We start from the raw sequence: 57671 nt of genomic DNA on the forward strand, positions 1-57671 counted from the left end.
GCGGATGCTGCCACGGGTTGTGGATAAGGAGCCCTGCAGTTCGGCATTCCACAGATCGAGCCGCAGCCGGGTGGGATGGTAGATCATCCCGGCGAGCTCGAGGTCCATCTCTCCGATGGGCACGCGCGGAGGGAATCCGGACCCGCCGCTCCTTGAGGCCGTCACATCCGTCCGGCCGGTGACCAGCCGCATCACATGCCGCTTCTTCGCATTCTCCTCTCCATACACCATGGCGCCGATCCATCCGTTGCCGATGAAGACGCCTTCATCCCAGCTCACGGGCTTTACGACCCACTCCATGTCGCTCGCCGCCAGGAAGCCTTCCCAATCCACCTCCAGCCGCACACGCTCTTCCCTTACCCCTGCTGTCCCCATCTTCCTCCCACCGCCTTCTATCCTTTGATCGCGCCGATGAGCGCCCCTTTGACAAAATACTTCTGCAGGAACGGGTAGATGAACAGGATCGGCACCGTCGCAACCATGATGGCGGCATATTTCAAGGTCACCGACAGCATGGCCGCATCGCTGTCCGAAGCGCCCGTATTCGCATTCGCCTCGCCTTGGAGAAGGATCTCGCGCAGGATGAGCTGCAGCGGGTACAGCGAGCGGTCCTGCAGGAAGATCATCGCATGAAACCACGAGTTCCAATGGCTGACGCCGTAATACAGCATCATCACGGCAAGGACGGGCAGCGAGAGAGGGAGAATGATCCGGAACAAAATCACAAAATCGTGGGCGCCATCCATCTTCGCCGATTCCTCCAAGGCTTCGGGAATAGCCTCGAAGGCGGTCTTCATCAGAATCAAATTAAACGTATTGATCGCTGTAGGAAGGATGAGCGCCCACAGCGTATTGGCCAGCCCCACCCCCTTCACGGTCAAATAGAACGGAATCAGCCCTCCGCTGAAGAACATCGTGAACACGATGAACAGCATGAGCGGTTTGCGGTACTGCAGGCTCCTGCGCGACAGCGCATACGCGCCAAGCGAAGTCAGCAGAAGGTTGACCAGAAGCCCCCCCGCGACCACCAAGATCGTATTGGCATAGCCCTTCAGAATCATGGGATTCCGGAACACGTTGGCATACGCCTCCAGGGAGAATCCGAGCGGCTTCCATAAGACCCCGGTGTGTCCCATGAGCCGGTCCGCATCGCTTACGGACGCCATGGCGACGTATAGGATCGGATACACCGTAACCAGCATCAACAGGCTCAGCAGGAGATTGTTCACTATATCGAACATTTTTTCGGGCATCGTGCGCTGATTCAAAGGGATTCCTCCTTTCTACCACAAGCTCGTGTTATTCCACTTGCGGCTAAGCCCATTGGATAGGAGCAGCAGCGCAAAATTGACGATGGAGTTGAATAATCCGACCGCTGCACTGAAGCTGTAATTGAACTCCTGCAGTCCCACGCGGTACACATAGGAAGATACCACGTCCGCCGTCTCGTACGTACCGGGATTGTACAGCAGGATGATTTTCTCGAACCCTACGTTCATCAGCCGCCCCATCTCCAGGATGAGCAGGATCATGATGGTTGGCAGCAGCCCGGGCAGGGTGACATGCAGCATCTGCTTCCACCTGCCGGCCCCGTCGATTCTGGCCGCCTCATATTGCTCCGGGTCGATGCCGGTCAAGGCCGCGAGATAGATGATGGTGCCCCAGCCTACCTGCTGCCAGATCCCCGAGGTCACATAGACCGTCCGGAAATAACCCGGCTCGAGCAGCAGGGTCAGCCGTTCCCCGCCGAACAGCACGATGAGATCGTTCAACACCCCGTCGCTGTGCGTAAAATCTTTGACGATGCCGCAAATGACGACCAGCGAGATGAAATAAGGCATGTAGGTTACGGTCTGGACCATCCTTTTGAAGAACTGGTGTCTGACTTCATTGAGCAGCAGCGCCAGCAGGATCGGCGCCGGAAATCCGAAGAGGATTTCGTACATACTGACGAGCAGCGTATTCTTGATCGTTCTCCAAAAGTAAGGGCCCTCAAAAAAGGCGGCAAAGTGCTCGAACCCGACCCACTCGCTCCCCCATATGCCAAGCCGCGGGGAGAAGTCCTTGAAGGCGATCATGGCGCCGTACAAAGGGGCATAATGAAATACAACGTAATACAGCAGTACGGGAACCAGCATAACGTAGAGCAGTTTATTCTTACGGATATCCGCCAGGATGCCCGTGCGGGACCTGCTCTTCGCCATGGCCGGCGCCGCCGCTTCCGGACTGATCGCAGCCATGATTCATTCCTCTCCATTCTTTGGCGAATCCCGGGAAGGCGCAGATGGCCACTTACTCCGTCAGGTACCTCTTCCCGGGTCTCACGCCGCTCTTTTATCGTTGGTTGTAGCGGTCGTACGCGGCTTGGTAGATCTTCGTCACTTCCCCTATCCCCATCTCTTGTATGCGCTTTACATACGCATCGAAGTTGTCGATCGGCTCTTTCCCCATCACGAACTTCACGAACATCTCTTCCTTATAGCTGAGAATGGCCGTATTCCGTTTGGCAATTTCCTTGCTCTCCTCGACTGTCGGCGTGATGAACAGCGGCATGACGTGCTTCGCGGCATCGGTTTCCGACCAGATCTTTACCGCCTCGTCCTGCTCTTTGAACGTATTGAAGCTCTTGCGGCTGTCCCCAAGGTACGGGCCGTTCGGCTTCGTATACTGCGATACCATCTGCTGGAGCGTGTACTTCCCGTTCTTCGCAATCGCGTCGGTGAACTTCGGCACGCCCGCCTCCATCGTGTAGCTCTCTCCCTCGATCCCAAAATTGAAGAGCATGCTGCCCTGCGGGCTGTACGCGTAATCAAGCCATCTGACGGCAAGTTCCGGATGCTGGGACTCCCCCGTCACCGCCTTGCCCACCGCCGGATTGTATTTGAAATCGCGTTGGCCGATAAAGGCGCGTTCCCCTTTCTTCAGTGTCGGGTAAGGCGCGGCGACCAGCTGGAAGCGGGGGTCTTTTTTCTTCCCGGCATCCATCCACCGGCCCATCCCTCCGCTGAGCAGGTGTACGGTGGCCCCGCTGCTGCCGCTCATCATTTGGTTATCCAGCGATTTGGTATCGGTATGGAGCGCAAAATCCTTGTCAAGCAATCCTTCGGCATACCAGCTTCGCAGCAGGGTCAGCGCTTCCTTGAACTGCGGGTCGATGGGACCGAATCTCACCTTGCCCCCATCGTCGATGTAGAACCGGTTCGCCGTCCGGTAAGCGCCGATGAAGGCATCCTGAATATTGAGCTCGTTCTGGTACAGGGCGGAGAACGGGGCGGAAGCGCCCTTCTGCTGCTTGAACGCCGTGAGTACCGTATGCCACTCGTCGATGGTCGTCGGCACGTCCAGCTTCAGTTCATCCAGCCAATCCTTGCGGATCATGGGCCCCCGGAACACCAGCCCGTTATCCGGACGCACCATCGGGAAGGCGTAGTACTGGCCGCTGTCGGTCTTGATCATCTTATCGAGCTCAGGGTCCTGCTGCAGCAGCTTCTTCAGGTTCGGCGCATGCGCCTCGATATACTTGTTCAGCGGCAGAATCACCTGGTCTGCGATGGCCTTCTCCGGTCCCCCCGGATACGAAGCATTGCCCCCGCTCCAGTTGTATTCGATCAGATCCGGCAGCTTGTTCGAGGCAATGAGCAGATTGAATTGATCCTTCGACTGCCCGTCCGCCGGATGCGTATAGGTGACCTTGACGCCGGTCTCTTTTTCCAGCCGCTTGCCGAACGGCGAATCTGCCAGATTCGGATAGAAGGTGCTCAGGTTCGTATCCATCTGCTCCCAGGAGCTTAATGTCTCTGTGGTTACTATCGGATATTGGCCCGCTTCCGACGCCAGCGGCTTGGACGCGGCGTCCCCCTTCCGCCCTCCTGTCCCTTCATCGGAACAAGCCGCGAACAGACTTGCCGCTGCACACAACCCCGCCACTGCGATGCCCATGGACTTCTTGAATGATTGGTTCCCCATGCGAATCCCCCTCGTCTGCTATCGGGAGCTGTGAGGCCCCCGTCCTGTGCATACCCTTATTATGGTTCCGGCTGTGCGGTTCTGCCTATCTTCAAAACCCAAAAACCATCCTCAAAACCGGAACTCCGCGTTCATCAAAAGGCGAAACACCCTTGCAAAACAAGGAAAAGCCGCGGCGGGCGGCTTGGCTGCTCTCTTCTATGTGCGCTGAGAATAGGCTCATCCTTACGTAATGTCCTTGTATTTTCCCGGCGTAACCCCTTCGAATTTCTTGAAAATCCGGCCGAATGTGTTCAAGTCCGAATAGCCGACCCTGCGTGCGACTTCCGCCACGGAGAACGACTGCTGGGCCAGCAGCTTCTTCGCTTCTTCCAGCCGCGTCCGGTTGATGACATCGAGCAGCGCCTCCCCGGTCTGCGACTTGAACTGCTTCGACACATACGAAGGCGTCAACCCGAAAGCCTCGCCGATACTCGTAATATTCAGATGCTCCGAGCTGTAATGCTCTGCAATATACTGCATCACCTGGCGGCTGAGCTGATGGGGCTCCCTGCTGCGGTTCTCCCTCACGGTCCGGCAGATCTGGTCGAGCACTTCCCTCAGCTCCCCCCGCATCTCCCCGATCGTCCCGCAGACGGTCAGCCGGTCGATCGGATGCCCCGCTCCGCCCCCCATATGCTGATCGATCGGGCCGATGTCCTCCAGCGTCTTCAGCAGCGTAGCCATCAGGTCGAACATCAGACACTTCGCCAGCGGGACGGACAGCAGGGCCTGGGCTTCGTTCCTCGCGATTGTCTCCCCGATCAGCCGGTCCGCTTGTTCGTCGTCGCCCGTCTTGACGAAATTGATGAGCTGCTGTTCCACATGGAGCGGATAATAATAAGAATGACCCGGCGTCCGGGAGGCCGCAGCGCGGGCAAGCTCGTCATACGGGATCACCCCGCCGCTTCCCATGACCAACCGGTACTCCAAGGCTTCGAGCGTCTGCTGATAGGCCAGGGATATCCCCCGCCACTCCTGCTGGGTTCCGCTGACGGCTGCCGTCAGACCCACATGGAAGTGCTCTTCCATGAAGGCTTTTACCCCTTGCGCGATCCGCACGAGGGCATCTTCTACGGAGCCCGGGCCCAGATTGACGATGCAGACCGGCATCCCGTCGAGCTCGGTCGTGATCAGCCGGTCGCCTTCCGTCCCCAGTTCTTGGGCCACATTCAGGATAAGGAAGTTGACCAGCTTCTCCTTCTGGATATCCGAGTAGTCCCGCACATCGAATTTGCCGCTGCCCTCCACTTGGAAGGTGATTACGCCGAACTCCGGCGAGATCAGACGAAGGTCATGCGCAGCCAGCGACTCATGCAGCGGCACATGGCTCTCCAGCCGTCCTGTGAGCAGGCCTTGAAGAAAATGGGCGCGGATCGCATCCCGGTGCTGGGACAGCCTCCGGCCGATCTTCTCCTTCTCGGCGAACGTGTCCTCCAGCGCCTGCTCCAGATACCCGAATTCGCTCGACTCCCCGCTGAAGGAGACGCCCGACCGGGTGGACCAACGCTCGATGAGGAGGCCGATCGGACTATAATTCTTGCGGATGAATACCGCCGTGACGACGCCCCCGATCAACAGACTAAGAACCAGACTGATCCAGATCAGGGAGGTGACGAACTTCATTTTCTCGTCGAACACTTCCGCAGGGACCGTGGATATATACTTCCAGCCGCTGCCTTCGGAGGTCGTGTACGATACGGCAGCCTCCTCTCCAGAATCGCCGCTGTAGAACACGCCGCTTCGCCCCGGCAAGTCCTCGTATGTCAGCGCTTCCAGCCGCTTCCCCGATCCGGCCGAAGCCATCCAGCGGTTCTTCCTGTCGAGGACCGCGACCGTGGTCTTGTCGGCCGGCGCGATATTCGCCAGAAGCTTGGCCTCCTTCACGACGAAGAGGAGAACCGCTCCGGGCTGCTCCGGATTGTCCAGAACGAGGGACTTGGCATAGACTACAGCTTGAGCTGTCTGGTCCCCTTCCTGCATCGTAACCGGGATGTATTCTTGGACATACCGCCGATCGAGCAAGGCCTTCCACTGTTCGTAGCTTGCCGTATCCTTCCCGTGCAGGAGACCGAATAAGCCCCGGCCGTCCAGGCGCCGATTGCTGGCGAGAACCGTGTCGCTGTTCTTGTAATACACATAGACTTCGTCGATGAAATCGTTAGCGACCTTATAAGACCTCAGATCGGCGGCAATCTGCATCAACTGGTAGTGATCGTCATCGGTCAGGGGCTGCTCTGCATTCATAAAAGCCGCCAGCCTTCTGCTCAGCGCCATTTCGACGCTAAGGCGTTCAATCCCGTTCAAGTTGTTGTCGATCGCTTGTTCCAACTGGCGGAGCATCGATTCGTTCGCCCGGTTTACTTCCGATTCCACTACATGCCAGGTCGCCGCATAGAGCACGCCGCTGACCATCACCGGCACCAGCAGAACCGACAGATAAGATAGAAGCCAGGTCACGACCACGCTTTGCCGGTTGAAGCGGAATCGGGTGAGAGCCGTCATAGTCATTCTCCCTGTACCGTAATGATGTGTCAGGGTTCATTATACCGGAAATAAATCCTATGGAAAACGCTTACTTCGCATCCGCTCATGCCCTGTGGACCGGTTATTCCGGTGAATACTAAAAAAATAATGAAAAATGTCGAAAAACTTGATATCATATTTACTTGAGCTTAACTTTCCGCTTCCCGGCCCGGCAGGTATGTTTTCAAGGCCAATGGAGCATGTTGAATTTGGGCATTCTTTTTTTACATATATCTCACGGGGTACATTCATACGAATTTGGGGAGGCGTACGTTTGAACGAGAAGATAAGTATTTTTTCAGGTTCTTCACATGTCGAGCTTGCGGAGACGATCTGTCAGCATCTGGAGCTGCCGCTGGGCAAGATCAAACGCTCCCGCTTCAAGAGCGGCGAGATCTATGTCAATTATGAACAGGGAATCCGGAATCACGACGTGTATCTGGTCCAATCCTTCTCAGGCTCCATCAACGACAATGTGATCGAGCTCCTGGTCATGATCGACGCGGCCAAACGGGCCTCTGCCCGGACCGTCAATGTCGTCATTCCTTACTTCGGTTATTCGAGACTCGTGCAAAAAGCAAAGCCCCGCGAACCGATCTCGGCCAAACTCATTGCGGATCTGCTCACCACGGCAGGGGCGGACCGGCTCATCACGCTGGATTTGCATGCTGCAGCCATCCAAGGATTCTTCAATATTCCCGTCGACCACCTGACGGCCCTGGACTTGTTCTCCGATTACATCCGGTCGAAGAATATCCCGAATCCGATTATCGTGTCGCCTGATGCGGGACGTGCCGGTACGGCGGAGAAATTAGCCAGTTACCTGGATTACCCTTGTGCCATCATGGTCAAGAAGCACACCCAGAACGACTCCAGCATCACGCACGTGATCGGCGAAGTGGCAGGCCATACACCGATCATCATCGATGATATTATCGATTCCGGTTCGACGATCGTGAAAGCGGTCCAAGCGCTGAAAGACCGGGGGGCGAACGATGCTTACGTGGTGGCCACGCACCCCGTATTCTCCGGATCGGCTCTCGAGAAGCTGAAGCATCCCAATCTGAAGGAAGTCGTAGTAACCGATTCGATTGCGATTCCAGCCGAGGCGCCCCCATGCGTCAAGGTCATTCCCGTCTCGGAGCTCTTGGCCAATGCGATCCGCATCAACATGTACGGCGGCTCGATCAGCACCCTCTTTACGATCGCCAAGGTGTAGTTCTTTCGGGTTCTCTGAGATTGTGCAGCTACAAATAAAAGGGTTACAGTTCCGGCACCGCCGGCTGTAACCCTTTTTATTTGGATGATGAACAGCCGGGAGCTTCGCCTGTCCCTGTCGCCGCAGAACCAGGTGACGCTGCGGTACGGCAAGCGTCAGTAAGACTCGTCGATGCGGGCGGCCTCCTCGTTCAGACCCAGCGACCGCAGCTCCGCCAGGATGAGGGTCCGCAGTTCTTTTTCCTGCGGAAGAATGAAGTTCATCTGAATATCCCGGAAGAGCGCAAGCTTGTCCGCACGCGAAGCGCCGGCCAGGTAAGCTCTTAGCTTCTCCAGATCTATGCCGTCGTCCTTGTTCACCGGGAAGGCCTCATGCGTGCGTCCGTGCTCCAGGGGTACGGTGACGCCCAGTCCGTCCATCGTGGGGACCGTGATCCTCTTGCTCCGCTCCTCGTTCGCATTCTGCACGTAGGCGAACGCGCTTGTCCCGATCTCCGGCATAGGGATGCGCTTCCCGAGTTCCTCTACCACCTTCTGGCGGGCCTGTATCTCTTCTTCCGTGCGCCGGTAAGGTGAATTCTTCTCTTCTTCTGCCCAGCGCCGCTTGGCTTCCAGGTACTCCGCTTCGCTGCGGAAAGAGTTAATGAACAGGTTCTCATCGGTCAGATTGACCCGGAGGAACTCCCGCAGATTCCTGGCGACAATGCGTGTCGGCCGGTCAAAATCCATGGGACTGACGGTGACAATCGGCGCCTCTTCCAGATCGGTTACCGTCCCGTAATCCGTCAGGAATCCGAAGTGGATCCCATCGACGCCCACATTCCCGAACACAATCACATCGCTTGGCGTACTCGCGTACCGGAAGTTCCCGGTGTTCACATTGAAGTACAAAGCGTCATAGAACCGCTCCGAATCGCCCAATTCCTCTTGCAGATCGAGCAGCGATTGCAGGGTCTGCGGAACGGCATAATGGCCGAAGTTGACCCGCCTCGACTCCTCAGCCGTCAGCTTCGGGCCCTCGGGAACTTTGTCCTGCCCCTGGCTCTCTTCTCTGATCTCCACTTGAATTACGGTATTCGGTGATGAGGGGGCAGCCGCGGCCGACAAGAAATGAACGGCCCCCGCCGCGATAAGAATCCAGTTGGCCAACATGAATGATTCCTCCTGATACATACCCTTGTTCACGGATTCCAAGCTCCTGCGTCCGACGTCCCCTGCGAAGAAAAACTCCCGCCCCGTGATGCGACGAGAGTCAGGCTGCCGGCAGGTATATATTGGTATTTGATCCCATGTTACCCTATTCAACCGAACTGCTGCAATACCCGCCGTCTATCGATTACGGGATATGGGATGCTCTTATGCCCCTTCGGTCTCCGGAACCAGGGGGTCCCACGTTCCCTTGACAGGCGCCGCGCTCTTCGGGGGAGGCGGCGCCGACCAGCGCGATGGTGATGAACAGAGCGAACAAGAGCGTGAAGTCCATGCCTTCCACGGTGCTCGAAATCAGCGCCCCGGCCCAGATCGGCACGATGAAGGTGCCGCCGATCTGCGAGATTCCGTTCGACAAGCCGTAGGCGGCGGAGATGGTGGCGCTGCTGTATCTTTTCTGGAAGTAGGTATTGACCGAGACGATGCTCGCGCTCATGAAGAACCCGTTCAGCGTCAGGCCCGCCACGAGCAGTACGCTCTGCTCCGAAGACCGCGCCTGGGAGATCAGGAGCAGCGCGCCGGCCGACGCCAGAAAGCATACGACAGGACGAACCGGGTATGCAGCGAAGGCAGACGGTCATGCAGGTAACCGAACAAGAAGATCTCGATCAGGGATGTGACCGCCGGAATGAGCGAGATCAGGCCCATCTGGGTCAAGTCGTAATGCAGCCCCTCCATAAGGTAAGTCGACTGCCACAGAGAGAATCCGACCCCGATCGAGATTTGTCCGAACATCACAATGATCCCGAGCCAGAAGGTGCGCACCCGCAGCAATTGCAAGACGATACTCCGGTCGAAGGCGGCCGGTTCCGCTTCCCGGACGGCGCTCCGGGAAGCCGCTTCTTCCGTAATATAATCATATTCCTCTTGGGACAGCCGGCCTCGGCCGAGCGCATCCTGGGGCGTGCTGTACACGAATTTCCATACGGCCCAGGCGGCGATGATCCCGGGGATCAGCATCACATAATAGACAGGACGCCAGTCGCCGAACAATCGGGTAAGCGGTACGGCGATCAGGATCGGCAGAATGGAACCCAGCACCGCCGAGGTCAGGAGCAAGGACGGCGTCCTCCCCCGCTCCTTCGGCGGCAACCAGCGGCTGATCAGCCCGATGGACGAGGAGATGTCCGACGCCTCGAACAAACCAAGCCCGAATCGAACGAGAATAAAATGCACCGTGTTCTGGATCAGGCCGGTGAAGGCGGTCATGAGGCTGAATCCGATCGTCGACTACAGACGAGCCGGCCCGCTTACAATACCAATCCTCCCTCAAGGCGGGACAGCGCCTCATCGAACAAGCCCGCCATGTTCGCCTCCGGATTCTCTGCATAATAGAGCATGACCGATATATTCACGCCAATGACGGCTCCGGCGAAGGTACGTACGGCCGGGTCCCCGAGGTGTCTTCCCGCGCGCCGTGCCGTCATCTCAGCGATGGCGTCCATGGTCAGCATCAGATTGTTCAGCGCTGCGGCCCGCAGCTCCGGCACCGACATGACAAGCGCATTCCTCTCACGTACGGCTTCGAGCTCCCCGGCCGGCATGTCCGCGATAGCCGAACCGATCACCTTGCGCAATGCCTGCAGCGGGCTCAAGGCAGGCGGCTGGTTCTCGAACGCCTGGAGGAGAATGCCGTCATACTGGTCGTTCACCACCACATCCTCCTTCGTAGCGAAATAACGAAAGAAGGTGCTCGGTGAGATCTCCGCAGCCTCTGCAATCTGCTCCACGGTCGTTTCGTTATAGCCCTGCTCTCGGAACAGCCGCAAGGCGTGCCGCTGCACTGCCGCCATGGTTCTGGCCTTCTTCCGCTCTCTTAATCCTGTAGGACGCCGTTCATCAGCAGGCACCGGACTCCCTCCCCAGGTTCGGATTCGAATCGCGCGGGGCCCCGGAGTTCGCCATCATCGGTACGGAAAAAGCCGGTATCGCCATGTCCAGGAAGGCTTCGAGCTCCCCTTCTTCCCCAATGCCGAATTCATCCAGTAAGGCCTCTCTCCGGCCAGAGGGTTCCTCGGCCAATGCAACCCGAATCATCCTCTCGTTCAATAGGTCGCGCGGCGACCGCATAAGCCCGGTCACCTGCATATAGCTCTCCAGCCATTCCACGCGCCCCTGTCCTACGGCTGCCGCTCGGTAGCAGCCGATGAATTTGCGGGCAAAATCCATCCCGGCTCTTGGGTACGGTCCTGTGAATTCCACGCCCGCCCAGCCGAGATCCGCCGCTGCGGTCAGCCACCAGGCCGGCTCCAGTTCCTTCTGCATCGCTCCAAGCACTCCCCGCTCGAAGCCGGTTCCCGATACGGCTGGCTTGCCACCGAGATGGGCCGCCAATACTTCTGCCCCGATCGCTGCCGTCGTGATCCCTTGACCATACACCGGGTCAAAGTCGCACAAGGCATCCCCGATGGCAAGCAAGCCGGAGGGCCACCCCTCCATCCGGTCATACCGCTGCCGCCTGCACTCCGCAATCCGGAACCCCCGCGGGGGACCGAGAGGTTCTAGTTCCTTCAGCATGCCAGACAGCATGGGGTCCAGGAGCTGCGAGAATTGCGCCTCGAATTCACTGCTGTCTGCTGCCGGATATCGGGCTCCCCCGGCATAATACAGCACCGCTTCCGCTTTGCCCTGCTCGATCGGCCCGAAGACGCCGGTTCCGATGCCTTCACCCGGGTTCCCTTCGATCAGAATGACGCTCCAGTCATCGGCCGACTGCGGTGGCAATCGGTAGGTGCGCGTCGCGTAGCCAAGCGAAGCCTTCAATCTCTCGGGTTCGGGCACTTCCAGACCGCGTAGACCCAGCCATAAGGGGAGCTTTGAATTGCGCCCACTGGCATCTACTACGAGGTCTGCCGCAGCAAGAGAAGCATCCGGCTGTCCTCTCTCCCGCAGCCATACTCCTGTGACGGCCGTATGGTCCGGATTCATCTCCAGCCCCGCCGCTTCATGCCGCATCAGAAAATGCACGTTAGCGATCTGGCGGACCCGCTCACGGCAGACCCACTCCAGGAGTGTTCTGCTGAAGCCCGCATCCGGGGGGCTGGGTACACGAAGCGTGCCGTACGGACTGCGCAGCAGAATCGGTTTGCCCTCCCTGGCAAACGCTCCATAACCCAAAAGATCCTCCATATATCCCGGAAACAGGGTCTCCAGTATGATCTTGCCCCTCGGCAGCAAACGGTGGGGATGATACGCTTGCGGGGTTCCCGGCCGGTGGTCGGGTCCCGGCGGAAGCTCGTCGCGCTCCGCGATGATCACTTCCTCGTAGACATCCGCAAGCACCCGGGCTGCGAACAAGCCCGCCATGCTGCCCCCAATGACGACGGCGCGTCTTCTATTTTTACCGCACTGCATGTATGGCACTCCTTTCCCCATGGGCAATAGATACAACCTTTATTTCCCTTTTCGTCTATATTTTACTTCCGTTATAATGACACCTTATTCCAAATGATAGTTACTGTCAATATTTTTAAGATGAGTTTGAGCTATGCCCCAACGGGGGTTCTCGAATCGGTTGCCAAAGTAACAAACTTTGGGCACGCAAACAAAACCCTCATACGCCAAAAATATGCGGGCTTGAGTCCATCTTTACGCCTATACGGCTGCTTCTTAGTTGAATAGATTGCCGATCATCTCCCCTACGTAATCGCCCACCGCTTCCAATGACTTCCCCGCCGCCTCCAAGGCGGACTCTACAGCCGTTCCCACTGCATCCACCGCGCCTTCCGCCAGAGGGCCGATCACTTCCCCGCTGAAGACGATCGCTTCTGCCAGTGCTTCGGCCACCCCATCGGCCAAGCCGGAATCCCGCTTCTCTTCCTTTAAAAGGGTTACAGCTCCGGCACCGCCGGCTGTAACCCTTTTAATTTGGATGATGAATAGCTGGGGGCTTCGCCTGTCCCTGTCGCCGCAGAACCAGGTGACGCTGCGGTACGGCCGCGCGTCAGTGTTCTTCATCCTCGACAAGCAGAATTTGTATGTTCATAAATACCCCCTAAGAAAAGATAGCATAGTAATCTGTATTTTGACTGTAGATTGATGATTTTTTCCGTTCCAATGCGAAGTACCGTTTCGGGGAACGCTATCTTATCCCAGTAACATGTCTCCTATGATATCTGCAAAACGGGGGGCTCTTCTCTAACCGTCTCTCATTCCCGAAGGGGTCGGCTCGAAGGTTGGCGATTTACGTATGGCCATACATCGGATTGTACTCCCGACCTCACCAGAACCGACGCCAATATTACAAGAGCTCCCCCCCTTGCGTTCAAGCGACTTGCCGATCTCGCTAGGCCGCTGTAAGAGCGATTCCGTTCTCCTCCCCTGGTTTTGAAATGTAAAAAGGGGCCAACCCACACTTCTCAGCGAGGTTGAACCCAGAGGTTACATATCCTTTATTATCCTATTGCGAAATTATCACGTGTGGATTGTTGCTGTCGATCGTCATCACTTGCCGTTATTTGTGGTATGTTCACCGCACGGTCTGTAACGGTAAGTTTCTAAAATACACGGCAATTATAGCTTACCCATCTTGACACTAGGATCGCACGGACATGCTCCAGACGGTCCTTCTAAGTAATATCAGGGAGTATACCTTGCTTGCTTCGGGGCTAGGATACGCCGCCTTCGGCAAAGGACTCCCACTCCTCAAGGGATGGGCCATATACTCCAGACACGCGCAGACCGGCTTGGCGCATCAGAATCGTCATCTGGCCCCGGTGGTGAATCTCGTGCGCGGTGACGGCATACAGCGTTTGGCTGTTGGTCCACTGCTCGCCGTACATATCACACGACTCCTGCAGGGAGGCATCGGTCCACTGGGCCGACAGCGCTTCGAGCAGAGCCTGGCTGGACTGTCTGTAGGCAGCAGCGATCTCCGCTGCGCTCGCCGGTACGGGGGAATCCATGGCAGGAGCATCAAACTTCAGACCGGTACGGGACAGCATCTCATGATGGGTGGTGACGATATGCCAGGCCAACTCTCCAAGGGTACGGTGATTTTCCGTCACCTGCTGCTTCAGCGAATCATTGGTCAGTACATCGAGTAGTTTTTGCGTGGAACCGTTTTCGAAAGTCCAGGTCTGTTTGAATGCTTCGATGGATTGGAACATTTTAATCATCCTCCATTGGATACGTTTGTCCGGCCACCTGCCGGCAGCTCTGTCCGTTATGCTTGTCCATTTCATCCTATTCCATTTATTCCTTCTCTGCAAATATTAAATTTTCTTAAACAAGAAGGAACTAGTGTTCTTATGTCGTAGAAGCAAAAACTATCTCCGCTGGTGCGAGAAGGCTCTTTAAGGTAACTGCCAGAGCCGACGAAACTCGCGTAGCCTGCCCGGCAAGCCCAAAGAGGAAGCCGCCCACAAGGCGCTTCCTCCTTGATTTACTTGCGGCCTCCCGTCTATTCCGCGGCAGCCTCCAGCTCTTCCGCGAACTGCCGCGAGTTCTCGGGCAGGAACAAATGCTGCAGGAAGGCCACCGCCTCCTTCGGATACTTAGTCTGCTTGAAGATGGACTATCCGCCTACGTACCACACCGCCGTGTCCGTTGACATAGCCAGCGCGGTCCCCGGGTGAGCAATGGCTCCGATATGCCGGCAGAACGTCTCCGGAAAGCTCTGGTTGGTAGCCAATCCGACCTCGCGGCTGCCTGACCTATTCATCCCGGGCCCCGCCTCCCCCGAACAGGTTGCGTGCGGCACCGTAATCCATGGTAAGATAGACGTCCGCGAACGCCCATCGCTAAGTGAGGCTCCTATACGACGAGGCTGTTTCTTAGTTGTTTAACAGATTGCCAATGATCTCTCCCACGAACTCGCCTACAGCTTCCAATGATTTCTCCGCTGCCTCCAAGGCGGACTCCGCTCCCGTTCCCACCGCATCCACCGCGCCTTCCGCCAGAGGGCCGATCACTTCCCCGATGAAGACGATCGCTTCGGCCACCCCATCGGCCAAGCCGGAATCCCGCTTCTCTTCTTCCCTCTCTTGGCCTGTCTCCGCGAACTCTTGATTCTCCATCTGTTCGTCCATCATATTAAGGTCCTCCCCGCTTCCGGTTTGTAGTGCTCCTTAGTTATTGTTGATTGTCTATACGCAGTACACCGTGTTCATGTTTCACCGGACAGACCAAAAAAGCCTGCTCCCGTTCCAAGCAGACTCTCGCGCAAGTTATTTGGCTTTCTCTCCTTTGCTCCGGCGCATCGGCGGCACTGCCAGGGCACCGTGTTCCCCAAGGAAGCGCCGGCCCTCCGGATGCCGGCCCCCGGCTCCCCAGATGCCTTCCTGCCACATTTGGTACGCATAGAGGAGTAGGGCGAAGCCAGTCATAATGATCACGCTGCCGATTGGCGGCATGATCCCTTGGGGAGCCGTCACCCCGAGAATCTTCCATAAGGTACGGAATCCGTAGGCATAGATAAGATCCGTGCCGAGATTAACCAGCATATAGACCCAGAATTTCCGGAACGTATAATGAAAAATCCAAAGCGTTCCGACCAAGAATACACCGTAAACCGTATGGATCTGGGCTACTTTATCCCAGGCAAACAAGGTGATTTTGTACTGCCACCAGTTATAGGTCCAAGCGATTTGGTATGCGATGGTATTCAACACAGTGGCGAATAAGGCAACGGGCATATATCTTCGTATGGCCGAACGATCCATCAAGAATACGCTTAGCCAGGGGAGGATGAAGAACGCCCAGAGAATCACTTTTACCATGGAGCCCATCCCTCTTCCTATCGTTTCCAGCGATAAGATTAGCTATGTCCCAAAATGAGGCTGCACATGCACACTCATAAAGACTGCCGGCAATCTCTTCCAAAGAATCGCCGGCAGCTCCAATCGTTCGTTACGTGGATCTAGGTGACAATAAACTCAATGACAATCGGCGTGCCTCCATCCAGTACATCTCCACCTGGGATCGTGATCGTCGTAGTGGTAACTGTTGAAGTATCGGCCGTCTGCAGCATGGCGTTAATATAAAGATTGTAATACGCCGGGGCAGCAGGGAACGCTGTAGCGGCTACGCCAGTGTCCGCTGTGAACGCTGTAGCGGCAATAGCAAACGTTGCACCCGTACCTGTCCCCGCTCCAATCGTGGATGTGAACCTGCGGCCGGCAATAAACGGTTTTGTTATTGGCATTTGTAATCACCCCTCTTTCTACTGCTATTAGATGTGCAATAACAGTAGAATGGAAGGGCGGACTATGATATCTATCGACCCATTTTTAGTATATTTTTACATTAAGTTGGATCGTCTCCAAAGCAATAGGTGTGCCTGAATAAAGCGTGCCGCCAAGCGCGTGTAACGTCAATCCATGGGGTACTGCGCTATAGATGTTCCCTCTTTGCAATATTCCGTTGATGAACAGGTTATGAAAACAATTGATTCCGAGTCCCGAAAAAACGGAGCTGCTCACTCCCGCATCGTCTACAAACTGGTCTGCCGCTATGATGACGGGAGACGTCAATACCAGATCCGTGGTCAGCGTGTAGACATATCGGTTAACCTCCGGGATGACGATAACGTTGGACAATTCTCCCGGCGGGCCCTGAGGGCCTGGTGGACCTATGGGACCTGGCATACCTATAGGACCTTGTGGACCTATGAGTCCTTGGATTCCTGCCGGCCCTTGTAGACCCATGGGACCTTGGATTCCTGGTACTCCTGGTTTCCCCTGTGGTCCCTGAGCACCTTCCGTTCCCCGCAGTCCCTGTTGGCCGGCAGATCCTTGTTCACCCTTTACACCTGAATGTCCCGGTATTCCTTGAAGACCCTGCAGTCCACGGGGACTTGATATTCCTTGCGTCCCCTTGCGACCGGCAGGCCCTTTTCTCCTTTGTACAGGAACACAAACAAGACATACGGTTTTGTTTCGCCCACCCAGCTTTCTGGTAACCTTATGCTTATTACGATTCCGTTTCGTTTTGAGCGCACATCTGTTTCGGATCAGCGTCCCTTTTTTTCTTTTTGCGAGGCGACATGTGTACCGTCTTCTTTTACGGACTTTGCATTCCTTCAAGGAATTCACCTCCATCACTCCAACGCTCTGCACATTGGACGTGTACAATTCCCCATCCCTATCCTATGCCTATCTTATGTCATCGCCTCCGATAAAGTTTGGTCAAGTAACCAGTGGGGTGTAGACCCCCATCTATCTTTCCGAAATCTGGCCATCCGGCTGGTCTGATCCCTGCTTCCCCCTTCTCCCCCAAGGGTTTCCGATCGAGTAGGAGGGGGCGCCTAGCCCCCGTCCTCTCACACCACCGTACATGCGGGTCCGCATACGGCGGTTCCAAAAGGTTAACGAAGTTCCAGATATCGAGAAAGCAAACTCTTCAGCCCTTTCGCTTCCCAGTAGGAAGCCCTAAGGGCATTGTTTGTGTTTCGAGACATTTCCCATGCTCCCCGTCTTGAGTTTGCCATCACAAGGCAAGCCCAGTTCGGCACGCCAAGTGCCCGAAGTTCGCGGATTCGGGTGCGCACCCGTTTCCACTGTTTCCATAGGCACATGCGGAGCCTTCGGCGAATCCACTGGTCGAATTTCTCACAGTGTTTCTTCGCCGAAGCTAGTCGGAAGTAACCGACCCATCCCATCATGTAGCGGTTCAGCTTGCTAATACGCTCATCCATCGGGGTCGAGCGTGTCCGCTTCGTTAGCTCGCGGACCTTCTCCTTAAATCGGGAGATCGTCTTCGGTGCTAGTCGAATCGTCGCTTTCTTGTCGCTCAGGAAGCTAAAGCCAAGCAGCTTGCGGTTCCATGGCCGGTCCACCGCGCTTTTGTCTCGATTCACTTTCAGTTTCAGCTTTCCTTCCACGAAGTCTGTCACCGACTTCATGACGCATTCTCCTGCACGCTTGCTTGCCACGAAGATGTTGCAATCGTCCGCGTAGCGGACGAATCGCAGGCCTCCCCAGATAAGAACGTCATCTTTCTGCCCGCAACCACTGGAGTCTACAGGAGTAGCCCTTGGCGACTTAGGATTTTGTCATGTGTGGGTGACTCATCCGGCTAGCCCTGCCTCAAATCCAGTTCGTGTACCTTGGCTCGTGCATTTGCCTCCAGCTTCCTTCAGATTCCACCTCACGGTGGACACCCTTGCTCTTGGCTAACGGTAGGCGTTCGCCAGCCCCCGTTCGGGACTTTCACCCTAGAGATGACGCCCATGCTGGGCGTACTACAAACAAAAAACCCCACCATATCGGTGGGTTTTTGTTTGGCTTATGCGTGGAAATCTTGGCCGGAACGCACTTCTTTGACATACCCGGCACGGATCACGAAGTCGCCAAAGTGCTCGCCTTCGCGGCGTTCTTTCGCATATTGGGTGAACATAGGCTGAAGCGATTCCAGGATCTCCGCTTCGCCGATGTTCTCCTTATAGAGCTTGTTGAGCCGTTCGCCGGCAAAGCCGCCGCCCAAATACATGTTGTATTTGCCCGGCGCCTTGCCGATGAACGAGATCTCGGCCAGCATCGGACGGGCGCACCCGTTCGGGCAGCCGGTCATCCGGATGACGATTTCCTCGTCGCGCAGTCCGGCTTCTTCGAGCATCGGTTCGAGTTTATCCATCAATGCCGGAAGATAGCGCTCAGACTCGGCCATTGCCAGACCGCACGTCGGCAGGGCCACACAGGCCATGGAATTGCGGCGCAGAGCGGAGTAATGAATACCGTCCGTGAGCCCGTGCTCGCTGATCAGCTCTTCGATCTTCTTCTTTTTCTGGGAACTGATGTTGCCGATGATCAGGTTCTGGTTCGCGGTGAGGCGGAAGTCGCCGTTGTGGATCTTCGCGATCTCCCGCAGCCCTGTCATCAGGCGGTATCCCTCTTCGTCCTTCACACGGCCGTTCTGGATGAAGAGCGTGAAGTGCCATTTGCCGTTGCTTCCTTTCACCCAGCCGTAACGGTCCCCGTTATGGTCGAAGTGGAAAGGACGCGCAGCCTCCAGGCTCCAGCCCAGACGGGAGTGAAGCTCGTTGATGAACCATTCGATGCCGCGGTCGTCGATCGTATACTTGAACCGTGCGTGCTTACGGACCGAGCGGTCGCCGTAATCCCGCTGGATCATCACGGTCTTCTCCGCTACTTCGATGGTCTGCTCCGGCGTGCAGAAGCCGATGACCTGGCCCACTTGCGGGTAGGTGCTCGGATCGCCGTGCGACATGCCCATGCCGCCGCCTACCGTAATATTGAAGCCCTTGAGCTGATCATTCTCGACAATCGCGATGAACCCGAGATCCTGCGAGAAGACGTCCACGTCGTTGGAAGGCGGAACAGCGATGCCGATCTTGAATTTGCGCGGCAGATAGACATGGCCGTAGATCGGCTCCTGTTCTCCCTGGCTGTCGAGCACTTTCTCGCCGTCGAGCCAGATCTCATGGTAAGCCTTCGTCTGCGGATCGAGGTGATCGCTGATCCGGCTGGCCCAACCGTAGACCTCCGAATGGACTTCGGACTGGTACGGATTCGGATTACACATGACGTTGCGGTTGACGTCGCCACAGGCGGCGAGGGTGCTCAGCAGCGCATCGTTGACTTCCTTGATCGTCTGCTTCATGTTCCACTTGAGCACGCCATGCAGCTGGAAGGATTGGCGGGTCGTCAGACGGATCGTTCCGTTCGCGTACTGCTGGGCGATACGGTCCATCATCAGCCACTGCTCAGGGGTGACCACGCCGCCCGCTGCGCGTACGCGGAGCATGAATTGGTAAGCCGGTTCGAGCTTCTGCTTCTGGCGTTCGTTACGCAGATCTCTGTCGTCCTGCATATAGCTGCCGTGGAACTTCATCAGCCGGTTATCGTCCTCGGGAATGGAACCCGTGATCCGGTCCTGGAGCGTCTCTTCGAGACTGCCCCGCAAGTAATTACTTCTGCGTTTGATTTCTTCTACATCGCTATGCGGCGCACTGTTCGGCGACAGCAAATTGTTCTCTGACATGTTGAAGGTTTCTCCTCTCGCGATCTTCGGGATCCGGTCTTAATATACATCCCGCTGATAACGTTTTTGCTGTTGCATACGGGTCAAATATTCAGCTGCTTCTTCCGGGCTGAAGCCCCCTTCTTGCTGAAGGATCGCAGCCAGAGCCGCATGGACGTCATGGGCCATCTTCTTCTCGTCGCCGCAGACGTAGACGCATGCGCCTTCCTGCAGCCACTGGTACAGCTCGCGGCTGTTCTCCAGCATCCGGTGCTGTACATATACCTTCTGGTCGGTATCGCGGGAGAAAGCGACGTCCATGCGTGTCAGTACGCCATCTTTCAGCCAGCGCTGCCACTCCACTTGGTACAGGAAGTCCGTCGAGAAGTGCTGGTCGCCGTAGAACAGCCAGTTCTTGCCTTCGGCTCCGGTCTCTTCGCGCTCTCCGAGGAAAGCACGGAACGGAGCGACACCGGTGCCAGGACCGATCATGATAACAGGCGTATCCCCGCTCTCAGGGAGCTTGAAGTTCGGGTTATGCTGGATATAGACCGGAAGCGACGAACCCGGCTGTACCCGCTCGGACAAGTGAACCGAGCATACGCCGTAACGCTCGCGGCCCTGTGCTTCGTAGCGGACCGTACGGACCGTCACATGCACTTCATCCTGGAAAGCCTTCGGGCTGCTCGAGATCGAATACAGGCGCGCAGGCATCTTCCGCAGGATCGATACGAACTCAGCCGCGGGCGTTCCCTGAAGCGAGTAATCCTGCACGAGATCCAGCAGATCCCGTCCGCTGGTATACGAGCGGAGCTCCGCTTCGCGGCCTGCTTCGAGCAGCTGGAGCAGCCCCGTATTCGAGGTCAGCTTCGCGGCCTGTTCCAGCAGAGGCTTGGTCAGCACCGTAATCTCGTAGTGGCGGAGCAATGCTTCGCGCAGGGCGAGCTTCTCGGACTGCTTCGGCACGGATACGAGCTCCTCCGCATTCCAGCCCATGGCCGCGATCAGTTCGTCCACCAGACGGGGGTGGTTCTCCGGATAGACGCCGAGACTGTCGCCGGCTTCATACTGCAGGTTCGATCCTTCGAGAGAGATCTCGATATGACGCGTCTCACGGTCCGATCCGCGGCCGTTGAGATTCAAATTCTCGAGCACTTCGGCCACGAAAGGATTCGATCTCGAGTACTCGGATTCCGCCCCGGACAGTGCTGCCGTACCCGCTGCAGCTGCCGCGGCAGGAGCGCCGGATGCTTCGCTGAGTGAAGCCAGAACGCGGTTCAGCCACTCGGCGGCAGGCTCGTCGAAATCGACGTCGCAGTCGACGCGCGGGGTAAGCTTCTTCGCTCCGAGCTCTTCCAGACGGTTGTCGAAGTCCTTGCCCGTCTGGCAGAAATATTCGTAGGACGTATCGCCGAGCGCAAGCACCGAATACTTCAGGGAATCGAGCTGCGGGGCTCTTTTGCTATGAAGAAACTCGTAGAAGGCGATCGCGTTGTCCGGCGGCTCCCCTTCTCCGTGTGTGCTTACCAGGATGAGCAGGTTCTGAACCTTCTTCAAGCTGTTCGGTTTGAAGTCGCTCATGGAGGAGAGGGTAACGGTAAAGCCCTGCTCTTCCAGCTTCTTGGACGCTTTCTTCGCCAGGGATTGGCTGTTGCCTGTCTGCGAGCCGAAGAGCACGGTGATCTCCTTCGACACGGCCGGAGCTGCTGCAGGCACAACCGCCGATGCTGCTGCGCCAGGGGCGGCGGACACGGCCGCACCGCTGCGCGCCATGAGATATCCGCTGAGCCATACGCGCTGTGTTTCCGTTAATGCGGGCAGAACGCGGTTCAGCGACTCCACCTGCTCCTGACTGAAAGGACTGTTCGTTACTTGAAGTTCCAACAATATACACCTCGCATAGCATGCAATGATATGAATTCCCAGCATACTGATCTATTTTTACTCTCTTGAACCTAACACAGCCGGCGGCAACGGTCAATTTCAATCATCTTATAATACTTATCAATCTTTCTGATAAATACGGCGTTTTCACCGAAATAACCCAAAATACAGGCCGATATGTTAAATTAGTCCTCTTTTTCGCGTTTTTTCTTCCTATTTCTGCCTTGAAATTTGACGAATGCTGTAGCCGCAGCCAGTGAAAATCTCAGTATATCGGTCAGAGGCAATCATAACCTGACGTTATATCAACGTTCAATACCTGCAAAAAAGGCGGTATGGACCGGAATGTCCTACGACACAACCGGCTATACCGCCCGTTCTCCCCCTCTATCGATCCTCACACGACGACCGTGACGGTTTGCTCCACCCATCCGCTACTTCACCCGGGTGTAGAAGCAAGCCACATCCATTCTTCCGCTGAACTTCGGATTTTCGTACTTGCTCTGGATGAGGATCCGGTACTCCCCCTTCTCCCCGAGCTTCAGCTTGGTCTCAAAACGGCTGCCTTCAAACGCCGCCTTGTTCCTCGACTGCTCCGCATAAGTCCCCTCGCCGGTCCGTTTCTCGATGACGAATTCCAGATCGTCGCCGAATTTCTTCTCGGCATAACCGCGGATCTCGACTTGGTCCCCATCCGCATCGACCCATGCGCCCTGCGGCGATTCTACGACAATCTCACTGAACTGGCCTTGACCTCTCAGAGACGAGGGATCGTATACGGGCTTCAGGCGGTCCATGGTCAGCTCCGCATCGAAGGCTTGGTGATACAGCACCCGGCCGCCGGCCGTCACGCCCACTGACATATGATTGATGCCGAAGTCGGTATGCAGCGACGTCTCCATGACGTATTTGTGCATTCCGTTCTCGCGTTCATCCGTGCCCGCGCCGGAGAATCCCTGATTCGACTGCGGATTTCCGTTGACTGTATTGTTCGCGTAGAAAGTGCCGAGCTCCCCTTGGTCCGTGAAGAAGGCGGCGATCCGTACAGGGTACCAGCGGTTGTCCAAGCGCTCCTTGAACCCATACACTTCGGTGCTGTAGCGGGCATAAGTGATCGCGAGCGTACGGGCTTCAGGATCCCAGCTGGAGCTGTAACCGAACAGGGATTTGAGGGACTGCTCTCCGATGTACAACCGGCCGCCGCGTACGACAGCCGCCTCTTCAAGCTGCTGCGGGGGGGCCACGGATGTGCCGAACCAGAAGCGTTCCGACATCTTCGCTGCCCTGTGGACCTTGAAACTGTATCCGCCTTGGGCAAAGGAGTAAGCATCCTCAGCCGGATGGGATGCGGCCGTATACCCGAAGGCTTCGGCCAGGAACGATACCGAGAGCAGCGGCTGGCCGCCGATGATAAGTCCGACTTCTTTATCCTTGTAAGTAATCGTCTTCTCCCCGAATACTATTCCATCGAGGCTCACCTGTCCTGTCTGGCGGATGATAACGGGTTCAGCGGGGCGGTACGGAGCTGTGTCTCCCCCGCTGGCTGCAGGGGTGAAGGAAACCTTCCTCTGGGCTGCTTCCCACTTCACCTCGCCTGCATCTTGAAGTCCGCTGAGCAGCACGGCCGTCCGGCCGCCGATATTGAATGACGGAATTTCCCGGTCCCCGTAGAAGGTGCGGATATCCGTGTGGAGCACATCGCCAAGCTTCGTGCCGACAGGCTCGGAAGATAGGGGCGCCGCAGGCAGAGGATCGACCGGCTTGCCCGGCCGGTACTGGACCGTCACCTTGTGCTCGTCCGGATTCCAGGATACATCGAACCCGTAATGGCGCAAATCTTCAACCACGATTGCCGTACTGCCGCTGATATTCATCGACGGAATCGCCTTCCCGTTCACGTAGGCCGCAATGTCGGTGGAGAGCACCTGGTCGATGACATCGCCTACCCAGTGCTGCCGGTCTGCCGCCTTAGCGGCCGGGACCAGCAGTCCGCCGCCCATCAGCAGAAGGACTATCGCCGCACCCGCTGCGGCCAAGGGCAGCCGCCGTTCTTTCCGCCTTTTCCATGACGGTTTCATCTGTCTCACTCCTGACTAGGGCATGCTTGCTGAAGCCGGGTCTGCCGCAGGAGACTACCAGCGGATCTGCCGCACCAGCCCCTGCAGCCGTACCCGTTCTTCTTGGCCGAGCGGCCAAGTTCCGATCTCCGCAAGGATCTGCGCCAGATTCGCATATCCCTTCGCCAAGCCGTTCAGCCGGGCCGTCAATGTCGCGTCGGTGAATTCCGCGGGAGTTGGATAAAGACGGCCAAGCTGCTCGACCGCATGGGGATACCGTTTCAAATAATACTTCTGGTGGCGCTCTTCGGCCGGATAGAAGGCGCGGAAGGGAGCGATCTCCGTAGCAGGTTCCCCCCGTCCCTCTGACACGCGTCTGTGCACCGCGTCCCGGATCGCAGCGTGCTGCGTGTCATCCCGGTACAACAGCAGGGATCTGTACTGCCGTCCTTTATAGTCGTTGATATTCTCCGGGCGATGATGCTGCCAGAATACTTCCAGGATGTCTTCCAATGCCATGAGATCCGGGTCAAAATCGATCTCGACCGTCTCCGAATGGTCTCCCATCGCCCGATAGACCGGATCCGATGTCGTGCCGCCCGCATAGCCGGTCCTCGTCCGGATCACGCCCGGAAGATGTCCGAAGAGCGCGTCGGGGCTCCAAAAACAGCCCATGCCGAGGGTGAGCGTCTGTACGCTGCCCGTCATTGGTTCTCCCCCTTGCTTTTAACGAAAATGTTCCCGGAGGCAGTTCTCCAACAGAGAACCTGCCGCCCGGGAATCCATGGATGCGGCAGGCTCGCCGCCAAGCTTACGGAGTGCCGCCTCCCGCACCGACCGCAGCAGCCAACGTCTGCAGGTCCTTCCCCTGCAGCGCCCCTTCCACCAGCTCCGCCAAGCGGTCCGGCGTACAGCCGAAGCAAGGGATGCCGAAGGAAGCCAGCTTCTGGGCTACGCCGGCATCGTAAGAGGGCACGCCGTCGTCCGACAGCGCGAGCAGGCAGAGCACCTTGACCCCGGCTGCCCGCATCTCGCCCATCCGCCGGATCAGCGCCGCCTGATTGCCGCCCTCGTACAGATCGGAGATCAGCAGAAACAGCGTTTTGTTCGGATCGGTAATGAACTGCTCGCAGTAAGCGACCGACTTGTTGATGTCCGTCCCCCCGCCGAGCTGGATGCCGAACAGCATGTCTACGGGATCGCTTGCGCACTGCTCGCTGAGGTCCACGACCTCCGTATCGAATACAACGACCCGCGTGTCGAGCGAGGGGAGCGAAGCGAAGATCGAGCCGATCACGGAGGCATAAATGACGGAGTCCGCCATCGAGCCGCTCTGGTCGATATCCAGGATGACGGTCCATTCCTTGCTTCGCCTCGCCCGGTCGAAGTAGTAGAACCGCTCCGGAATGAGCTTCTTGCTTTCGAGGTCGTAATGCTTCAGGTTGCTGCGGATCGTCTTCTTCCAGTCTATGCCGCTTAAGGAAGGCAGCGGCGAGTGCTGCCTGCGGTTCAGCGCCCCCGTCACCGAGCGTCGGAGCTCGTTCTCCAGCTTCCTCGCGATGTCATCCACCACCGCTTGGACGAGCTGGCGCGCCGTATCCTTCGTCTTCTCGGGGATGCTTCCTTTGAGAGCCATCAGCGTGGCCACCATCCGGATATCGGGCTTCACCTGCGAGAGCAGCTCCGGCTCGAACAGGAGCTGCTTGAGTCCCTTGCGCTCCATGGCATCGGTCTGGATCACCGACACCACGTCGCTCGGGAAGAAGCTGCGGATATCGGCCAGCCAGCGGGCGAGCCGCGGAGCGGAAGGCCCCGAACCGGCCGAACGCCGGCGGCCGTCTGCATGCTCTTCGTCCCCGCCGAAGCTGCCGGATGTGCCGTCGTAGATGGCCGCCAGCGCCTCGTCCATGAGCCGCTGCTCGCTGTCCAGCAGCTCGGCTCCGGCCCCGAGTCCGCTGAGACGCTCCTCTGCCGCCTCGCCGAGAATGAGCCTCCAGCGGCTCAGCTGTTCACTGCGTTCGGCCGTCATTTACAGATCACCAAAGTCAAAATCGTTAAGTTCATCGATCTTCCCTCTCTCCTCTTCCGTCAGCGGCTCCTGCAGCGCCTCTGGGGCCTCGCCGCCCTCCGTACCCCACAGCATGCCGAGCAGCTCGGCGGCCGCAGCCTTCTCGCTGCGCTCGAAAGACCCGAAGGCCCGTCTCAAGAAAACAAGCGACCGGCGGAAAGGTTCGGGCTCAAGCGAAGCGATGTATTCGTCGAGCTGCTGCCATAGATCGGTGCGCGACAGCAGCGCATACCGGTTGCGCATCGACAGCCCTTCGAACCAGCCCGCGCCGAGATCCGCAGGGATCCCCGGAGACAGACGGCGCGAGACTTCCCGCGAGCACTGCTCCGCGGTAACGAGACTCCGCTCGAGCAGGATGCCGAACGCGAATCCCGAGAGCTTCGCGTTGCGGTCATCCCGCGAGGCGAGCTCCTGCAGCTTGGCCGTCCACTGCCCGTCGTCGACGAGCCCATGGTGATCCTGCGAGATGCGGTGCATCGCGTTCATCGCGTTCAGGATGCCGCCGGACGCCTCCTCGCTGCAGAGCGCCGCGTCGTTCAGCAGCAGTGTGCCGCGCAGGAACAGCTGCGAGAGCAAGGGCTCAAGCGTCCCGGTGCGCACCCGGCGCAGATCCCCGTAGCCGATGATGACGGACAGCTTGGCAGCGGCCGCCGCCACGGGAGCGAAGCTGCCCGCATCCGCCGCCAGCCCCTGCAGCGTGACCCGCCCAGCCTCCATCGCTTCGGGCAGGCCGCATTCGCAGGCGGCCTGGATCAGCTCCGACGCTTCGGCCAGGTCCGTGCAGCCCTGGAGCCGCTCCGCCAGCTCGAAGGCGCAGGCCAGCTCGACCGTCTCGCCCTTCAGCGTGGCTTCCACCGCCCGGATCTCTGCCTCGGGCGTCCACTGGAGCACCCAATGTTCCGCCCAGGTTGCGGCATTTTGGCGCACCCGCTGCTTCTGCGCAAACGGAATCTCGAGCAGGCGCAGCCGGTGCAGGAACGTCGAACGGTGCAGATCCAGGTAGGCGGCTTCCTCCGTCTTGACCCGGCGGTTCTCCCGCAGGTCGAGCTCCAGATCCGCGGCTACGGCACTCTTGTACTTCTCTAGCTTGAGCCGCTTCAAGTGGCGGTTCATATCGTCTTGAACCGGCGTCTGCGAGACGCCTTCCGGGAGCTCGCCGATCCGGGTGCCGATATCGGCATGAGCCAGCGCTTCGGCCACAGGAGCCAGCTCGCCGTAGCCGAAGCTGACTACGGCAGCATCCCGCAGCTCGCTCCAGGTCGGCTGGGCGGCCCCCCGCAGCGACGCCAGAGCCTCCGCCAGCCGGACCGCTTCGATGACGGCAGCCGTGGAGCGGTACGTCCCCGCCTCCCGCAGTCTTCCCGCGACGCCGGCCAGGTACAGGGCCGGCAGTCCGCGCAGGTCTTCCCGCTGGAGCTGCTGCCACATCTGTTCGAAATAAGCGGGAGCGGGGTTACCGGCTCCGTAGCCCGAATGCGACGAGAGCTTATAGTAGGAGTAAGGCATCAGGGTCAGCTTCGTCCGCGTATGCGGCAGCAGGGCATCCTCCTCCCCGGACAGGGGAGGAAGCTCCGGCGTCAGTCCCGTCACGTGATAGGCTCCCGTCACGACGACGATCCGCTCCGGCGGGATGCCGTCGTCAATCACACGCCGGATGCGGCTGCGCATATAGGCTTCCCGCAGCGTGTTGACGGAAGCTTCATGAGGATCGGCCTCCCGCTCTTCCTCCTGCAGCAGCCCCCGCATCTCCGACGAGAAGCGGGCAACCGCCACGCGGTATCCTTCCCTGCCGCTCTGATGCTCGAAGTGACGCTCCCAGTAGCTCTCGTAATCCGGCTCTCCCGCCAGCTCCGCCACCCGCTGGTACAGCGTCTGTCCACGCCGGTGGAACATCCGGCGCTTTCCTTCCGGCGCCTCCCCAAACTCCTCCGACTCTCCGCCGCCGGCCTCTTCCCCGGGTTCATCCGCGTACGGGCCGGGTCTCATGGCATACAAGGGGACGGATGCCGTCGTGGGCAGGTCGATGAATTCGGCCCGGGCGTCATGCTCGGCCGCCCACAAGAGCGCCTGATATTCCGGCGAATACGAGGCGAAGGGGAAGAGCAGCGTGCGCACCGGCACCTGATCCGTATAGGCCAGGATAGCGACCGGCGGCTTCACCCCGGGCCGCAGGAGGTCCGGGATGAGGCCGGTGGCATCGGCGGGGCCTTCCACCAGAACGGCGAGCGGCTTCACTTCGTCCAGCAGCCGGCGCAGATGGGAAGCGCCCGCCGGGGACAGATGGCGGATCCCGAACACATGAATCTGGCCTTCCCGGGATCCCGTCTTCGGAACCGGACTCATCCGTTCATCTCCCGGCATGCGCTGTAGAGGCTCCGCCATTCCGAGCCGCGCTTCTTCATGACGTTCTCGAGATACTCTTTCCATACGCCGCTGTCCTTGTCCTCATCCTTGACGATGGCGCCCTGCAGCCCTGCGGCCAGATCCTCCGCCTGGATCGTTCCGCTGCCGAAGGAAGCGGCGAGCGCCATCCCGCCGGTCAGCAGGGAGATCGCCTCTGCCGTCGAGAGCACGCCGCTCGGCGCCTTCACCTTCTCCTTGCTGTCGAGCGTAGCCCCGCTGCGCAGCTCGCGGAAGATCGTCACGACTTTGCGTACGGCTTCCTCTTCGGGGAGAGCTGCCTTCAGCTCGTAATTCGCGGCAATCTCGCCGACCCGCTTGCGGACGATCGCGACTTCCGTCTCGAGATCCGCCGGGGATGGAAGCACGATAATGTTGAACCGCCGCTTCAGTGCGGCGGACATGTCGTTGACCCCGCGGTCGCGCGTGTTGGCCGTGGCGATGATCGAGAAGCCCCGCTCGGCCGGCAGTTCACGGGCCAGCTGCGGGATCGAGATCGTCTTCTCCGAGAGGATGGAGATCAGCGCATCCTGCACCTCGGACGCGCAGCGGGAGATCTCCTCGAAGCGGGCAATCCCGCCGCCTTCCATCGCCCGGTAGATCGGGCTCTTGATCAGGGCGCTGTCCGACGGGCCGCCGGCGAGCAGCATAGCATAGTTCCACGAGTAGCGGATCTGCTCTTCGCTCGTGCCCGCCGTTCCTTGGATAACCTTGGAAGAATCGCCGTGTATGGCTGCGGTCAAATTCTCGGACAGCCACGACTTGGCCGTGCCGGGCTCGCCGATGAGCAGCAGCGCGCGGTCAGTAAGCAGCGTGGCGATGGCGATCTCCACCAGCCGTTGATGCCCGATATACTTGGGCGTGATAACCGTGTTGCCGGCTTTGCCGCCGATAATATAGGTAAGAACGGCCCGCGGAGAGAGCTGCCAGCCTGCCGGTCTCGGATCCTTGTCCGCCGCTTTCAGCGCTTCCAGCTCTGCGGCATACAGCCGCTCCGCCGGCAGGCGCAGTACATTGTTCGTTTCACTCATAAGTTGATTTCCGCTCCTTTGTGGTCATCGGCTTGGAGGTCTTGTCCCTTGTTCTGCAGGGCTTGCGCGGCCTCTACCAGCGACCGCCGCACGCCTTCATTCGTGGCCAGCCCGGCCAGCCCTTCAATCCTTCCCGCATAACTTGCCGGAAGCTCCTGCACCAGCCTCAACAGATCATGCTCGATATACCACCAGGCGCTCGAACCGGCCCGCTGCTCCAGCCGCTGCTCCAGCACCCTTATCAGCGCTTCCGGCGCTTCCTCATGCCGCATACGCTTCAAAGTGCTCAGCAGCAGGGCAGGATAGTTCACCCGCTTGCCTTGGTCCGCCTGCAGCTTCGCCAGGATATAAGAAGTGACCTCCGGATCAGGGGCATCCGGGGCGAACCGGCACACGAGCTCCTCGTCGTCGTTGGCAATGAACAAGGGCAGCCAGCGGGGATCCCATGTGTAAGTGCCTGCAGCTTCCCCAGTCCGTATGGCGGGATCGTCCAGATGGGCGGAGTGCTGCCTGATCGTGTGGAGCAGCTGCATGCGCTTCGGGGAGCTGCCGTATTGCAGGTAAGGCGAGAACCGGTCATAGAGCTCGCCCGGCGACAGCGTCCGCAGCGCCGCCAGCACAGAGTACGAGAGATGCAGCCCGCTCCACTTGCGGTGCAGTCCTTCTACGAAGCCCAAGGTGGCGGGGCCGCCCTGCTCCAGCAGCGCCAGTGCCGCTTCCTCCTGGCTCTCTTCGGTCTCCTTCACCATAAAGCCCGGCGTATCCAGCAGCTTCTGCAAGAATTGCCGTACCTCTTCTCCCTGCTTGACACTCAAGCACGATATGGCGGCAGCCATCCGCTCCACGAGCGTCTCCTCCGGCTTGCTTTCCTCCCGGAACTGCCCGAGCAGCTCTTCGGCATAGGAGATAACCCTCGCCGTCAGCCCCGGCTCGGCGCACTTGCGGATCGGCTCGACCGCAAGCTCAGGGTCCTTGGCGGAGGTCAGCTCCTCAAGCAGCCGGTCCGCAGCCTGAACGGTGGCCAAGCGGGACAGAGCAAGCAGCGCCGCCTCCCGAAGATCCTTCCGGCGGCTCTGCGAGGCCTCCAGCACGACATCCTCCTGCTCCGGGTAGCCGCCGAGAATCGTGACCGCAGCGATGCGCAGCTCCGGCGCCCCTTCCGCCAAGGCCCTAAGATACAGGGACGGATCCGCTGCCCCCCGTATACCATGGATGCAGTGCAGCTTGCGCGCCTCGGCCCTGCCTCCCTCCAGGTCCAGACGCTGCAGCAGCAGCGGCTCCGCCCGTTCACCGATGGAAGGGATCACCTTGGTCTGTATGAAGTCGGCGATCTCCGTGTAGGTATCTCCGAGCGCGTCCACAGCCGGCAGATGGGTCCGGATATCCCCGAACATCCCTTCCTGATAGGCGCTCTGCACGACCTCGAGCCGGCCTGGCCCCCGCTCCGTCAGCGCGTCGATCAGCGGCTTCAGCTTGCGGTACGGCACGGGCGTCTCCCCGGTGGGGTGCTCCGCCGGTGTCTCGATCAGCTCGCCGGCTGCTTCCGTCCTTCCCTGCGTGTAGAGCACCGCATGCAGCAGGGTCCCGAGCTCCAACAGCCGGCCGGCGGCCTCTTCCGCGTCTGCGTCCAGCAGCGCCTGCACGCCCTCCGACAGCTTGGCGAATATGGGCGCGGAGCCTCCCAGCTTCTCCAGCTGCGCCTGCATGGCTCGCAGCCGCAGATCGCCCCGGGCCAGCCCGCTTCCCGCAATAAAGAGCCTGCGTACTTCCCCGTGCAGCTCTGACAGCACTTGTATACTCATGTTCCCGTCGACTCCTCTTCTTGGATGTAGGATGATGTAGGATGGCTAATAGACAAGACGGATAACGCCGCCGCCGGACAGGACGCTCAGCGGGTGTGCCAGCAGCCGGCCCGTACTCCAGTCGTGGCTGAACATCACGAGCATCACTCCGCCGCGTGTCAGCGTGACATCAAGCTGGGCCAGCAGCGCGGTGCCGGCACCTCCGGGCTGTCCGGAATCCGTCAGCACGAGCCTCTTGCCCTGCTCGTCCTCGATCACCCAGCTGTCCTCCACCTTGCCGAGTCCGGCATAATGCAGCAGCAGAACCGGATGCTTGTCCGCAAGCGGATTCTTGAGCTGGTTTTTGACCGTCTTGGCGGCTTCCGTATACGAACGGCAGGCATGTCCCCGGATCCGCTCGAAGTCGGACGGCTGCGCCGCACGCATCGTCATGTCCTCCCACCGGATGCGGCGGTTGATCCCGCCCGGATACAAGAACAGCTCCCGGGTCTGCACGACTGCCGAGACCGTATCGTCTTCCTTGATATATTTGGCGGCACGGAACGGCCTGTAATGACGCGTCGCGCCGATGCGGCCGCCGGCCGGTTCGATCCAGAAGCCTTCATCCACATACTCCCCGCGCGCCGGATCCGGGTAGGAACGGAAAGCGAGCTGCAGCAGCTCGGCGTCCCGCTCCACGAGCCCCAGCTCTCTGAGTTCGGCGAGCTGCCACGCATGGCCGAGCCACTCCTCGAGCGGCGTCTGCGTCTCCATCGGCAGCTCTGGATCCTCCGCCCGGGACCGCAGGTATTCCCGGCTGCGCTTCACCAGGGAGTGCAGCACGGTCAGCCGGTCGATGACCTCCGTGTATACTTTCTCCCGCTCCGCAGCGTCCGAGAGCAGGTCAAGCAGCTCCCGGAAGGCCGACTGAACCCCCGGAATATAATAGTTCCCGAGCTCCTTGGCTTGGCCGCTGAGCAGCTTCAAGGTACCCGCATCCAGGGAAGCCAGCCCGTGCTGAACCGTCTGCTTCACCAGTTTCTCCAGCAGATCGATGCCCTCAAGCTGGGCCTTTCGCTTCTTGGCCAGCGCCGCTTTGCCGGTCTTTCGTTTGGCCGGGGCGGCTTCGCCCGCAGCAGCGGTTTCTTTCTTTTTCTCCTCGCGCTTGTCCGCCTTCTCCCGCTTGTCCGATATATCTGCCGGGAGCTCCTCTATCGTGAACGTCTGGCCGGAGGTGTACGCATACATCAGGCCGAGGATATGCTTGCATGGAAACTGGCGGCTCGGGCAGGAGCAGCGGTATACCGGGCTGTCCTCCTTGATCCAATCGGCCGAGCACCGGTATGGCTCTTTGCCGCTTCCCTTGCATTCCCCGAAGAGCAGCGTCCCGTCCTCGGTGCGGCACAGTTGGGTAAAGCTTTTCTTACGAACCAGGTCTTTGCCGTTCTTGATGGCTGCCGCATTCAGTGCGGCCGAATCCACGTAGGCTTCCGTAATCGCTATCATGTTGTCGCTGCTCCTTACGTTTTTTCAATATAGAAGTAACCCTGTGGAAAAAGAAAATGGTTGCTAGAGAAGAGTTCCACACTCGGCGCGGGATTTCCTTTTTTACTTGCCCAAAGCTTCGGAGCAACCAACCTATATCAACTTCAGGGGTTGGTCCCAGAGGAGCCGGCCGGTTATCGCATCGATATACCGTAGGCCCTGTCTATGGCTGAGACTGTAGGGCAGATCATCCCCTCCGGTGGCGGGCTTATACAGCAGGCGGTAGTACGGGCGGTCCTCCTCCCGTCCCCCCGACCATTCGAGCCGCACCCTCAGCTGCTCCGAATACAGCCAGAACGCCTCTTCCGGGGTAAGGACGGGATGAGCGTCCAGCTCCTTGATTTCGTTGATGGCAGCATGGGATACGCCCATATAGAGGGTGACTTCCCCGGTAACCGCACTGACTGCTATCGTAACGCTTTCGTGGTTCACCGAACAGCCGTGGACATGGACGGGCAGCTGAAAGCGTTCGTGCGTGCGCGGCTTCTCCTCCGGTTCATCGGTGTCTCTCTCGAGCTGGAGGCAATCTTCGTACCCCGGAAAAAACCGGTCCAGAAACTGACACGCCTTCTCCCAGCATTCTGCCCTGCTTAGCACGGGTTGTCCGTCTTTCTCGTGTATCGGCCGAAAGAGGCCGGTCAGCAGCCCTGTGGACTTCTCTACGGAATACATCACCGTGCCGCGTAAACTGCCCAGCCCCTTGCCCCATTTGCGCTTCATATAGGCGTCTGCGCTCAGCGGATCCTTCTCGTCCGGTTCATCGGCATCGTTCATTTCACTCAGCGGCACATAGGACAACTTGATTGAGTCTCCAAGGTCCCTCTGCTTCTCCAGCGTAAAATAGGCCCTGTCTATCCCTAGAGCGTCCTCCCAATACGCGGGATCGAACGTACCGGTCTGCTGGATGCGGTTTGGCTGCCCTTTCCCCTGTTCTTCATCCCCATTCCGATTCCCGGCAGCATATTCGCGAGGGGGAAGCGGGTCGCTCGGAGGCATGACGTAATGCTCCCTCGCATGCAAGTCCTCGCCCGTAACGGCATCGATGAATCGGTACGAGGGTACCGGGTCATAGACCAGCCGGTAATGGTCTTCCCTCCCCTCCAGATCGAATGTCGGCGCATAGAGCGAAGCCCAAATCAGCTCCATAGACAGTTCGCCCAGGATTTTATCGCGGACCTGCTCCGCCGGGGCGATGGAGGAGGGCCATACCGGCCTCTCCAGCTTCGGCCGCCGATAGCCTTCCCACTGGTAGTCTACGATCTCGAGGCCGGCATCCAGGACCAGCCTGCAGCCCGTATCCGGAAGGGGCAGGCCGCCCGCTTCTTCCCTGTAGGTGAGATACCAGCGCGTTCTCCCCTGTTCCGTATGAACGAAGGTCAGAGAGGCATACTCCGGGGCATGAAGCCGAACGAACGCATCCGCTCTGGACCGCAGCTCTTCGGATGCAGCCTCTCCGGCGTTCATAAGGGAAGGAGCTGGAGCATCGCTAGTGTCGGTGCTATCGAGGGAGTCTGCAGCATCGGGGGAATCTGCAGCATCATCCCGGCTTATCTTAAGACGCGTCAACCGGCCGGTTTCCAGACACAGCGAGACTTCCACTTCATTCTCTTTGTTACCCGGGTCCACCCAAATAAAAGCCCTCTCGGGCGGGGCGGATCTTTGCGTCCTCGTATCCTCCATTTGCAGGCTGTAGCCCTGCGGTACCTTCCCGATCGCTTCGGCCTTACGGCGCAGCTCGTCTGCATGCATCGGCATGGCTTCCTCCTCCTCTATCGACCCCGCAATAATCTAGCAATATATGGTATATTCTAGCATGTCCCTGCACAGCGTTACCACCTTGCGAGTTCTTATGCCGGTCGAATGGCAGCGGCGTTCACACACACCGCTCTCCGCTCCGCTGGGAACGAGAACGCTCGCATCCAGTCATGTGTGCTTGCTGCTCGCCGTCTCCGTCCCCATCCCCTCCCGGAAAAAACAAAAAAGCTCTCCCCGGGTGGGAAAGCTCTCCCTTCTCTTCCAATTCCAGCATTGGTTTTGCGCGCTAGCTTCACGGGCCGGCATCGATTTGAGGCACTTGCTGCCACGTTATGGATTCAGCATCCGGTCCTCGATGTACTGGGCTACATGACCCGCGCAGTGACGAATGTATTTGCTGTCGTCATATAATTTGCTCAGCATAAGGCCGCCTTCGATCAATGCGATCAGATAGCTGCAGACCTCCCCCGGGGAGAGGTCTGCTCTGAATTCTTTACTTTCCATACCTTCGGTAATGATCCCGGTTAACTTCTCCATCATTATAGTCATCGCCTGTTGGGCCCGCTCTTTGAGCAGAGGGTGACTATCGTCGCTTTCGACGGCGGTATTCAGGATCGGGCAGCCTCCCTCCAGCGTGTCGGTCTCAACGAGATTCAAATAAACATGGCAGATGGCCATCAGCTTTTCTTTGGAATCGGCCGCTTCCTCCAAGGCATTCGCCAGGAGACGAAGCACCTTCGAGAACGAATAATCAAAGGCGGCAAGCGCAATCTCGTCTTTGTTCTGAAAATGATTGTAAATTCCGCCCTTGCGGATGCCGCAGCGGTCCATAATATCGGACAGGGAAGCACCGGCATATCCCTTCGTATTGAACAAACCGGCCGATTCGCGGATGATATGTTCTTTGGTCATTTGGCCCTTGCGCATGATCAGCCCTCCACAAGATAAACGGCTTCGCCGTCCTTTAAGGACGGGGCGCGTTTATTAGAAATATAAGATTACAGGATCGAGCCCTGGCAAGATATAAATTCTGATATATTCAAAAACATACCGTTCGGTCTTAAATCAGTATACTACTTCTGGGTCATAATCCAAAGGTAAACTTCAAGAGCTGGAAAAAAATATGTTGCGGAGGCAGTCCCGTTGTGTTAATTTAAAACAGACCGGTCGGTATTATTTTAGAGGAGGATGGAATCATATGGATAAAAAAACCGTTGCCGTAAGAGGAAAAAAGACGACTTATTTGGATTGCGGGGAGCCGGATGCTCCAGCTGTTCTGTTACTGCACGGATTCCCGGAATCGTCGCTGCTCTGGGAGGAGACGGCCCCTGCGGTGCAGAAGGCCGGCTATCGGGCGATCGCTCCGGATCTGCCCGGCTTCGGACAAAGCGAGCCGTTCGATGAACCGTCTACCTGGGAGCGTTATATGGAATTTATAAGCGATTTTGCAGATACGCTCTCCCTCGAAGCATTCCATCTGGTCACCCATGACTGGGGAGGACCCATCGGAACCCGGTGGGCCTGCCACCACCCCGGCCGGATACGCAGTCTGTTCTTGGCGGATACGCTCTTCAGCCCCGATTACGTGTGGCATAAGGACGCGCAGATTCTCCGTACGCCAGGCGGAGGAGAGCAGTGGGTATCCTATCTGCAGAACCGTCCGGTCTTCGAAGGGTTTATGAACCGGGCCATTCCCCTGGCCTCGGAAGCTGTAGTTAACGATTTTTATGCGCTGTTCGGCGATCCCGGCAGGCACCGTATTCCTTTGGAATTGTACCGTTCAGGAGATATGGAGAAGCTCGAGCCGTACCGCGGACGCTTGGCCGAACTGCTGCCTGTGCCGGTCACCATCCTCTTCGGCGAACACGATCCTTATATTGCTCCGGCGCTTGGAGTGAAGCTGAAGGAAGAAGAGCTGCCTCATGCTTCTTACCACCTCCTTCCCGGGATCGGACACTTCGCTCCCCTGGAAGCCCCGGCGGAATTCAATGCTATTCTTACTGCACATCTGACTCAAGTATAAGCGTGACTTAGAGGCCTACGTGGTGATAACTAGGAGACCGGGCGTATCATGCGGCTGCCTCAGGAGTCCTCGGCTCCACCTCCCGCCCTGGGACACGCGGTACCACTCAAGAAAAGCCGTCCGGATGCCCGGACGGTCCTTTCGCGTGCTTGTCCAACCGTTTGCGCGTGGGGAGGGTTGGATATGGGGTTCCAGCCGCTGGTTAAAGTCCTGTGGACTTGAATTTATTTGCTGGCGGTAGTCACATGACATGAAGGGCGGCCGCTACACTCTACCACCCCATACCCATTCCCTCTCTTATCTACCCTCTGCTTGGCTCTTTTTCCCTTCGTGAGATATAAATTCTTATCTATCGAAATAAGCAGGCCGCCCGGCCTGCCTTCCGTGATATGGTCTACTGCTCCGCTTCGATACGCGACACCTTCGAGGTCTCCCCCATCTTCCAATACACTAGCAAGCTTACCGCAATACAGGCAGCGACATAGTAGTAGAACAAGGATTCGTGCCCGATGCTCTTGCACCACAAGGCAATGAATTCCGCCGTTCCGCCGAATACCGCGACGGTCACGCCGTATGGGAAGCCTACGCCAAGCGCACGCACTTCGGTCGGGAAGAGCTCCGCTTTGACAATCGCGTTGATGGACGTATACCCCGTAACGATGATGAGTCCGAGCATCATCAGCCCGAAGGCGCTGCCCGCCGTCTGCGCCTGCTCCAAGAAGAGGAACAGCGGGACGGTCAGCAGCGTCCCCATGACCCCGAAGCCAAGCAGCAGCGGGCGCCGTCCGATCCGGTCGGACAGCATGCCGGCGAGCGGCTGCAGCACTACGAAGACGAGCAGGGCGAAGAAGTTGATCCAGCTGACGGTCTCCTTGGGCAGCCCGACCGTGTTCACCATGAACTTCTGAAGATACGTCGTATACGTGTAGAAAGCGACGGTCCCCCCTAGGGTAAGTCCGACCACCGTCAAGACCGCCTTCGGGTGCTTCATCAGCGCCCGGATCGTGCCGGCGGAAGCCCGGCTCTTGCCGTCCATCTTGGCGAACTGCTCGGATTCGTCCATGGAGCGGCGCAGCCACAGTACGGCCAAGGCCCCCAAGGCGCCGATGACGAACGGAATCCGCCAGCCCCATGACTTCATATCCGGCTCGCTGAGCATCTGCTGAAGGATGATCTGGATGCCGAGCGCGACGAGCTGGCCGGCGATCAGCGTCACATACTGGAAGCTTGAGTAGAAGCCGCGCCGTCCGCTGCTCGCCATCTCGGACAAGTAGGTCGCCGAGGTGCCGTATTCGCCGCCAAGGGACAGCCCTTGCAGCAGACGCGCCAGTACGAGGATGACCGGCGCCAGCACGCCGATGGTGCTGTAACCGGGGGTACAGGCGATGATGAGGGAGCCTCCGGCCATCACGGTGATGGACAGCGTGAGCGCGGCACGGCGGCCATGGCGGTCGGCGTAGCGTCCGAGCAGCAGGCTCCCGATCGGGCGCATCAGGAATCCGACCGCGAAGATCGCGGCGGTATTGAGCAGCTGGCTCGTGGGGTCGCCCTTCGGGAAGAACTCGGCGGAGAAATAGACCGCGAACGCCGTATAGACGTACCAATCGTACCATTCGATGAGATTGCCGACAGATCCCTTGAAGATGTTGCCCGTGATGCGCCGGCTGTCCGGGCCTTTCGAGATTGCTGCCATCCTGTTCCTCCTCCGCATTGTGTCAGCGTTGTAGTGAATTCAAATAGTAACCTGCCTACAACAGGAAGGCAGGTCTGTCTCCCTCATATGTATTCGACCGGGGAACAAATATTCAGAAAGCAAATATTCGGAAAGCAACCAGGATGAAGAACCGCTGCCGGCCTGAGGCATTCGAAGTCGGTCGGTGTCTGTGCGGCCGGGCTGTCAACTCCCATTAACACAATAGACCACCGATCGAATCATCGGCAGCCGAACTCGGTTGCGGCGCTTTCTTCAGATTGATATTATGAACCAGGCAAACTTCCGGATCGAAGGCGAAGAGGCTGCCACCGTCTGCCACTCCGGCGGTGAATGCCGGCTCAGCAGCTTTTACAGACTTAGGAATGGGTACGCTCCCTCCCTCTGTGGATGCCAATCCACCCAATAACGGTAGAAGATGACTCGATCGGGTCATCCCCACTTCCCTCCCTTCGCGTTATAGTTGTAGTCGGCACCTACATACACACAGGGAAGGATTTGAGGATGTTGCGCAGCACAGCCCCGAAGACCGGAGAGAATCAATCCAAGCTTTACCGAACTATGTGGCGGTGGCACTTCTACGCGGGACTAATCTTTGCTCCGTTCCTGATTCTGCTTGCCGTCACCGGAGCTGTGTACTTATTCAAGCCGCAGGTGGAATCGGTCCTGTACCGGTCCTATCATACGGTTGCAGCCGGACCTCAGGCGCTCGCCCCCTCCGCACAGCTCGCGAAGGTCCAAGAGCAGTTCCCGGATGATAGCGTTACCAAGTTCAAACCCGGTGCGACCGTCACCCGCTCGAGCGAATTCACGGTAACCGGCGAAGAAGGCTCGCGGGTCGTGTTCGTCAACCCTTACAATGGGGAGATTCTCGGAACCTTGGATGAGAGCACCACCTTCATGACCTTGGTCAAACAGCTGCACGGCGGATCCATCGCCGGTGCGGCCGGCAATCTGCTCGTGGAGCTTACAGCCTGCTGGGCCGTAATCCTGATCGTCACCGGCGTCTATCTGTGGTGGCCGCGCGGACAGCGGTCGGCCGCGGGAATCGTATACCCCCGTCTGCGGCAGGGCAAACGGACCTTCTGGCGGGATGTGCATGCCGTGCCGGCCTTCTGGCTGTCGCTGTTCATGGTGATTCTCATCTTCACGGGACTGCCTTGGTCCGCGGTCTGGGGGGAAGGGCTGAACCGGTTCGCGAATGCGACGAATACCAATTCGCCTCCTTCCCTGTACGGAGCGAAGCCCCAGTCCACCGTTCCTACCAAGGATGTCGCCGCCGATGTCCCTTGGGCGGCCGAGCTGATGCCGGTGCCGGGCTCCTCCCTGCCGGGCGTTGCCGGCGGCCTGTCCATCGACCGGGTTGTGCGGATCGCCGAGGAGCAGAAGCTGGACGGCGGCTACGCCGTTACGTTCCCCAAGGGCGAGCGAGGCGTCTATACGGTCGCCGCAACGCCCGACAAACCGGAAGGGCAGGCTACGCTGCACATCGACCGCTACAGCGGACAGGTGCTGGCCGACCTGCGGTTCAAGGATTACGGGATTACCGCCCGGATGATATCCATCGGGATCGCACTCCATGAAGGGCGCTACTTCGGCCTGGCCAATCAGATCGCAGGACTGGTCGCCTGCCTCGGCATTGTCGCCATCGCATTCAGCGGGGTTGTCATGTGGTGGCGCCGCAGGCCGGCAGGCAAGCTCGCCGCTCCCGCACGGCCGCAGCAGTATAAGTTGGCGAAGGGACTCACGGCCATCATGATCGGGTTCGGCCTCTTCTTCCCGCTGGTCGGCCTGTCGCTGCTCCTCGTGCTGCTGCTGGATTTGGCGGTAATCCGCCGCTCGCCTGCCATGAAGGAGGCTGCCTAAGGATAGGCATGGCCCGAGGATACGATATGGGGTATAAGAGAACTTCGGCTGAAGAACGGAGGTGAATTCGCGATGCGCTCTTGGATCAGCGCCCTCTTGCTGGTATGTTTGATAGGAACGGCACTCGCCGGCTGCGGCTCTTCCGCCGGTGAGGATGAACACAAGGAGCATAATGCCTCCACATCAGAAAAGGAGTAACAACGGTTCGATTGGAGATGGAACTGACCGTACGGAAGGAACATTGGTTGTCAGCCGCGTATGTACATCTCTCGCCCTATTCCCTCCCCGGCGGACAGATTTAAATAGTAATGCCTCTAACGCTTCCCTGCAGGCGGGATAAACTGATATCATCGGTATCATGAACTATGGAGAGTCACACTAAGGGATGCAGGAGAGGAGCTAACACACAATGACAGAGACCGATTCAAAAGAACGATTCACGGAACGGGTGGAGAACTATGTGTTATACCGGCCGGATTATCCGGCGGAAGCGCTGGACTACTTGTACGGGGCTGCCGGACTGCAGCCGGACTCGGAGATCGCGGATGTGGGCGCCGGTACGGGCAAGTTCTCCAAGCTGCTGCTCGCCAGGGGCAGCCGCGTAACCGCCGTCGAACCGAACGAAGCCATGCGGACCGCCGCCGACCAGGCGCTGGGGAAGGACCACCGCTACCGCTCCGTACCCGGTTCGGCCGAAGACACCGGGCTGCCGGCCTCCTCCGTGGACTTCATCGTCTGCGCCCAGGCCTTCCACTGGTTCGACCGCCGTCTGGCGCAGGCGGAATTCGCACGGATTCTGAAGCCCGGCGGCAGGGCCGTACTCATCTGGAATTCGCGGCTGACGCACGGCACCCCTTTTTTGGAGGAATACGATAAGCTCCTGCACGTCTACGCAGCGGATTACGCTGCGGTCAGCCACAAGAATATCTCTGAGGTAGCGCTTGGGCAGTTCTTCCAGAGCGGGAGCATGCAGGTGGCGCGCTTCCCGTACCGGCAGCTGTTCGATTACGAGGGATTGCGCGGACGGCTCTTGTCTTCCTCCTACGCTCCTGCGGAAGGCCATCCGAACCACGAGCCGATGCTGGCCGAGCTCCGGCAGATCTTCGACCGGAATGCCCAGGAAGGCAGGATATCCTTCGAGTATGAGACCGAGGTGTACTCGGGCGAGGTAGGGGAAGCTTCGAGCGCTGGAATCTAATAAAGGCTAGAGTCTTATGACTCCCTTTTTTAGAATCAGGTTGGCATAGGGAGCATGCTCGCCCGTAGCTACGACGGCGTAGGCTCCCTTCGCCCGTTCATAGAATGCGAACCGCTCGATGCTCTCCAAGGGGGGGACCTCGTCCATATGTAAGCCGATGATTTCCTGATAACGCTGCCATATCGGCGTGTCGGCGGGATCTCCGGGCACGACCTTCATGACAGCGGCCGGGGCTTCTACGTAAGTATCGAGCGGGAGCAGTTTCAAGATCGCCTCAAGCAGATCGGGTATGGAATGACCATCACACCGGATGAGTCTTCGAGCGGTGCTTGCTGCGGGAAAATTGGCATCAGCAAGAACAATCTCGTCACCGTGCCCCATTTCCATCATGATTTTGAGCAGACCCGGAGATAGAATGCCCGGAATCCCTTTTAACATCAGAATCAGCCTCCTTGGTTCCAGACCGCTTAAGTCGCTGCGTAAGACATGGGTGGGATCTCGATGATAGCGCAGGCGCTGCCCCGATAGGCCGTGCTCTCCCGCCCCATGCCTCATGCCGCCCACTCGCTTCTGTACCCTATACTTCTCGGCCCAGCCCCCGAATCCTCCCCCGGACTCACCCAAAAGTTGCAAAAGCCCCCGGCTGAAGGTCATACTAACATCATACTCCATATAGCAAGGGACGATCCTATATGACCTATCTGCGCACACTGCCAAGGACGCTCGGCATCAGCCTCTTCTCGGTACTCGGTTTTGGCGTGGTGGCCTTCCTGATGAGCAAAAGCTACATGGATGCCTTCGACGCCGCTGTCATCGCTTTCGTACAAGGTTGGGAACATCCGCTGTTGACCGCAGTGATGAGAGCGTTCTCCTTCATCGGGGACCCACTCCCTGTCGTCATCCTCGCAGTCTGTGTCCTCGTCGTTCAATGGACCCTCCTGCGCCACCGCTTGGAAGTGCTCCTTCCCGTGATCATCCTGGGAGGCGCCGCCCTCGGGAACGCGCTGCTCAAACTGCTGTTTCACCGGCAGCGCCCCACCCTGAACCGGATTATCGAAGAAGCCGGATACAGCTTTCCGAGCGGACATTCCATGTCAGCCTTGGCGCTCTATGCCACGCTAGCCTTCCTGCTCTGGCGGCATCTGCCTACCCGCCGGGGACGTACGGCGGTCGTTGCGGCCAGCTGTGCCATGATCCTGGGCATCGGCCTCAGCCGCATTTATCTCGGAGTCCATTATCCGAGCGACGTCGTCGGCGCTTATTTTGCAAGCGGGTTCTGGTTCACACTGTGGGTATGGCTCTATCAATGGTATAAGGAATACCGGTACGAACAATCCCGGTAGTGCGTACCCGCTTGGAAGACTGGGGGACCTGGGTAACAGGAGCAGGCCTCCGGTTCGGATCCGGGACGGCTCCTGCCCTTGCGCGTGAGGCCGTGCCTCCTCCTCAGGTCACCCGTCAAAAGATGATCCCCAGCCTGATCCGCACCGCTTCCCGGCGGGCGGTCGGCCTATCCCTTACGGACCGTTATCCCTCTACACACGTACCGTGCTCTCCGTCACCGTCAGCCTGCTCTCCGTCGCATTGAGATTCACGGTCGCGCCGATAGGGATCGCCGCTTTATAATAACCGTGCCCCGATGCCAGGTTCGTCAGCAGCGGTTTGCCCAGCGGGACCAGCACTTCATTGATAAGATCCGCGTAGCTCTTCCCGTACGCCGGCGGACATTGGCTGCATTCCCCCATGACAATTCCGAGGCAGTCGCGGAATTTGCCGGCCAGCACCAGCCGGTTCATCATGCGGTATACCTTGTTGATCGGCTCGTGGGTTTCCTCCAGCAGGAGAATTTTCCCTCGGGTCTCGATCTCGTAAGGGGTGCCTATCGCATCGGCGAACGAGGTGAGATTCCCTCCGACGACCGGTCCCGTCACATTCCCCCCGACGCGTCCGATGAGCGGCAGGCCGGGCGGGTTGTCGATCACCCGGGGAGCGGCCGTACTTGCGGTGGCTGCATAGAACTGATTGAAGTTATACAGCGGCTCCGACGGCGTGAAATCCAGCAGCAGCAGGCTGTGGAACGTAATCAGCCCCACGAACTGGGAAAGTACATTGAGCAGGATCGTGATATCGCTGTAGCCCGTGACGATCTTCGGATTGCGGGCGATCGTCGTGTAATTCAGCAGCGGCAGTACGGCAGCCACCCCGACGCCGCCCCGGGCAGGAAGAATGAGCCTCACTTTAGGATTCTCGATCATCCTCATGAAATCAGCAGCCCGCTGCCCGGGGCTCCCGGCCAGGTAGCCGTCCGCCGCATAGGCCGAGCTGCCGACCAGCACCTCGAAGCCCATATTCCGCAGGGTCTGTACCCTAGCCTCGATCAGCGCGCTGCTCAGCGGACTGCCCAAGGACACGACCCCGATGGTGTCTCCGGCCCGCAGTATCGGGGGCTTCACCGCCATTCTCCCTTCCCCCTTCGTTCATACGCATGGTAACTACCAGCTTATGCTGCCTGTAGCGGGCTGGTGCGGATAGATCGATACCCAGGCTACCGATCCCCTGCCGGGGTGCGGTGTTCTCTCCTGAATTCGAGCGGCGTATGCCCGGTCGCGGACTTGAACACCCGGTTAAAATGCCGGATGTTGCTGAACCCCGACGCCTCGGAGATGGCGGCGATTTTGTCGTCCGAGTATAAAAGCCGCTTCTTGGCTTCGTCCACCCGCTTTGCGGTCACGTACTCGATGAACGACGTACCAAGACGGCTTTTGAACAGCGTACTGAGGTACGACGGGTTGAGATACACCTTCTCGGCAACCCCGCTCAAAGTAATCGGCGTCGCATAGTGCTCGTGGATATACTGCACTACAGCCTCCACGGGGGAAGCGGAGGCGCCGCCTCTTCGCGCCGACAGCACACCGGCCAGCCGGCCGATCAGCTCCTCGCAGGCCGCCGTCAGTTCCGTACGCGAGGAGATCGAGATGAGCTCCGACAGCACCTGCTTCACATCCCGCGTGCCCAGCCAGTCCTTCGCCCGGTCCAGCTGGACCGCCGTCTCATAGAAGTGAAGCACCATCTTGCAGATCTGCCCCTGGATCATGCCCGGATCGGCAGTGGAGTCCATCAGCTCTTGCAGCCACAGGCCCGCTGCTGCCTTCGAGTCCCGGATGCGGCCCTCGCGGACGGATTGGTCCAGCAGCCGCCAGTCGCTTCCGTGCCCCTCGAACCTTCGGCTGGTTACCCGCATCGTCTCCTCGTAGGTCAGCACGCGGTCGCCGCCATGCACCAGCCGGTAGAGCAGTGCCATGTCCGCTTCGCCGAAGGACCGGGCGGCCGCCTCCAGGTCCCCTGCCGGGCTCCCGACGCCGATCGTCACCGTCAGATTCGACAGCGTGCGGATCTGGTGGCACACCCGCTTGGCCAGACGCACCACTTCGTCACCCTCCTTGTCATGGTTCAGGAGAGCGACTACCTTCGTCTCCGCAGCGATGAAGACATAGCCCCGCACCCGGTCCGGTATCAGCTCCTGCACGAACTGGGCGATGAACAGCGCGAAGAGCGACGGATCGGCGAGCGAGTAACGCCCGTCCGTTACCGATTCCCGGTCAAGATGTACGACACAGCACGTATAGAGCGGATAAGGAAACACGAGCCCCACCCCGTCCAGCAGCTCCAGCTCTTCCTCCTGTACGGTACCGGAGATCAGGGAGGCGAGGATGTGCTGGCGCAGCTGCTGCCGCATCCGCTTCTCCTCCTGATCTTCCTTCGCATGCTCCTGCTCCCTCGCCTGATCCGCCTGCCATTCTTCCTTAATGGCGGCCAGGGCGGCATAGAGCTCCTCCCGCTCGGGCGGCTTCATCAGATAGTCCCTGGCCCCCATCTTCAGCGACTCGCGCGCATAGGCAAAATCGTTGTATCCGCTCATGACGATGCACCGGATCTGCGGATACTTCTCCCGGACGATCGACTGCAGCTGAATTCCGTCCATCCGGGGCATCCGGATATCCGTGATGATCACATCCGGCCGGCAGGTCTCGAGCCATTCGAGCGCCTCCACCCCGTCCTTCGCCGTATGGACGACGCTCCAGTCCGGCGACAAGTCCGACAGCATATGTTCGAGCCCCCGGCGAAAAACCGTCTCGTCATCCACGATCAATAGAGTCGGCATAGCGCGGCTCCCCTCTCCCTCCGTCTTCTTCCCCTCTAGGGGCGACCAGCGGGAGCAGCAGAGTGACCCGTGTGCCCGCCCCCGGCTCGCTCTCGACGCTGAGCCCGTATTGATTCCCGTACCGCAGCGCGATGCGGCGGTGTACGTTCACTAGTCCGTGGCCGCCCGGCCCGTCCGGCAGCGGCGCCTCCGTGATCCTCCGGCGAATCTCCTGCAAGCGAAGCGGCCCGATGCCGAGCCCGTCATCATATACGGTAATCAGCATACAGCCGTTGTCCCTCACTGCGCTGAGCCGGATGGTCCCGCTGCCGTCCCCCTTCTCGAAGCCGTGGATCATGCAGTTCTCCACCACAGGCTGCAGGATGAGACGGATCACCGAGAAGCCCAGCAGTTCCTCGTCGATCTCGGTCACGAAGGTCAGGCGGTCTTCATAGCGGATGCCCTGGATGGCCATATACCCGCCCACATGTTCGAGTTCCTTGGAGAGCGCCACTTCATTGCGCTCGCTGCTGATGCTGTAGCGGAGCAGCCGGCTCAGATGGTTCGTCATCCGGACGACTTCACGGTTGCCTCCGAGTTCGGCGTACATGGAGATGGACCCCAGCGTGTTGTATAAAAAATGCGGGTTAATCTGGCTCTGCAGCGCGGCAATCTGCGAATCCTTCTCGCGGATCTCCGATTCGTAGAGCCGGTAGCCCAGATCGCTGAGGCGCGATACCATCACATTGAACGTTTGGCTCAGCTGCCCCACTTCATCCTTGCTCTCGATCGGCACCGAGACGCCGAGCTCGCCCCGCTCCACCCGCTTCATCAAGCTGCGCAGCCGGCTGATGGGCCGCGTAATCCGCAAGCTCAGCCCGATAGAGAGCCCGGCCGCCAGGACCAGGCAGACAAGACCGATCCCCACGATGGAGCGGCGGACTTCCAGCGTCTCCTTCATGAGGACGGAGAGCGGGACCGTCTCCACCGTCGTCCAACCGGTGACTTCCGAGGTCCGGTAGGTGAGCAGCTCCTCCCGGCCGTCGCGATGGACCGTCACCGTACCCGTCCCCCGGTACCCCGATACCGCCTCGTCCGTTAACCGGCTCCCTTTGGTATAGACGGTCCGGCCTGCGCCGTCCACGAGCGCGACGTCCTCATAAGCCGTGCTGGACAGTTGGCCCAGCTTGCTGCGGACGCTGCGGATATCGACATCGAGCACGATATAGCCGAGATCCTCCCCCGTCTCCAGGCTGCGCAGCTTCCGGGCCAGCGAGAACACTTCGAAGGAGGCGCCGCCGGTCGAGCGGACTTCATGAAGCCCGATATAGACGCCCTTGCCTGTCTTCGAGGCGGCCGCATACCAGGGCTGATCGATCCAGCCCGGCTCGGAGAAGGAGGCGGCGCTGTCCGGACGCAGCACATAGGCCGCTCCGCGCTCGCCGTAGAGATATAGTCCGACGACATCGACCCGCCCGTTCGTGAAGACGAGCTTCACGAGTTCCTCCAGGGCCGCCCGCTCGTCGAAGGAGGGCGGCTTCCCCGGCGTGTGCTCGGATGCCAGGAACTGCATGACCTCCGGCATCTGGTAGGGGACGGTCGACAGCAGGCCGAGCTCCCTCATGTACGTATCGATGTTAGCCGTAAGCTCGCGGACCGCATCCCCTTGATACTTTCCGACATTGCGCTGAATGGAGGAAGCGTATCCCTGGTAACTGACAGCGCTTGCGACGATCAGCGGCAGCGAGATCAGCACGACGCTCACCAGGATGAACTTGTTCAGAAGCGGCTGATCCCGCAGGAGATCCCGCCACCTTCGCCCCCTCATCGTCCGGCCTCCTTCAGCGCTTCGCCGATATACCGCTCCAAGTCGTCCAGCACTTCCTCCGGCGTGCGCTGGCCGGCCAGCATGAGCTCGAAGCTTTTTTGGGCGCCTAGGTTCACCTTCCCCTGCTTCGCCCCCTGCGGATAATAGGCGACATGATCGGCCGCCGCGGCATAATCGGACCGGTAACGGAGCGACCGGAAGTCCGGCGATTCCACCGCATGCAGGGCAGCCGGGATATGGCCCGCGCGCGCCCAATCCGCGCCGTGCTGCGCCACCCAGTTCGCGAAGGCGATCGCCGCGACCCGGTGCTCCGGAGAGACCGACGCCTTCGCCGGGAAGGCAAATGTATGCGAGTCGCCCCACGACGCCGGCCGGTCATAGATCACCGGGAGAGGGGCGACGCCGAAGTCGAGGCCCGGCATCTTCTCGAAGATGCCGGTTCCCCAGACGCCGAGGAACATGACGGCGGCCTTCCCTTCGGAGAACAGCTTCACGGCGTCGGATATCCCCGGAGGAATCAGTCCGGCCTTGTACAGGCGATCCACGTACTGCAGGGACCGCAGAGCGGCCGTACGATTCAGCGCCGGGGAACGGCCATCCGCCGCATAGAACGTCCCTCCCCCCTCGATCTGGTTATACAGCGACCACCACAGCCAGTACGCGTCGATCCTTACACTCGGCATAGCCAGCGGGGCGGTCTCTTCCGGGAGCCTCGAGCGCAGCTTCTCCAGAAAATCCGTGAAAGCCGCCTCTCCGCCGCCAAGCAGGGGCTTTCCCTCGTTCGACAGCAGTCCGGCTTTCTTCAGCCATGTTTTGTTATAGTACATAACATAAAAGTGGGTATCTAGCGGAATCGCGTAATGCTTTCCGTCCAGCACCGTACTCCGGACAATGGCCGGGTTGTAATCCTCCCAGCGGACACCCGCTCTACCCGCTTCCCCGTCGATACTGTCCACGAATTTCGCCGCAGCTAACTGCGCGAATTGGGAGGAATGGACGATCGCCACATCCGGAGCTTCCTCCGTCACGATCGAAGTCGCGAGCTTCGTATAATAATCCTCCGATTTGTTGTTGACCAGATCCACGGTAACCCCGCCGGAATTGTCCTGGTTATACCGCTTGACCAGGTCGACCATATACAGCCCGTCGCCGCCGCTGAACGGCGTCCAGAACGTAAGCTTTATGGTGGCGCTCTCATTTGGCGGCGGCACCGGATTCTCGGCAGTGGAGGACCCGCCGCAGCCCGCTGTCGTAAGGATCAGGATGGTCCAGAGCACCGCGCGCCGGCCTTGCACCCGCAGCTTTTGCATATGGCAACCCCCGTGTTCTACATTCTTCTTCGTTAATTGGAACCTACAGCATAGCCTACGGATCCCCCGATTGTACATGGCACCGCGTTGGTAAATATGGACATATTTTTAGGTAGTGCAAGATCTTCGGAGGAATCCCGCGCGAAGCCAAGATAAGAGGGTATCCCCTGCTGCCAGTTGATTAATTAACTTTCGGGGAATATAATTAAAAAAACAGTACGGAAAGGTCCTCCCTATGAACATCCAAGTCAACAGCCGGAATATGCCCCTGCTTGAATGCTTTGCTTCGGAGACGCGCGTCAAGATCATCGAGCTGCTGGACGGGCAGCCTATGAATATCAAGGAACTGGCGGCGGCGCTGCAGCTCTCCTCGGCCATCATTACAAAGCATATCCAGAAGCTGGAGGAGCACGGCATCGTAGGTACCGAGAGCATCTCCGGCACACGGGGCCGCCGCAAGGTCTGCTTTCTCTTGCCCGACTCCATCCTCTTGCAGCTCAAGACGCCGCCCCCGCAGCTGCAGGACCCGTTCCGGTATGCCGTCTCGATTCCGGTAGGCCAGTATGAAAGGCACAGTGTGAAGCCTACGTGCGGACTGACCTCGGAGACCGCGATCATCGGACTCGTCGATGACCCCCGCTATTTCTCCGACCCGGAGCATGTCAAGGCGAAACATCTGTGGTTCGGCACGGGCTTCATTGAATACCGCATACCGAATTACCTTGTCGGCCGGCAGTCGGTGCGCAGCCTCTCCATCTCCCTTGAAGTCTGTTCCGAAGCCCCGGATTACAATGAGAACTGGCCGTCCGACATGACCTTCTCCATCAACGGCGTCACGCTTGGAACCTGGACATGCCCCGGCGACTTCGGCAGCACGCCGGGCGTCTATACGCCACGGTGGTGGAATCTCGGCACCCAGCACGGCCTGCTCAAGACGATCACCGTGGATGAGCGGGGCACCTACCTGGACGGTGTCCGTCTGTCGGACCTGCGCTCCTCCGACCTGGCCATCGGCCCGGGCAGCGATCTGTTCTTCAAGATCGCCTGCCCCGAGACGGCGCAGCATCCCGGCGGGGTGAGTCTCTTCGGCCGGCAGTTCGGCAATTACGATCAGGAGATCGAGGTCACCGTAATCTATGAGCCTTGAGCGCAAGCAAGCGGTCGGCGAATGAAGATATACTGCGGAGCGGGCCCTCCTGCGCGCATAAATACACAACAGCCAAAAGGCTCTATCGCAGGTGCTGCGGATAGAGCCTTTTGGCTGTTGTCCCTTCGGGCTGCCTAGCCGTGCAGCAGCGATTCGGCGCCGTCGATATAGACAGCGGTACCCGTGATATGACTCGATTCCCCCGACGCCAGGAACAGCACCAGGTCGGCGACCTGCTCCGGCCGGCCGGGGCCATCGGCGAGGGGCTGCCCGCCTTCCGGGAACTCGACGGGAATCTGGATCTCCTCGAGCTCCGGCATCGGATGCGTATTCCTGCCAATATTCGTCTCGATGGCGCCGGGACAAACGGCGTTCACCCGAATCTTGAACTGGGCCAGCTCGAGTGCGGCCATCTTCATGAATGCCACCTGTCCGGCCTTGGTCGTGCTGTAGGCGCCGAAGCCAAAGCCGGAGAATACCCGGTTGCCGTTGATGGAGCTCGTGATGATGATGCTGCCGCCCTTTTCCTTCAGATGGGGCACCGCATATTTGACCGTGGCGAACGTTCCGCGGAGATTGATCGAGATCGTCTCGTCCCAATCATCTACCTCCATCGTCTCGATGGGAGCGACCGTTCCGTTCACCCCGGCATTCGCGAATACGATATCGAGCCGCCCCCAACGCCGCACCGCCTCGCCGATCCCGTCACGGATGTGATCCGGATCCGACACGTCGCATGCCACGACCCAGGCTTCCCCTCCCGCGCTTTCGATGGCTCTACGGACTTCCTCCGCCTCCCCGGTACTGCGGTCCAGCAGGCAGACCTTGGCCCCCTCCTCCGCCAACCGGATCGCGGAGGCGCGCCCGATGCCCGAGGCGCCTCCCGTCACTACGGCTGTCTTGCCGCTTAAGCGCTTCTCTTTCATGATCCCATTCCTCCCTTGGCTGCATGAACTGCTATGCTCTTTTTACCTTGGGAAGAAGAGGATGAACCAAGCCATGAATCCATCCACTGAAAGCGGCATTCCCCGATGACCGGGAAGCGGGTTAGCGATTGGCCCAGAATGATGTTGGGATTACAGAAGTTGGGATTACAGAATTTGGGGCGTAAAGAAGGCCGGACGAGTAAAAATCAGGACGTCACCAGCGAGGAAGCGTCATATATCTTCTTCAATCCCGGCTTGCCCTCCTCGACGAGGAAGGAGACCCGCGTGCTCACTGGGGCATCCGGTTGGCTTACATAAGGCAGCACCATATAATCCGCCTGGAAGCTCTCACGGGTGAGGGTACACCGCACATAACCGCGCTGGGTGTTGTGGAAGCGGATATGCGGATTCTCCGCAAGAACCGCCGGGGTACTTGCGGCCGTGTCGGCGCCATCCCCGCCGGACGAGATCGATGTTCCCACGAACTCCACCCCGATCACCGGCGAATTCGCATCTTCGAAGTCCGCTTTGATTTCATTGGCGAAGTTCGCATGGACATCCCCGGTCAGCACGACGACATTCTTCACTTTACGGTCCCGGATATAGCTCACGATCCTCTCCCGGTTCGCCGGATAGCCGTCCCACGCATCCATGCTGACCAGTTCGCCGTCCCCCTGCTTGAAATCCCGCTTCGCAAAAAACACCTGCTGGGCGATCACGTTCCAGCGCGCCCTGGACCGGCCGAGACCTTCGAGCAGCCAGCGTTCCTGCTTGTTCCCCGTGAGCGTACGCTTCGGGTCATTCGATGCCTCGTTCGGCTCCTGGGACCCGTCCCCGTTGGCTTGATCGTCCCGGTATTGGCGGGTATCCAGCACATGGAATTCCGCCAGGTTCCCATAGGCGAAGCGCCGGTAGATCTGCATCTCCGTCCCGCTGGGCAGGGACGAGCGGCGCAGCGGCATATGTTCGTAGTAAGCCTGGTAGGCCGCGGCACGGCGGGCGACGAACGGTTCGAGAGGCTGGTCCTTCTCGGGGATCGGCCCCGCGTAATTGTTCTCCACTTCGTGGTCGTCCATCGTGACCACCCAAGGGAAGGCTTCATGGGCGGCCCGCAGGTCCGCATCCGATTTGTACAGGGCATACCGGTTCCGGTAATCCTCCAGCGTGATGATCTCGGCGCTGTTATGGGCTCTTGCTTTGGGGCTGATTCCCCCTTCATAGATATAGTCTCCGAGATGGAACACCAGATCCAGCTTCTCCTGGCTCATATGCTTGTAAGCCGTAAAATAGCCGTCCTGCCAGTTCTGACAGGAGGCAAAAGCAAATACCATCCCTGCCGTCCGGCTGCCGTGTGCGGGAAGGGTCTTCGTCCTGCCTGCCGGGCTGTATTCGTTCCCGGCCTTGAACCGGTAATAGTAGACGTGATCGGCCTCCAGCCCCTCCACTTCCACATGCACCGAGTGGCCGAGCCTCTCCCTTGCAAACTCTACGCCATGCCGCACGACACGGCGGAAGTTCTTGTCCTCCGCGACTTCCCACTTGACCGGCACGTCGTGATGCGGCATCCCTCCGCCGTTCAGCGGATCCGGCGCCAAGCGGGTCCACAGGACCACCCCGTGCGGCAGCGGGTCGCCCGAGGCAACGCCGAGGGTGAAGGGATAGCTCTTGAAGAGGGCCTCCCCCTGCGCCCCAACCTTCGGCGTCTCCAGCAGCGTACCGGCCAGGTTCATGGCGAAGGTAACCGCTGCCAGTTTCCCTGTAGCCCGCAGGAAGCTCCTGCGGTCCATCGTTGCTGACTTCAGTTCATCCATATTCAGTAACCGTTGCAGCATCGTGGGCTTGTCTTCGTTCATAACCCGAGTCTCCTTTGCTAAGATCCTAGAGTAAAGTCTCTTAAAATATAAAGATTGCATGTTAATGGAGCATCATCCCCATGTGGATGTTATGTAAATTTCCTGGACTTAAGTCCAGTACCCTGCTTCCCTTGAGATGGGTGTCCAGAACTTCTGGAATATGTTAACATCAATGTAACCCATTCTGGAGGAAAGGAGGATACGACACGTGAGCAGATACATAATCGGCATCGTACTGATCCTCTTGGGAGCAGGCTTATTCCTGAACCAAGGGCAGCATATCGGTGTCGGCACCATTTTCGAATATTACTGGGCGAGCATATTCATACTGCCGCTGGGCTTATTTTTCCACTGGCTGTACTTTTCCATGACGGCGCCCCGCGCTCCAGGGCTTTTGATTCCCGGAGGGATCCTGGTCACCGTAGCGATCGTGTGCCAGATCTCCATGCTCTTCGACGCTTGGGGTTCGATGTGGCCGGGCTTCGTGCTTGCGCCCGCCGTCGGCCTCTATGAATTTTATCTCTACGGCAGCCGCAGCCGTCACCTGCTCATTCCCATTACGATCCTGACCGTGATCTCACTGTTGTTCTTCACCGTATTCACGCTAGGGACGCTCCTAAACCAGCTGAGCGGCCGCGGACCATTCGTAGCGATCGCCCTGATCGTCATCGGAGGCTACGCTTTGCTCGGCGGTGCCAAGAAGAAGGACTATTTGAAGTAACATGGCTGATCTGCCGCACAGCCCTCTGGCGATCCAGGGGGCTAATCGGCGTCTCGGGGAGCTCCGGCCGCAGCCGCACGACCAAGATAAGATTACAGGATTGAGAGCCCTGGCGAGATATACTTAGACATCAAAAAAGCCTGCCGGGATCTCTCCCAAGCAGGCTCCTATTCGCTCCGCAAACTCCGCTTACTCCCCGGAATCCACGTTGTGATACACTTGCTGCACATCCTCCAGGTCTTCGAGCACATCGATCATTTTGTCGAACTGCGCCTGGGCGTCTTCCGGAAGGGTCAAATCGTTCTGGGCGAGCATGGTAAGCTCCGCTACCGTAAACTCGGTCACCCCGGCATTCTTGAACGCCTCCTGCACGGCATGGAACTGCTCCGGCGCCGCATAGACGATGACGGCGTCCTCTTCCTCGAGGATATCGCGGACGTCCACTTCCGCTTCTACCAGAATCTCGAACACCTCATCGGCCGTCTTGTCCGCCACGCCGATAACCGCCGTCGCATCGAACATGTAGGCTACGGAACCGCTCACGCCGAGGCTTCCGCCGTTCTTGGTGAAGGCGGCACGCACTTCCGAAGCCGTCCGGTTCACGTTATTGGTCAGCGCATCGACGATCACCATCGAGCCGTTGGGACCGAAGCCCTCGTAGCGGAGCTCGTCATAGTTCTCTTCCCCGCCGCCTTTGGCCTTCTCGATCGCACGGTCAATGATCGCTTTGGGAACATTGTACGTTTTGGCGCGTTCGAGGACGACCTTCAGCGCACGGTTCGATTCGGGATCCGGCTCGCCCTGTCTTGCCACGACGTAGATCTCACGGCCGAACCTGGCGTATATACGGCTTGTGCTGGCATCCTTGGATGCTTTTTTCTCTTTAATATTGTTCCATTTACGGCCCATATGTCTCCGCTCTCTTTCAATAATGAATTTACACGAACATGCTGTATGATTCCCTTGTCCATTATAGCTCTTTGAGAACGCTTGAACAAGTTCAGGAGGCACCCGCAAGATGACGACTGGAAAGGACGATTCCCCGGAAGTTGGTGGCTTGTGCGACATGAGTTTCCTTGGCCATATCAATTCCTACAACGAGGTGAGAGGTAGTAATTCGTTCAATCCGTTGATTTTGTGCGTCAGAATGCTTACACTTCATAGTAAGGAGCGCCTCCTTGATGGTGTATTGGACAAAACCATCATACCGAGGCGCTCCTTTTTTAGCCAAGTTTTATTTGAATTTTAGAGTCATCAAAAAAGCAACAAACAGAATACTACAGCCTGTTACGAATGGAGCGAACATATTGGCATCAAATAAGAACCCGGCTACAATGGGACCTAAAATATTGCCGACACTCATATACGCATTATTCATACCAGCTACATATCCTTGTTCACTTCCTGCCATCTTCGATAATTGTGTATTTAAAGCTGGACGAAGAATAGCAGTAGCAAAGAAAATACCGGAGGTTACCAAAATTATACCCCAAAAACTTTTCACAAATAGAAAGACAACATAAGCAAACGAGGTCGTAAAAAGAGAGATTTTTATCACCTTTTTTTCACCAAACATCTTAATTGCTTTTGCAACGATGAATGCCTGCATTGCAACTCCAATAACAGCGCCTGTTGTCAGAATCATAGCAATGTTTTGCGGTGAAAATTGAAAACGTTTCGTTACATACAAACCAAGAACAGATTCAAAATTAGCAAGTCCAAAGGTCATCACAAGAATCAGAACAAAGAACATGGCATACTTCGATTTCAAAGATTTCGCGTACTGTTTAAGAAACGATTCTTTCTGAGTAACCTTGGCCCTCGCTGCTTTCATTTGTTCTTTCGATAGACTTTCAGGCAAACAGACTATTGAAAAAACTACTCCAATAATAGCCGCGCCTGTCGCTACCCAAAGCGGCACTCTCGTTCCATACCCTGCAAGAATACCTCCAAGTCCAGGTCCGATAACAAATCCGAATGACATTGCTGCGCCTAACAGACTATTTCCCTTAGCACGCTCCTCGGTCGTTGTAATATCAGCTACATATGCCATCATTGGGGGGACTATTAAAGCTGCAGCTACTCCCTCCAGCAGCCTGGAGGCGTACAGCATCCACAACACGTATCCAATAGCAAATATTAATTTAGCTACAGCAAAGACAATGATGCCTGTAACGATGAATACTTTCCTCCCAAATCGATCAGACTGTCGCCCAGTTATTGGAGAAAGGAGGAACTGTGTAATTCCATAGGCTCCTACTAATAATCCAATCGACTGTCCGCTTGCTCCAAATTCAATGATGAGTTGCGGCAGGATAGGGGTAATTAACCCAACCCCCACCATAACAATGAATATGTTGATCATTAGAATCGTAAGCACGATTCTATTATTAGTAATTTTAAACATACAGAGCCCTCCTATGGTTGAGTAATGATTTGAAGAACATCACACGCATTCCTGTATTGCTCTTTCTTACAATAAAAAAAGCCTCCTTATCCAATAGTTACTGGATAGGAAGCATGCATACGAACAAAAAGATACACTGCTTCCTTCCAAGGAAGCAATATCTCATCGTTAATATGAAAAAGCCCACACTAATCCTATCCAGAAATTCGTAAGATTACGAAATTTTCTTTTGCGGAGTAGGATTAGTAGATCATTGGCTCGGGGTCACCCTTTCGATACTTATTAATTATTAGGATATCATCCACGCTAAAATATTGTATACGGCGTATTTTATTATAAGAAAACTGTCCGTGTTCTAATCGGGTAAGATAGCGGTAGCCGGGGATCGCGATAATGTGGAAGACAAGCGATATCTGGTGCTCACTCCGGGAGGTTATAGGGTAATAGAGCTGGCCGAACAGCACATGGGTCTTGAATATGCCCGGGGATCAGAGGTTAAGGTACAAAATCCGTGTACAGCTTACAGCTGCCGAAGCCCTGAATGAACCTCCGGCTTCATGGAGCGCTTACGGCCATCGGATCCCTGCCGCCGAGACGGCCGGTCTCAAAGCCCTCGTAGAACGATTGCTTCCGCTGCTCGGATGTCCCGTGTGTGAAGCTCTCCGGCACGACATAACCCTGCGATTTTTTCTGGATGCTGTCATCCCCCACCGCACTCGCCGCGGTTAACGCCTCTTCGAGATCCCCCTCTTCAAGCAGCTGCTGCCCCTTGGCATGATGGGCCCACACGCCCGCCAGGTAGTCGGCCTGCAGCTCGAAGCGGACCAGGTACTGGTTGAATTGGGCTTCGCTGAGCTGCTCCCGCAGCGGCATCACCTTGTTCGTCGTCCCAAGAAGCGTCTGCACATGATGTCCCACTTCGTGTGCGATAACATAGGCCATGGCGAAGTCCCCCGGGGCCTGGAATTTCTGCTGCAGCTCATCGTAGAAGCTCAGGTCGATATACAGCTTCTGGTCGCCCGGACAGTAGAACGGCCCGGCCGAAGCCCCCGACACCCCGCAGGCGGACTGGACGCTCCCGGAATAGAGGACAAGCGTAGGCTTCTTATATTCGAGCCCTTGCTCCCGGAACACCTCCGTCCATACGTCCTCCGTGTCTGCCAGGACCACCGACACGAATTCGGAGAGTTCCTTATCCTGCGCGGATTCCTGGTAAGCGGCGTTCGAGCCGGATCCGGTGATCGCGCCCAAGATATCCGCCGGGCCTCCCCCGCCAAGCAGCGTTACGATGACGATAAGGATAATCCCGCCGATGCCGCCGCCGACAAGCTTCCCGCCGCCTAGTCCCCCGCCCGTTCCCCGGCGGTCTTCGATGTTGCCGCTGCCCCGTCTGCCCTTCCACTGCATGCTGTTTCCTCCCCGTTCTATGTATTTTGATGTTCACAGGTTGTCCGTGTTAGGAGTGTTTACCCCGAATGGGTGCCCGTTGACACCGGGAAGGACTTGGAAGAGGGCGATTCCTCTTCTCTATGGCCTGGGATCATACTCACGAAGACAGCGGCAGCGAGTAATCGTACCACACCCCAACAACCGTCCACCGGCAAACCGGAAAACAGCGCTTAGCCCTCGGGCCGCTATGATTCTTAGGACACCTCCCGTGGGTTCACGGAGCTCTTCGTGATCCTGTGGCTGACCTCATGAGCTCGATCGCCCAGTTCGTCGCCTGGTACTATGTTCTCGGGCACAGCGATCCGGGTATGGCCAATGCGTATCTGTTCCTGATCCCGCTCTTCGGCGTGCTCTCCGGGCGGCTGATTCTGGGCGAATCGCTGCACTGGTAGTATGGCAAAGAAGAGCGATCCGTAGTGGATAGCCCTTCTTTGCCATGGCGTTATGCAGTTCTGTACGCATCCCAGTTCCCCAGCCAGCCTGTTCACTTTCGCTGCCTTGCACGGAGCTAATGCTAATGCTTCTGTCATGCGCCTACCATTCCGCTTCCCAAGCGCTTTCGAATTCTTTGTTGAAGGACCGCCGCGGCGCCGGGATTTTCTTCGATGCCTTGAATGTGTACTCCGTACCCATGAAGTCCGCAAAATGCTTGCTCTCCTGCCGGCGGACTTTACGCGCTTCTTTGCGCTCAG

The 57671-nt window shown here is 58.3% G+C and carries 50 protein-coding genes and 2 pseudogenes (2 of these 52 cut by a window edge); 8 read left to right on the forward strand and 44 right to left on the reverse strand.

Annotated features, from left to right (window positions below; genetic code table 11):
- The 5 genes from O9H32_RS12750 to O9H32_RS12770 form a co-directional block, all read right to left on the reverse strand.
- Positions 1-375 carry the 5' portion of a glycosyl hydrolase family 95 catalytic domain-containing protein gene (locus O9H32_RS12750; protein ID WP_269866476.1) on the reverse strand. Its footprint begins 1899 nt before the window's first position, so the window shows 375 of its 2274 coding nt (coding positions 1-375); its start codon is at positions 373-375; the stop codon falls past the left edge of the window.
- A gap of 17 nt (positions 376-392) precedes the next feature.
- On the reverse strand, positions 393-1268 hold the full coding sequence (locus O9H32_RS12755; protein ID WP_269866477.1) for a carbohydrate ABC transporter permease: 876 nt from the start codon (positions 1266-1268) through the stop codon (positions 393-395).
- A gap of 15 nt (positions 1269-1283) precedes the next feature.
- Positions 1284-2240, reverse strand: a complete 957-nt coding sequence (locus tag O9H32_RS12760) for an ABC transporter permease (protein ID WP_406627304.1) — start codon at positions 2238-2240, stop codon at positions 1284-1286.
- 94 nt (positions 2241-2334) lie between these two features.
- Complete coding sequence (locus tag O9H32_RS12765) at positions 2335-3966, reverse strand: extracellular solute-binding protein (protein ID WP_269866478.1); 1632 nt, start codon at positions 3964-3966, stop codon at positions 2335-2337.
- Between the two features lie 225 nt (positions 3967-4191).
- Positions 4192-6510 carry a helix-turn-helix domain-containing protein gene (locus tag O9H32_RS12770; RefSeq protein WP_269866479.1) on the reverse strand — a complete coding sequence of 773 codons (2319 nt, stop codon included), beginning with the start codon at positions 6508-6510 and terminating at the stop codon, positions 4192-4194.
- A gap of 295 nt (positions 6511-6805) precedes the next feature.
- Between O9H32_RS12770 and O9H32_RS12775 the strand changes: the two genes are divergently transcribed.
- Positions 6806-7750, forward strand: coding sequence for a ribose-phosphate diphosphokinase (locus O9H32_RS12775; protein ID WP_269866480.1), 945 nt, complete (start codon positions 6806-6808; stop codon positions 7748-7750).
- Positions 7751-7905: 155 nt separating this feature from the next.
- Here O9H32_RS12775 and O9H32_RS12780 read toward each other — a convergent pair whose 3' ends face one another.
- The 25 genes and pseudogenes from O9H32_RS12780 to O9H32_RS12895 all read right to left on the reverse strand — a co-directional run bounded on the left by O9H32_RS12780 (position 7906) and on the right by O9H32_RS12895 (position 35326).
- Complete coding sequence (locus O9H32_RS12780) at positions 7906-8901, reverse strand: hypothetical protein (protein ID WP_269866481.1); 996 nt, start codon at positions 8899-8901, stop codon at positions 7906-7908.
- 184 nt (positions 8902-9085) lie between these two features.
- The gene (locus O9H32_RS12785; RefSeq protein ID WP_269866482.1) at positions 9086-9424 is read right to left on the reverse strand and encodes a hypothetical protein; all 339 of its coding nucleotides are present in this window, start codon (positions 9422-9424) and stop codon (positions 9086-9088) included.
- Between the two features lie 38 nt (positions 9425-9462).
- Positions 9463-10182 carry an MFS transporter gene (locus O9H32_RS12790; RefSeq protein ID WP_319946934.1) on the reverse strand — a complete coding sequence of 240 codons (720 nt, stop codon included), beginning with the start codon at positions 10180-10182 and terminating at the stop codon, positions 9463-9465.
- A 26-nt stretch (positions 10183-10208) separates the two neighbouring features.
- Complete coding sequence (locus O9H32_RS12795; RefSeq protein WP_269866484.1) at positions 10209-10751, reverse strand: acyl-CoA-like ligand-binding transcription factor; 543 nt, start codon at positions 10749-10751, stop codon at positions 10209-10211.
- Positions 10752-10797: 46 nt separating this feature from the next.
- Positions 10798-12312 carry an FAD-dependent oxidoreductase gene (locus tag O9H32_RS12800; protein WP_269866485.1) on the reverse strand — a complete coding sequence of 505 codons (1515 nt, stop codon included), beginning with the start codon at positions 12310-12312 and terminating at the stop codon, positions 10798-10800.
- A gap of 255 nt (positions 12313-12567) precedes the next feature.
- The gene (locus O9H32_RS12805; RefSeq protein ID WP_269866486.1) at positions 12568-12915 is read right to left on the reverse strand and encodes a hypothetical protein; all 348 of its coding nucleotides are present in this window, start codon (positions 12913-12915) and stop codon (positions 12568-12570) included.
- 650 nt (positions 12916-13565) lie between these two features.
- Positions 13566-14066, reverse strand: coding sequence for a DinB family protein (locus O9H32_RS12810; RefSeq protein WP_269866487.1), 501 nt, complete (start codon positions 14064-14066; stop codon positions 13566-13568).
- Positions 14067-14473: 407 nt separating this feature from the next.
- Positions 14474-14620, reverse strand: a complete 147-nt coding sequence (locus O9H32_RS12815) for a hypothetical protein (RefSeq protein WP_269866488.1) — start codon at positions 14618-14620, stop codon at positions 14474-14476.
- Between the two features lie 112 nt (positions 14621-14732).
- The gene (locus O9H32_RS12820; protein WP_269866489.1) at positions 14733-14990 is read right to left on the reverse strand and encodes a hypothetical protein; all 258 of its coding nucleotides are present in this window, start codon (positions 14988-14990) and stop codon (positions 14733-14735) included.
- A 135-nt stretch (positions 14991-15125) separates the two neighbouring features.
- Positions 15126-15677 carry a hypothetical protein gene (locus O9H32_RS12825; protein WP_269866490.1) on the reverse strand — a complete coding sequence of 184 codons (552 nt, stop codon included), beginning with the start codon at positions 15675-15677 and terminating at the stop codon, positions 15126-15128.
- Between the two features lie 140 nt (positions 15678-15817).
- Positions 15818-16102 (reverse strand): DUF4183 domain-containing protein, encoded by a 285-nt coding sequence (locus O9H32_RS12830; RefSeq protein ID WP_269866491.1) that lies wholly within the window; start codon positions 16100-16102, stop codon positions 15818-15820.
- A gap of 85 nt (positions 16103-16187) precedes the next feature.
- The gene (locus O9H32_RS32890; RefSeq protein ID WP_406627306.1) at positions 16188-16604 is read right to left on the reverse strand and encodes a DUF4183 domain-containing protein; all 417 of its coding nucleotides are present in this window, start codon (positions 16602-16604) and stop codon (positions 16188-16190) included.
- A 98-nt stretch (positions 16605-16702) separates the two neighbouring features.
- Entirely contained in the window at positions 16703-16843 is a 141-nt protein-coding gene (locus O9H32_RS12835; protein WP_269866492.1) for a hypothetical protein, read from the reverse strand.
- A 420-nt stretch (positions 16844-17263) separates the two neighbouring features.
- Positions 17264-17878: pseudogene (locus O9H32_RS12840) on the reverse strand (group II intron maturase-specific domain-containing protein); the annotation flags it as partial.
- Positions 17879-18183: 305 nt separating this feature from the next.
- The gene (gene cysI, locus O9H32_RS12845) at positions 18184-19899 is read right to left on the reverse strand and encodes an assimilatory sulfite reductase (NADPH) hemoprotein subunit (protein WP_269866494.1); all 1716 of its coding nucleotides are present in this window, start codon (positions 19897-19899) and stop codon (positions 18184-18186) included.
- 39 nt (positions 19900-19938) lie between these two features.
- Entirely contained in the window at positions 19939-21762 is a 1824-nt protein-coding gene (locus tag O9H32_RS12850; RefSeq protein ID WP_269866495.1) for an assimilatory sulfite reductase (NADPH) flavoprotein subunit, read from the reverse strand.
- 434 nt (positions 21763-22196) lie between these two features.
- The gene (locus O9H32_RS12855; RefSeq protein WP_269866496.1) at positions 22197-23840 is read right to left on the reverse strand and encodes a hypothetical protein; all 1644 of its coding nucleotides are present in this window, start codon (positions 23838-23840) and stop codon (positions 22197-22199) included.
- A 54-nt stretch (positions 23841-23894) separates the two neighbouring features.
- Entirely contained in the window at positions 23895-24527 is a 633-nt protein-coding gene (locus O9H32_RS12860; RefSeq protein WP_269866497.1) for a peptide-methionine (S)-S-oxide reductase MsrA, read from the reverse strand.
- Positions 24528-24630: 103 nt separating this feature from the next.
- Positions 24631-25848, reverse strand: coding sequence for a VWA domain-containing protein (locus tag O9H32_RS12865; RefSeq protein ID WP_269866498.1), 1218 nt, complete (start codon positions 25846-25848; stop codon positions 24631-24633).
- Positions 25849-28230 carry a DUF5682 family protein gene (locus tag O9H32_RS12870; protein ID WP_269866623.1) on the reverse strand — a complete coding sequence of 794 codons (2382 nt, stop codon included), beginning with the start codon at positions 28228-28230 and terminating at the stop codon, positions 25849-25851. It abuts the gene before it with no gap.
- Positions 28227-29318: an ATP-binding protein gene (locus O9H32_RS12875; protein ID WP_269866499.1), complete on the reverse strand. Its 1092-nt coding sequence runs from the start codon at positions 29316-29318 to the stop codon at positions 28227-28229. Before O9H32_RS12875 ends, O9H32_RS12870 begins: the two co-directional genes overlap by 4 nt.
- Positions 29315-31120: a hypothetical protein gene (locus O9H32_RS12880; RefSeq protein WP_269866500.1), complete on the reverse strand. Its 1806-nt coding sequence runs from the start codon at positions 31118-31120 to the stop codon at positions 29315-29317. Before O9H32_RS12880 ends, O9H32_RS12875 begins: the two co-directional genes overlap by 4 nt.
- 45 nt (positions 31121-31165) lie before the next feature.
- Positions 31166-32605, reverse strand: coding sequence for an SWIM zinc finger family protein (locus tag O9H32_RS12885; RefSeq protein ID WP_269866501.1), 1440 nt, complete (start codon positions 32603-32605; stop codon positions 31166-31168).
- A 132-nt stretch (positions 32606-32737) separates the two neighbouring features.
- A complete protein-coding gene (locus tag O9H32_RS12890) occupies positions 32738-34399 on the reverse strand; it encodes a YcdB/YcdC domain-containing protein (protein ID WP_269866502.1) in 1662 nt (553 codons plus the stop codon).
- Between the two features lie 330 nt (positions 34400-34729).
- Complete coding sequence (locus O9H32_RS12895; RefSeq protein ID WP_269866503.1) at positions 34730-35326, reverse strand: TetR/AcrR family transcriptional regulator; 597 nt, start codon at positions 35324-35326, stop codon at positions 34730-34732.
- A 271-nt stretch (positions 35327-35597) separates the two neighbouring features.
- Here O9H32_RS12895 and O9H32_RS12900 point away from each other — a divergent pair, with 271 nt between their 5' ends.
- Entirely contained in the window at positions 35598-36422 is an 825-nt protein-coding gene (locus O9H32_RS12900; protein ID WP_269866504.1) for an alpha/beta fold hydrolase, read from the forward strand.
- 394 nt (positions 36423-36816) lie between these two features.
- Here O9H32_RS12900 and O9H32_RS12905 read toward each other — a convergent pair whose 3' ends face one another.
- Both O9H32_RS12905 and O9H32_RS12910 read right to left on the reverse strand, forming a co-directional pair.
- On the reverse strand, positions 36817-38115 hold the full coding sequence (locus O9H32_RS12905; RefSeq protein ID WP_269866505.1) for an MFS transporter: 1299 nt from the start codon (positions 38113-38115) through the stop codon (positions 36817-36819).
- Between the two features lie 214 nt (positions 38116-38329).
- Positions 38330-38569: a hypothetical protein gene (locus O9H32_RS12910; protein ID WP_269866506.1), complete on the reverse strand. Its 240-nt coding sequence runs from the start codon at positions 38567-38569 to the stop codon at positions 38330-38332.
- A gap of 125 nt (positions 38570-38694) precedes the next feature.
- Here O9H32_RS12910 and O9H32_RS12915 point away from each other — a divergent pair, with 125 nt between their 5' ends.
- Positions 38695-39999, forward strand: coding sequence for a PepSY-associated TM helix domain-containing protein (locus O9H32_RS12915; protein ID WP_269866507.1), 1305 nt, complete (start codon positions 38695-38697; stop codon positions 39997-39999).
- A gap of 409 nt (positions 40000-40408) precedes the next feature.
- Positions 40409-41197, forward strand: a complete 789-nt coding sequence (locus tag O9H32_RS12920) for a class I SAM-dependent methyltransferase (RefSeq protein WP_269866508.1) — start codon at positions 40409-40411, stop codon at positions 41195-41197.
- Between the two features lie 6 nt (positions 41198-41203).
- Here O9H32_RS12920 and fucU read toward each other — a convergent pair whose 3' ends face one another.
- Complete coding sequence (gene fucU, locus O9H32_RS12925) at positions 41204-41635, reverse strand: L-fucose mutarotase (RefSeq protein WP_269866509.1); 432 nt, start codon at positions 41633-41635, stop codon at positions 41204-41206.
- Positions 41636-41889: 254 nt separating this feature from the next.
- Between fucU and O9H32_RS12930 the strand changes: the two genes are divergently transcribed.
- Positions 41890-42540: a phosphatase PAP2 family protein gene (locus O9H32_RS12930; RefSeq protein WP_269866510.1), complete on the forward strand. Its 651-nt coding sequence runs from the start codon at positions 41890-41892 to the stop codon at positions 42538-42540.
- 192 nt (positions 42541-42732) lie between these two features.
- On the opposite strand, the gene O9H32_RS12935 is transcribed toward O9H32_RS12930, so the two are convergent.
- The 4 genes from O9H32_RS12935 to O9H32_RS12950 form a co-directional block, all read right to left on the reverse strand.
- Entirely contained in the window at positions 42733-43656 is a 924-nt protein-coding gene (locus O9H32_RS12935; RefSeq protein WP_269866511.1) for a S66 peptidase family protein, read from the reverse strand.
- An 86-nt stretch (positions 43657-43742) separates the two neighbouring features.
- On the reverse strand, positions 43743-45359 hold the full coding sequence (locus O9H32_RS12940) for a response regulator (RefSeq protein WP_269866512.1): 1617 nt from the start codon (positions 45357-45359) through the stop codon (positions 43743-43745).
- On the reverse strand, positions 45334-47166 hold the full coding sequence (locus O9H32_RS12945; RefSeq protein WP_269866513.1) for a sensor histidine kinase: 1833 nt from the start codon (positions 47164-47166) through the stop codon (positions 45334-45336). Before O9H32_RS12945 ends, O9H32_RS12940 begins: the two co-directional genes overlap by 26 nt.
- On the reverse strand, positions 47163-48476 hold the full coding sequence (locus O9H32_RS12950) for an extracellular solute-binding protein (RefSeq protein WP_269866514.1): 1314 nt from the start codon (positions 48474-48476) through the stop codon (positions 47163-47165). The genes O9H32_RS12945 and O9H32_RS12950 overlap by 4 nt, the downstream gene beginning before the upstream one ends.
- 235 nt (positions 48477-48711) lie before the next feature.
- Here O9H32_RS12950 and O9H32_RS12955 point away from each other — a divergent pair, with 235 nt between their 5' ends.
- Positions 48712-49623 carry an ArsR/SmtB family transcription factor gene (locus tag O9H32_RS12955; RefSeq protein WP_269866515.1) on the forward strand — a complete coding sequence of 304 codons (912 nt, stop codon included), beginning with the start codon at positions 48712-48714 and terminating at the stop codon, positions 49621-49623.
- A gap of 134 nt (positions 49624-49757) precedes the next feature.
- Here O9H32_RS12955 and O9H32_RS12960 read toward each other — a convergent pair whose 3' ends face one another.
- Positions 49758-50549, reverse strand: a complete 792-nt coding sequence (locus O9H32_RS12960; RefSeq protein ID WP_269866516.1) for an SDR family oxidoreductase — start codon at positions 50547-50549, stop codon at positions 49758-49760.
- A gap of 206 nt (positions 50550-50755) precedes the next feature.
- Positions 50756-52402 (reverse strand): alkaline phosphatase D family protein, encoded by a 1647-nt coding sequence (locus O9H32_RS12965; protein WP_269866517.1) that lies wholly within the window; start codon positions 52400-52402, stop codon positions 50756-50758.
- A gap of 199 nt (positions 52403-52601) precedes the next feature.
- Between O9H32_RS12965 and O9H32_RS12970 the strand changes: the two genes are divergently transcribed.
- Entirely contained in the window at positions 52602-53123 is a 522-nt protein-coding gene (locus O9H32_RS12970; protein ID WP_406627309.1) for a hypothetical protein, read from the forward strand.
- Positions 53124-53312: 189 nt separating this feature from the next.
- Here O9H32_RS12970 and O9H32_RS12975 read toward each other — a convergent pair whose 3' ends face one another.
- From O9H32_RS12975 to ypfJ, 4 genes and pseudogenes are all read right to left on the reverse strand, one after another.
- Entirely contained in the window at positions 53313-54032 is a 720-nt protein-coding gene (locus O9H32_RS12975) for a YebC/PmpR family DNA-binding transcriptional regulator (protein WP_269866519.1), read from the reverse strand.
- A gap of 115 nt (positions 54033-54147) precedes the next feature.
- Positions 54148-54285, reverse strand: a pseudogene (locus O9H32_RS12980) (IS110 family transposase); the annotation flags it as partial.
- Positions 54286-54357: 72 nt separating this feature from the next.
- Positions 54358-55530, reverse strand: a complete 1173-nt coding sequence (locus O9H32_RS12985; RefSeq protein ID WP_269866520.1) for an MFS transporter — start codon at positions 55528-55530, stop codon at positions 54358-54360.
- Positions 55531-56085: 555 nt separating this feature from the next.
- Positions 56086-56937: a KPN_02809 family neutral zinc metallopeptidase gene (gene ypfJ, locus O9H32_RS12990; protein ID WP_269866521.1), complete on the reverse strand. Its 852-nt coding sequence runs from the start codon at positions 56935-56937 to the stop codon at positions 56086-56088.
- Positions 56938-57227: 290 nt separating this feature from the next.
- Between ypfJ and O9H32_RS12995 the strand changes: the two genes are divergently transcribed.
- Complete coding sequence (locus tag O9H32_RS12995) at positions 57228-57371, forward strand: hypothetical protein (protein WP_269866522.1); 144 nt, start codon at positions 57228-57230, stop codon at positions 57369-57371.
- Positions 57372-57513: 142 nt separating this feature from the next.
- On the opposite strand, the gene O9H32_RS13000 is transcribed toward O9H32_RS12995, so the two are convergent.
- On the reverse strand, positions 57514-57671 hold the end of the coding sequence (locus O9H32_RS13000; RefSeq protein WP_406627310.1) for an acyl-CoA thioesterase. Its footprint extends 457 nt past the window's final position; only the last 158 of its 615 coding nucleotides appear in the window; its start codon lies beyond the right edge, outside the window — the gene reads right to left on this strand; its stop codon occupies positions 57514-57516.

It is taken from the genome of Paenibacillus caseinilyticus, assembly GCF_027533645.1.
Lineage (GTDB): Bacteria > Bacillota > Bacilli > Paenibacillales > NBRC-103111 > Paenibacillus_G > Paenibacillus_G caseinilyticus.

Coding starts and splice junctions, on each gene's coding strand:
- O9H32_RS12870 (WP_269866623.1), bottom strand. CDS start 28,230: ATGAGTCCGGTTCCGAAGACGGGATCCCGGGAAGGCCAGATTCATGTG.
- O9H32_RS12995 (WP_269866522.1), top strand. CDS start 57,228: ATGAGCTCGATCGCCCAGTTCGTCGCCTGGTACTATGTTCTCGGGCAC.
- O9H32_RS12975 (WP_269866519.1), bottom strand. CDS start 54,032: ATGGGCCGTAAATGGAACAATATTAAAGAGAAAAAAGCATCCAAGGAT.
- O9H32_RS12905 (WP_269866505.1), bottom strand. CDS start 38,115: ATGGCAGCAATCTCGAAAGGCCCGGACAGCCGGCGCATCACGGGCAAC.
- O9H32_RS12795 (WP_269866484.1), bottom strand. CDS start 10,751: ATGGCGGCAGTGCAGCGGCACGCCTTGCGGCTGTTCCGAGAGCAGGGC.
- O9H32_RS12760 (WP_406627304.1), bottom strand. CDS start 2,240: ATGGCTGCGATCAGTCCGGAAGCGGCGGCGCCGGCCATGGCGAAGAGC.
- O9H32_RS12800 (WP_269866485.1), bottom strand. CDS start 12,312: ATGCAGTGCGGTAAAAATAGAAGACGCGCCGTCGTCATTGGGGGCAGC.
- O9H32_RS12915 (WP_269866507.1), top strand. CDS start 38,695: ATGTGGCGGTGGCACTTCTACGCGGGACTAATCTTTGCTCCGTTCCTG.
- O9H32_RS12830 (WP_269866491.1), bottom strand. CDS start 16,102: ATGCCAATAACAAAACCGTTTATTGCCGGCCGCAGGTTCACATCCACG.
- O9H32_RS12950 (WP_269866514.1), bottom strand. CDS start 48,476: ATGCAAAAGCTGCGGGTGCAAGGCCGGCGCGCGGTGCTCTGGACCATC.
- fucU (WP_269866509.1), bottom strand. CDS start 41,635: ATGTTAAAAGGGATTCCGGGCATTCTATCTCCGGGTCTGCTCAAAATC.
- O9H32_RS12815 (WP_269866488.1), bottom strand. CDS start 14,620: ATGAATAGGTCAGGCAGCCGCGAGGTCGGATTGGCTACCAACCAGAGC.
- O9H32_RS12885 (WP_269866501.1), bottom strand. CDS start 32,605: ATGATAGCGATTACGGAAGCCTACGTGGATTCGGCCGCACTGAATGCG.
- cysI (WP_269866494.1), bottom strand. CDS start 19,899: ATGTCAGAGAACAATTTGCTGTCGCCGAACAGTGCGCCGCATAGCGAT.
- O9H32_RS12890 (WP_269866502.1), bottom strand. CDS start 34,399: ATGCCGATGCATGCAGACGAGCTGCGCCGTAAGGCCGAAGCGATCGGG.
- O9H32_RS12955 (WP_269866515.1), top strand. CDS start 48,712: ATGAACATCCAAGTCAACAGCCGGAATATGCCCCTGCTTGAATGCTTT.
- O9H32_RS12770 (WP_269866479.1), bottom strand. CDS start 6,510: ATGACGGCTCTCACCCGATTCCGCTTCAACCGGCAAAGCGTGGTCGTG.
- O9H32_RS12855 (WP_269866496.1), bottom strand. CDS start 23,840: ATGAAACCGTCATGGAAAAGGCGGAAAGAACGGCGGCTGCCCTTGGCC.
- O9H32_RS12780 (WP_269866481.1), bottom strand. CDS start 8,901: ATGTTGGCCAACTGGATTCTTATCGCGGCGGGGGCCGTTCATTTCTTG.
- O9H32_RS12875 (WP_269866499.1), bottom strand. CDS start 29,318: ATGAGTGAAACGAACAATGTACTGCGCCTGCCGGCGGAGCGGCTGTAT.
- O9H32_RS12880 (WP_269866500.1), bottom strand. CDS start 31,120: ATGAGTATACAAGTGCTGTCAGAGCTGCACGGGGAAGTACGCAGGCTC.
- O9H32_RS12810 (WP_269866487.1), bottom strand. CDS start 14,066: ATGTTCCAATCCATCGAAGCATTCAAACAGACCTGGACTTTCGAAAAC.
- O9H32_RS12960 (WP_269866516.1), bottom strand. CDS start 50,549: ATGAAAGAGAAGCGCTTAAGCGGCAAGACAGCCGTAGTGACGGGAGGC.
- O9H32_RS12765 (WP_269866478.1), bottom strand. CDS start 3,966: ATGGGGAACCAATCATTCAAGAAGTCCATGGGCATCGCAGTGGCGGGG.
- O9H32_RS12945 (WP_269866513.1), bottom strand. CDS start 47,166: ATGAGGGGGCGAAGGTGGCGGGATCTCCTGCGGGATCAGCCGCTTCTG.
- O9H32_RS32890 (WP_406627306.1), bottom strand. CDS start 16,604: ATGGGTCTACAAGGGCCGGCAGGAATCCAAGGACTCATAGGTCCACAA.
- O9H32_RS12920 (WP_269866508.1), top strand. CDS start 40,409: ATGACAGAGACCGATTCAAAAGAACGATTCACGGAACGGGTGGAGAAC.
- O9H32_RS12965 (WP_269866517.1), bottom strand. CDS start 52,402: ATGAACGAAGACAAGCCCACGATGCTGCAACGGTTACTGAATATGGAT.
- O9H32_RS12865 (WP_269866498.1), bottom strand. CDS start 25,848: ATGACGGCCGAACGCAGTGAACAGCTGAGCCGCTGGAGGCTCATTCTC.
- O9H32_RS12930 (WP_269866510.1), top strand. CDS start 41,890: ATGACCTATCTGCGCACACTGCCAAGGACGCTCGGCATCAGCCTCTTC.
- O9H32_RS12985 (WP_269866520.1), bottom strand. CDS start 55,530: ATGTTTAAAATTACTAATAATAGAATCGTGCTTACGATTCTAATGATC.
- O9H32_RS12900 (WP_269866504.1), top strand. CDS start 35,598: ATGGATAAAAAAACCGTTGCCGTAAGAGGAAAAAAGACGACTTATTTG.
- O9H32_RS12895 (WP_269866503.1), bottom strand. CDS start 35,326: ATGCGCAAGGGCCAAATGACCAAAGAACATATCATCCGCGAATCGGCC.
- O9H32_RS12805 (WP_269866486.1), bottom strand. CDS start 12,915: ATGAAGAACACTGACGCGCGGCCGTACCGCAGCGTCACCTGGTTCTGC.
- O9H32_RS12940 (WP_269866512.1), bottom strand. CDS start 45,359: ATGCCGACTCTATTGATCGTGGATGACGAGACGGTTTTTCGCCGGGGG.
- O9H32_RS12825 (WP_269866490.1), bottom strand. CDS start 15,677: ATGGTAAAAGTGATTCTCTGGGCGTTCTTCATCCTCCCCTGGCTAAGC.
- O9H32_RS12860 (WP_269866497.1), bottom strand. CDS start 24,527: ATGACGGGCAGCGTACAGACGCTCACCCTCGGCATGGGCTGTTTTTGG.
- ypfJ (WP_269866521.1), bottom strand. CDS start 56,937: ATGCAGTGGAAGGGCAGACGGGGCAGCGGCAACATCGAAGACCGCCGG.
- O9H32_RS12910 (WP_269866506.1), bottom strand. CDS start 38,569: ATGACCCGATCGAGTCATCTTCTACCGTTATTGGGTGGATTGGCATCC.
- O9H32_RS12935 (WP_269866511.1), bottom strand. CDS start 43,656: ATGGCGGTGAAGCCCCCGATACTGCGGGCCGGAGACACCATCGGGGTC.
- O9H32_RS12820 (WP_269866489.1), bottom strand. CDS start 14,990: ATGATGGACGAACAGATGGAGAATCAAGAGTTCGCGGAGACAGGCCAA.